This is a genomic window from Paenibacillus agaridevorans (assembly GCF_003112455.1).
In the GTDB taxonomy this organism is placed as follows: domain Bacteria; phylum Bacillota; class Bacilli; order Paenibacillales; family Paenibacillaceae; genus Pristimantibacillus; species Pristimantibacillus agaridevorans.
This window is the reverse complement of sequence record NZ_BDQX01000051.1, coordinates 32,418-76,097: the sequence shown is the minus strand read 5'-3', so window position 1 is coordinate 76,097 and position 43,680 is coordinate 32,418. Positions and strand designations below refer to the sequence as shown.

At 53.4% G+C, this 43,680-nt stretch carries 37 protein-coding genes and 1 riboswitch; of the genes, 25 read left to right on the top strand and 12 right to left on the bottom strand.

Annotated elements, in window-relative coordinates:
* Nucleotides 1-756 (top strand): S-layer homology domain-containing protein (locus PAT3040_RS05465; protein WP_108991843.1); only part of this gene is annotated, 756 nt, incomplete at its 5' end.
* Between the two features lie 628 nt (nucleotides 757-1,384).
* Here PAT3040_RS05465 and PAT3040_RS05460 read toward each other — a convergent pair.
* Nucleotides 1,385-4,114 (bottom strand): alpha-mannosidase, encoded by a 2,730-nt coding sequence (locus tag PAT3040_RS05460; protein ID WP_108991842.1) that lies wholly within the window; start codon nucleotides 4,112-4,114, stop codon nucleotides 1,385-1,387.
* A gap of 156 nt (nucleotides 4,115-4,270) precedes the next feature.
* Here PAT3040_RS05460 and PAT3040_RS05455 point away from each other — a divergent pair, with 156 nt between their 5' ends.
* Nucleotides 4,271-5,383, top strand: a complete 1,113-nt coding sequence (locus PAT3040_RS05455; protein WP_108991841.1) for a GntR family transcriptional regulator — start codon at nucleotides 4,271-4,273, stop codon at nucleotides 5,381-5,383.
* Between the two features lie 64 nt (nucleotides 5,384-5,447).
* Here the strand turns inward: PAT3040_RS05455 and hemQ are convergent, their stop codons facing one another.
* A complete protein-coding gene (hemQ, locus tag PAT3040_RS05450; RefSeq protein WP_108991840.1) occupies nucleotides 5,448-6,194 on the bottom strand; it encodes a hydrogen peroxide-dependent heme synthase in 747 nt (248 codons plus the stop codon).
* A 168-nt stretch (nucleotides 6,195-6,362) separates the two neighbouring features.
* Between hemQ and PAT3040_RS05445 the strand changes: the two genes are divergently transcribed.
* From PAT3040_RS05445 to PAT3040_RS05415, 7 genes are all read left to right on the top strand, one after another.
* Entirely contained in the window at nucleotides 6,363-6,662 is a 300-nt protein-coding gene (locus tag PAT3040_RS05445) for a YuiB family protein (protein WP_087572365.1), read from the top strand.
* A gap of 106 nt (nucleotides 6,663-6,768) precedes the next feature.
* Nucleotides 6,769-8,295 (top strand): replication initiation and membrane attachment family protein, encoded by a 1,527-nt coding sequence (locus tag PAT3040_RS05440; RefSeq protein WP_108991839.1) that lies wholly within the window; start codon nucleotides 6,769-6,771, stop codon nucleotides 8,293-8,295.
* Between the two features lie 49 nt (nucleotides 8,296-8,344).
* Nucleotides 8,345-9,301: a primosomal protein DnaI gene (dnaI, locus tag PAT3040_RS05435; protein ID WP_087572367.1), complete on the top strand. Its 957-nt coding sequence runs from the start codon at nucleotides 8,345-8,347 to the stop codon at nucleotides 9,299-9,301.
* 740 nt (nucleotides 9,302-10,041) lie between these two features.
* On the top strand, nucleotides 10,042-11,151 hold the full coding sequence (locus PAT3040_RS05430; RefSeq protein WP_108991838.1) for a sulfate ABC transporter substrate-binding protein: 1,110 nt from the start codon (nucleotides 10,042-10,044) through the stop codon (nucleotides 11,149-11,151).
* A gap of 41 nt (nucleotides 11,152-11,192) precedes the next feature.
* Entirely contained in the window at nucleotides 11,193-12,026 is an 834-nt protein-coding gene (gene cysT / locus PAT3040_RS05425; protein ID WP_087572375.1) for a sulfate ABC transporter permease subunit CysT, read from the top strand.
* A 68-nt stretch (nucleotides 12,027-12,094) separates the two neighbouring features.
* On the top strand, nucleotides 12,095-12,973 hold the full coding sequence (gene cysW, locus PAT3040_RS05420) for a sulfate ABC transporter permease subunit CysW (RefSeq protein WP_087572376.1): 879 nt from the start codon (nucleotides 12,095-12,097) through the stop codon (nucleotides 12,971-12,973).
* 55 nt (nucleotides 12,974-13,028) lie between these two features.
* Nucleotides 13,029-13,289: a YezD family protein gene (locus PAT3040_RS05415; RefSeq protein ID WP_087572377.1), complete on the top strand. Its 261-nt coding sequence runs from the start codon at nucleotides 13,029-13,031 to the stop codon at nucleotides 13,287-13,289.
* A 47-nt stretch (nucleotides 13,290-13,336) separates the two neighbouring features.
* On the opposite strand, the gene ant(6) is transcribed toward PAT3040_RS05415, so the two are convergent.
* Nucleotides 13,337-14,188, bottom strand: coding sequence for an aminoglycoside 6-adenylyltransferase (ant(6), locus tag PAT3040_RS05410; protein ID WP_108991837.1), 852 nt, complete (start codon nucleotides 14,186-14,188; stop codon nucleotides 13,337-13,339).
* 102 nt (nucleotides 14,189-14,290) lie between these two features.
* Entirely contained in the window at nucleotides 14,291-14,437 is a 147-nt protein-coding gene (locus PAT3040_RS05405; protein ID WP_087572379.1) for a YqzM family protein, read from the bottom strand.
* 193 nt (nucleotides 14,438-14,630) lie between these two features.
* Here PAT3040_RS05405 and uvrC point away from each other — a divergent pair, with 193 nt between their 5' ends.
* The gene (gene uvrC, locus PAT3040_RS05400; protein ID WP_108991836.1) at nucleotides 14,631-16,481 is read left to right on the top strand and encodes an excinuclease ABC subunit UvrC; all 1,851 of its coding nucleotides are present in this window, start codon (nucleotides 14,631-14,633) and stop codon (nucleotides 16,479-16,481) included.
* 45 nt (nucleotides 16,482-16,526) lie between these two features.
* Here uvrC and PAT3040_RS05395 read toward each other — a convergent pair whose 3' ends face one another.
* Nucleotides 16,527-18,149: a CPBP family intramembrane glutamic endopeptidase gene (locus PAT3040_RS05395; RefSeq protein WP_108991835.1), complete on the bottom strand. Its 1,623-nt coding sequence runs from the start codon at nucleotides 18,147-18,149 to the stop codon at nucleotides 16,527-16,529.
* 151 nt (nucleotides 18,150-18,300) lie between these two features.
* Nucleotides 18,301-19,203 carry a LysR family transcriptional regulator gene (locus PAT3040_RS05390; RefSeq protein WP_108991834.1) on the bottom strand — a complete coding sequence of 301 codons (903 nt, stop codon included), beginning with the start codon at nucleotides 19,201-19,203 and terminating at the stop codon, nucleotides 18,301-18,303.
* A gap of 219 nt (nucleotides 19,204-19,422) precedes the next feature.
* On the opposite strand from PAT3040_RS05390, the gene PAT3040_RS05385 reads away from it, so the two are divergent.
* The 5 genes from PAT3040_RS05385 (at nucleotide 19,423) to PAT3040_RS05365 (ending at nucleotide 25,088) form a co-directional block, all read left to right on the top strand.
* Nucleotides 19,423-20,094: a succinate dehydrogenase cytochrome b558 subunit gene (locus PAT3040_RS05385; protein ID WP_087572383.1), complete on the top strand. Its 672-nt coding sequence runs from the start codon at nucleotides 19,423-19,425 to the stop codon at nucleotides 20,092-20,094.
* A 25-nt stretch (nucleotides 20,095-20,119) separates the two neighbouring features.
* Nucleotides 20,120-21,874, top strand: coding sequence for a succinate dehydrogenase flavoprotein subunit (gene sdhA, locus PAT3040_RS05380; RefSeq protein WP_087572384.1), 1,755 nt, complete (start codon nucleotides 20,120-20,122; stop codon nucleotides 21,872-21,874).
* 21 nt (nucleotides 21,875-21,895) lie between these two features.
* Nucleotides 21,896-22,660, top strand: coding sequence for a succinate dehydrogenase iron-sulfur subunit (gene sdhB, locus PAT3040_RS05375; protein WP_087572385.1), 765 nt, complete (start codon nucleotides 21,896-21,898; stop codon nucleotides 22,658-22,660).
* Nucleotides 22,661-22,945: 285 nt separating this feature from the next.
* The gene (locus PAT3040_RS05370) at nucleotides 22,946-24,514 is read left to right on the top strand and encodes an MDR family MFS transporter (RefSeq protein ID WP_108991833.1); all 1,569 of its coding nucleotides are present in this window, start codon (nucleotides 22,946-22,948) and stop codon (nucleotides 24,512-24,514) included.
* Nucleotides 24,515-24,518: 4 nt separating this feature from the next.
* Nucleotides 24,519-25,088 carry a PadR family transcriptional regulator gene (locus tag PAT3040_RS05365; protein WP_108991832.1) on the top strand — a complete coding sequence of 190 codons (570 nt, stop codon included), beginning with the start codon at nucleotides 24,519-24,521 and terminating at the stop codon, nucleotides 25,086-25,088.
* 63 nt (nucleotides 25,089-25,151) lie between these two features.
* Here PAT3040_RS05365 and PAT3040_RS05360 read toward each other — a convergent pair whose 3' ends face one another.
* The 4 genes from PAT3040_RS05360 to corA all read right to left on the bottom strand — a co-directional run bounded on the left by PAT3040_RS05360 (nucleotide 25,152) and on the right by corA (nucleotide 28,643).
* On the bottom strand, nucleotides 25,152-25,460 hold the full coding sequence (locus PAT3040_RS05360) for a winged helix-turn-helix transcriptional regulator (protein WP_087572396.1): 309 nt from the start codon (nucleotides 25,458-25,460) through the stop codon (nucleotides 25,152-25,154).
* A gap of 332 nt (nucleotides 25,461-25,792) precedes the next feature.
* Nucleotides 25,793-26,602, bottom strand: a complete 810-nt coding sequence (locus PAT3040_RS05355) for a histidinol-phosphatase (RefSeq protein WP_108991831.1) — start codon at nucleotides 26,600-26,602, stop codon at nucleotides 25,793-25,795.
* Nucleotides 26,603-26,613: 11 nt separating this feature from the next.
* Nucleotides 26,614-27,516, bottom strand: a complete 903-nt coding sequence (locus PAT3040_RS05350) for a LysR family transcriptional regulator (protein ID WP_087572389.1) — start codon at nucleotides 27,514-27,516, stop codon at nucleotides 26,614-26,616.
* A 191-nt stretch (nucleotides 27,517-27,707) separates the two neighbouring features.
* A complete protein-coding gene (gene corA, locus PAT3040_RS05345) occupies nucleotides 27,708-28,643 on the bottom strand; it encodes a magnesium/cobalt transporter CorA (protein ID WP_108991830.1) in 936 nt (311 codons plus the stop codon).
* A 422-nt stretch (nucleotides 28,644-29,065) separates the two neighbouring features.
* Nucleotides 29,066-29,171, top strand: a riboswitch (SAM riboswitch).
* 87 nt (nucleotides 29,172-29,258) lie between these two features.
* Between corA and metA the strand changes: the two genes are divergently transcribed.
* The 5 genes from metA (at nucleotide 29,259) to mqnC (ending at nucleotide 35,425) form a co-directional block, all read left to right on the top strand.
* Nucleotides 29,259-30,176 (top strand): homoserine O-acetyltransferase MetA, encoded by a 918-nt coding sequence (gene metA, locus PAT3040_RS05340; protein WP_087572391.1) that lies wholly within the window; start codon nucleotides 29,259-29,261, stop codon nucleotides 30,174-30,176.
* Nucleotides 30,177-30,324: 148 nt separating this feature from the next.
* Nucleotides 30,325-31,485: an aminotransferase class I/II-fold pyridoxal phosphate-dependent enzyme gene (locus tag PAT3040_RS05335; protein WP_108991829.1), complete on the top strand. Its 1,161-nt coding sequence runs from the start codon at nucleotides 30,325-30,327 to the stop codon at nucleotides 31,483-31,485.
* Nucleotides 31,486-31,847: 362 nt separating this feature from the next.
* Nucleotides 31,848-32,744: an NAD(P)-dependent oxidoreductase gene (locus PAT3040_RS05330; protein ID WP_373863927.1), complete on the top strand. Its 897-nt coding sequence runs from the start codon at nucleotides 31,848-31,850 to the stop codon at nucleotides 32,742-32,744.
* A gap of 162 nt (nucleotides 32,745-32,906) precedes the next feature.
* Nucleotides 32,907-34,142, top strand: coding sequence for a glycerate kinase (locus PAT3040_RS05325; protein WP_108991827.1), 1,236 nt, complete (start codon nucleotides 32,907-32,909; stop codon nucleotides 34,140-34,142).
* Between the two features lie 146 nt (nucleotides 34,143-34,288).
* Nucleotides 34,289-35,425, top strand: a complete 1,137-nt coding sequence (mqnC, locus tag PAT3040_RS05320) for a cyclic dehypoxanthinyl futalosine synthase (protein WP_108991826.1) — start codon at nucleotides 34,289-34,291, stop codon at nucleotides 35,423-35,425.
* Between the two features lie 658 nt (nucleotides 35,426-36,083).
* Here the strand turns inward: mqnC and PAT3040_RS05315 are convergent.
* Nucleotides 36,084-36,866 carry an alpha/beta fold hydrolase gene (locus PAT3040_RS05315; protein WP_108991825.1) on the bottom strand — a complete coding sequence of 261 codons (783 nt, stop codon included), beginning with the start codon at nucleotides 36,864-36,866 and terminating at the stop codon, nucleotides 36,084-36,086.
* Entirely contained in the window at nucleotides 36,856-37,473 is a 618-nt protein-coding gene (locus tag PAT3040_RS05310) for a TetR/AcrR family transcriptional regulator (protein ID WP_108991824.1), read from the bottom strand. Before PAT3040_RS05310 ends, PAT3040_RS05315 begins: the two co-directional genes overlap by 11 nt.
* Before the next feature lie 173 nt (nucleotides 37,474-37,646).
* Here PAT3040_RS05310 and PAT3040_RS05305 point away from each other — a divergent pair, with 173 nt between their 5' ends.
* From PAT3040_RS05305 to PAT3040_RS05285, 5 genes are all read left to right on the top strand, one after another.
* Nucleotides 37,647-38,582 (top strand): putative sporulation protein YtxC, encoded by a 936-nt coding sequence (locus PAT3040_RS05305; protein WP_108991823.1) that lies wholly within the window; start codon nucleotides 37,647-37,649, stop codon nucleotides 38,580-38,582.
* 787 nt (nucleotides 38,583-39,369) lie between these two features.
* Nucleotides 39,370-41,304, top strand: a complete 1,935-nt coding sequence (thrS, locus tag PAT3040_RS05295) for a threonine--tRNA ligase (RefSeq protein ID WP_108991821.1) — start codon at nucleotides 39,370-39,372, stop codon at nucleotides 41,302-41,304.
* Nucleotides 41,305-41,370: 66 nt separating this feature from the next.
* The gene (locus PAT3040_RS05290) at nucleotides 41,371-41,892 is read left to right on the top strand and encodes a 3D domain-containing protein (protein ID WP_108991820.1); all 522 of its coding nucleotides are present in this window, start codon (nucleotides 41,371-41,373) and stop codon (nucleotides 41,890-41,892) included.
* 58 nt (nucleotides 41,893-41,950) lie between these two features.
* The gene (locus PAT3040_RS36775; RefSeq protein WP_179215971.1) at nucleotides 41,951-42,118 is read left to right on the top strand and encodes a hypothetical protein; all 168 of its coding nucleotides are present in this window, start codon (nucleotides 41,951-41,953) and stop codon (nucleotides 42,116-42,118) included.
* 168 nt (nucleotides 42,119-42,286) lie between these two features.
* The gene (locus PAT3040_RS05285; protein WP_108991819.1) at nucleotides 42,287-43,669 is read left to right on the top strand and encodes a methyl-accepting chemotaxis protein; all 1,383 of its coding nucleotides are present in this window, start codon (nucleotides 42,287-42,289) and stop codon (nucleotides 43,667-43,669) included.
* The last annotated feature ends 11 nt before the right edge of the window (nucleotides 43,670-43,680 follow it).

Genomic DNA, 43,680 nt, shown 5'->3' with positions numbered 1-43,680 from the left:
TCCCGCGGCGAGCTGCGGCTTGCCCATACCCGCGTCGGCGAGACGCCGGGCAGGAACGGAATGCTCGAGCTGGCGGTGGTAGGGTTTCAGCGTATTAGAGGCGGCGATACATTTGTGAAGCTGGAATCGGTCAGGCTCGTAGACAGCAAGCTGGAAAAGGAGGAACTGGCGCCGAATTCAAACATGATACTGAGGTCGGGCGTCGTGGCGAAACTTCCTGCCGATGTCGCCGGTCATTGGTCGGAGGAAGCGGTTCGCGAAGCGATGGAGCTTGGGTTCGTGACGGGTTTCGGTGACGGCACCTTCCGGCCCGACGAACCGGTGACAAGGCTGGAAGCTACGGTATTGCTGGGGAAGGCGCTGCTGGTATCCGAAGCGGGAGAGTCGGAGATAAGCTTCACGGATGTCGGGGTCATTCCGCTTTGGGGGTTGCCTTATGTGGGCGAGGCTGCCAGGTCGGGATGGCTGAACGGCTACGGGGACGGAACGTTCCGCGGCGGCAAGCCGATCGCAAGACAGGAATTCGCTACGATCATCGCCCGCGCGATGGATGCTTCCGCAACGGGCAATGCCGCCGTGTTGTCCGCTTTCGGGGACCGACACCTGCTGGCGCCTTGGGCCGCGGGTCCAACGGCGCTGGCGGTAGAGCGCGGCATACTGCAAGGACAGGGGGGCGGCCTCTTGAACCCGGTGGCCACGACGACTCGAGCAGAAGCGGTTACGATGATTTTGCGATTGTTGGCCTCGGGCGGCTGAGGGACCTGGATTTATGCGTATTTGGGTGCCATCAGCGTCTACTGGACTGCTGCAAACGGAAACCGCCGCCCTTTCGATTATTAACGCCTATAGTCCGCATGCCTGTTGAAGGATGAAGATCCTCTAACAGCATTCATTGCGCAGTGGATCCAAAGCGTTGCTGTATCTTGAAACTGTTCAAGGGACTGTCCCTTTACGTATGACAAGGAACTTCCCTGTTACGGACGAAAGGACCTCCATCTCCGCACTTGCGTGCAGACTGAGGTCCTTCTTGATGAAAGCCAGGTTTAGGCGGAATCGAAAGAAAGGCTAAATAATATAACAGACATGGGTGACACTATTTGCCCGTTTATTGACTGGAACAAACTTTAACGGACATGGACGACGTTATTTAGCCGTAAGCAAGCTAATCAGCATGGTGATGAGGCGAATAAGGTCGTGTGTGTCCGTTAGCTTTTAGAAACCCTATAAAATCGAAGATTAGCGTCGTTTAAGTCCGTTAGGCTGGAGGCAGCACGCCTGTCGAACTGCCGAATGTCGAGCTGCCGAATGCCGCATACCGCATACCACATACCACATACCACATACCGAATAACATTGGAGTATGTTAAATCGTACAGTGCAGTCGCTACTTCGTCGACACCTTGAAGCCCAACGTCAAAATCTCGGCGGGTTTGACAGGGACCATAATGATGCCATCCGCCGCATCGAGACCTTCCAGCCGCTCCTCCAGGACGTTGCTCCGGTACCAGTCCCCGGCATCGGCAGCCTGGATAACGAGCGTCTGCGGTTGAAGCGTCGAATTGTACCATCTGGCGATCGTATCGCCGCGCTCTTCGTTGGCTTTGAAGGCGGTCAGCACCAACTTCTCGCCCGACCAGTTCAGCCAGGAGTGCCCGGCAGGCAGTTGGCCGGTTTGCACGGCAACTTGCCGCATCGTCCACGGGGTATGGAGCGTGGCAGCTTCGATGGCGGCTACATGCCGGTTCTTGCCACCCGCATAAGGAATCAGCAGCAGCTCCGCGCTTTGTTCGCCCAGACATTGCGCGCCAGGTGTCGGGAAGACGCCCCAGTCGCCAAGCTCGCCAACCGAACGAAGCAGCGTCATGGCAATCGTGTTGCGGCCGTCCCGCAGCAGCTCGTATTCGTTTAACCCTTTGTGGGCAACCGCGAGCCCTGCCTCCGGCTCGTCGATCGCGACGAAGGCTTGGTTATGCTGGCAATTGCTCGGATTGCTCCATATCGCCGAAGGTTCGTTGTCGCGCATGGCCGTTTCGTAGATGGAATCCGCGTGATGCACCTCGGACGTCAGATCGGTCGGGAACAACATGCGCAGGCGATGGTCGCGCGCCTGGTTGTTATAGCTGACCTGGATGGACAGGCCTTTGGCGCCTTTGTCCAGCGTCAGCTTCGTTGCGATAACAAGCGGGACTGTCGCGGCAGTACGTTGCGCCTGGCGTTCCTGAATCGGAACCATCGTCGCCGTCTCGCGGGACAGCAAGTCGTCGGCGCCGGCCGGAATCGCCCAGCGATGCACGATTTCGTATACCGTACGCAAAGAAGAATGCTCCAGTCTTACGATATCCGCCCGGAGCCCTTTGGTCGTCAGAGGGATTTCGTTCTGAGGCTGCCTGAAAATATATTCGTTGCCGATATCCCCGACGTTCTCGAATATGCCCAGATCCCGGTATACTTTCCCGTTCTCTTTGTCGAGCAGCTCGAAAGTGCCGTCCTCCTGGATCATGATCTTCAAATGTTCGTTGTCCATCGTGTTCGCCGTCGGTTCGGAAGCCGCGGAGACCGTCGCATAAGCGCTAGGCTGCCGTTCCTTCTTGATCCATGCAAAGGTGCCGTAGCCAAGAGCGGGGATATCCTTTGCCACCAATGTAATGCGGAAACAACGCGCCATATAAGGCTGGCGGAAACGATTTTCCGGCAAATCGTAGCCGAATCGGACGCCAAGGTCTTCGATGCTCGCGTCCACCGCGTTGCCGCTAGCGTCTATTACGGAGCCGAGAGGGAGTCGAACGGTTTCCAGACGCTTTGCGATCTCCGCCGGCGACGGCTCGTACAGCGCCTCCCTCAGCAGCTCGAGCTCGACGCTGACAAGGCCGGATCGCTTCCAGCCGGAGGTGTTAAAGACGACGAAAGGAACGGCATCCTCTTCGTTCGCGAACGCCGATGTATCGATGGCGCCGGCGACGGCCATCGCGCTTTCTTCCGCAAGACCTTCGGACATATGACGGCTTTTGGCGAACCGGGCCATCATCTCGTCATGCACCTCGTCCACGCTGCAGCCGCAGATGCTATCATGCGGATGGTTCTGCATGAGCGTCTTCCAATTGTAGGTGAGCAAATGATGGGGGTATCGGGCGCCGACGGATTGGGCCATCACGGCTAAAGGTTCGACGGCTTTCTCCAGCAAAGCTTGGCAGTGCTGATTGGCTTGTTTGATATACACGCGGGCGGAAGCGGTATTGACCAGCGTTCCCCAGCCGTCCGTCTGCTGGCTCCGAAGCTCACCGCGTACGGTAGCCAGAGTGTCGGGGGCCGTTTCCCGGACGGATTCGATGTAATCGTTAAAATTCGAATGAATAAAGTCGTATTCTGTATTAAGATCCCTGGCTGTCCGCAGCGCAGCGGCCAAATCCATCTGAACCGGCTGATGATCGCAGCCGTTCATCAACAGCAGATGGGGCGTGGACGCATATTGCTCCACCTTCCGAATGCGGCTTTCCCAATACGGAGCCGCTTCTTCCGGTTCCACCGGAATTTCCATGCCGTTATGATACCAGTTCGCGAACAGGATGCCGAGCACCCGCGAGCCGTCCGGCGATTCCCAATACATTTCGGAGAAAGGCGACTCATAGGCGGCCTCGCCGACGGAATTGTTAAAGCCGGTCGGCTTTACCCCGCGACCGAAGACGGCGTTGTCGATGCCGGCCTGTTGCAGAAGCTGGGGAGCCTGGCCCATATTGCCGAAGGAATCCGGAAAATAGCCGATTTTGGACACGGGACCGTATGTTGCCGCATCTCTATGCCCGATCAGAAGATTCCGTACGTTCGCTTCGCTGCTCGTCAGGAACTCGTCCTGCAAAATGTACCAAGGGCCTTGAATGAGCCGGCCTTCCCGAATATAATGCTCGACCTTGTCGCGAAGCTCCGGCCTGACTTGCAAGTAATCGTCCATGATGATCGTTTGCCCGTCGAGATGGAAGCTCTTGAACTCGGGATCGCGGTCCAGAAGCTCCAGCAAGCTGTCCATCAGCCTGATAAGCTTCAAGTGATGCTTTTCGTACGACATGTACCATTCCCGGTCCCAGTGCGTATGCGAAATAATATGAATGTTCTTTTTCATGGTTTCACGCCCCTTAATATACAAGTATACAACTTAATGAATGTTGAATATATGACAACTTAAGCTTTATATTAGTTCATAAAGACATCATTGTAAATAAAAATGTTGATGCATGTTACATTCACTTGTATACTTGTAATGTAAAGGGGAGAGACCATGAGCAGAAATGGCAAAAGCATGCCGATGTATGCGCAGATTCGGGAATATCTACTGGATGGAATCGAGGGCGGGACATGGAGCGGGGAGGAGAAGCTGCCCTCCGAGAACGAGCTTGCCGAGAAATTCGGGGTCAGCCGCATCACGATCAAAAAGGCGCTTGACGGGCTTGTCGAAGAAGGCATCGTCTATCGGATTCAAGGCAAAGGCTCCTTCGTCTCCGAGAACGGCAAACCCCGGCTTTATGCATCCGATAGACTGCAGCATCGCAAATCCTTCGTTTGGCTGCTCATGCCGAGAGTAAACAACTTGTTTACGAGCAGCATTCTAAGAGGGGTCGAGCGTACCTTGGACGAAGCGGGCTGCAAGCTGATGTTCAGCAGCACGGATGATTCCCCAGAGAAAGAGAAGGAGCTGCTGGCCGAAGCCTCGGAGCTCGGCGTCAGCGGTGTCATCGTCTATCCCGCGGTGGGGGAAGCCTATAACGAGGACATCCTTCGGATGGCGTTATCCCCGTTCCCGGTCGTCATTATCGACCGTTATCTGCGCGGGGTTGAGACGAATTGCGTTTGCACGGACAACGTGCAGAGCTCCTACGAGGCTGTTAAGTATTTGCTGGAGCTAGGGCATCGGTCCATCGCTTTCGTTTCCTCTCCCGTTGAAGGCACTACCAGTCTGGAGGATCGGTTGACGGGTTACGAGAAGGCGTTGTCGGAGCATCTGATCCCCGTGGACCGGAGTCTGATCGTCGAACCCTTCGATGAGGAGAAGATGGAGCGCTTGCTGAAGGAGCAGCCCCGTATTACGGCCGTGTTCGCATGCAACAACGACATCGGACTGCGGGTCATTAAGGCTGCGGAGAGAGCGGGGAGGAACATACCAGAGCGACTTTCGGTCCTGTTCTTCGACGACTTCGAAAATTCGGAGTGGTTCCGCATCCCGCCGAGCTGCGTCGTACAGCAGCCGGAAGCCATCGGCCGGGAAGCGGCCTCCATGATGCTCCGGCTGATCGATAATCCGGGGACGCCGCGGCAGCGTGTATCCCTGCCCGCGAAGCTGGTCGTCCGGGAGTCTACCTCGGCGCCGCCCGGAACGACAAAAACGACAGTCTGACGGTAGTCGGACTGTCGCTTTTTATTGGATGAATTCGCCCCTAGAATTGAAGGGCAGGAGGAGCCTAGATCTTCAACAAATGAGCGAATTTCTCGTTATCCAGAAAGTTGCCCACGTAGAAGTCTCCGAAATCGGCGAATCGCGCGCTAACTTCGTCGAAGCGCATTTCATAGATAAGTTTCTTGAATTGCAGCGCGTCGTCCGAGAATAGCGTGACGCCCCACTCCCAGTTGTCGAAACCGACGGAGCCCGTGATGATCTGCTTTACTTTGCCCGCGTATTTGCGGCCGATCATGCCGTGGCTGCGCATCATTGTCTTGCGGTCGTCCATGCTGAGCATATACCAGTTATCATTGCCATCGCGGCGTTTGTTCATCGGATAGAAGCAGATATGTTTCCACTTTGGAAGGATCGGCTTAAGGCGAGCGACGATTTCCGGATTCTCCAGAGGATCGCTGCCCGGCTGAGCCATATAATTGCTAAGCTCCACGATGCTCACATAAGAGTGAACGGGATAGGTGAAGCTTGCGAACGTTGTTTTATTGAAAGCCGTCTCGAGCTCGTTCAACTCCTCCAGCGTCTCGCGAAGATGCATGATCATAAAGTCCGCCTTCTGGCCGACGATGGAATAAACAGCCGTGCTGCCGTTCTTCTGAGCTTCGACCTCCGCCCATTGCGCGAGGAATCCATGTAGCTCGTCCAGCGCCGTGGCTCGTTCTTGTTCCGTCGCGAGGCGCCATGCGGTCCAGTCGACGCTGCGGAAGTCATGAAGGGCGTACCAGCCCTCTAATGTTTGTGCGGCTTCGCTCATCTTGCGTATTGCTCCTCTCGGATTGCTTGTATTTGGTTGCCCCTATTGTAACGTAACCCGCGGCATGCGAGCAAATGACGGACTTGTGACATTTGGCGGGCGCCAATTGACTTCATATTTAGCATTCATTAAAATTAGATAGAATGATTGAAAGGGGTCGTAAGGGCAATGATCGAAGCCATCCAAATTATTATCGCGACGGTGCTGTTTTTCGTTATGATGTTCGGCATCGGATTTATTCTGAATATGCTTCTCAAAACGACGTGGTTTCCAATCGGACTTTTTGTCGTCGTCCTGATCGGACTTGCGATCTGGGCTCCGTGGCCGGATGCGGACAATCCGACGTTTGCAAACATCGGCACTTACACGCTTGTCTATTATATTCCAATAACGGGAGCGCTCATTGGCGCTTATGTAAGCGGCTGGGCGATTCGGGCCCTGCGCAAAGGCGGCTACAAAATGTTTTGACGACAAAATCCCTCATCCGGGGGATTTTTCTATTTTTCAAAGCCGTCCTAAGAATCGACATTTATGCTAGAATGATAGGTAGTACGCAAGGGATGGAGTCGATGCAATGCGCATCCAGAATATATTGCAATTTACGGAACATCATCGCTATTACATATTTCGCGGATTCACGCTCAGCAGCACAGATGACAAAATGTTGTCCCTCATCTATCAGCCTATGGTCGGCGCCTTCGCAATCGCCTTATATAGACAGCTGTATCACGGCGTTCCGGAGGACCGAACCGGCTACTCCCGCCTGGAGCCTCAGCGGCGGCTGTTTCTTGGGCTCGGTCTCGAGATGAACGAGCAGAGCCGCAAGTTCGTGGTCGAACAGACATCCAGGCTGGAAGCGGTCGGCTTGCTTCAGACATCCAGGCTAGGCGGCTCCGAGTTGGCGGAGGTTGTCTACGAATACGAGCTGGAGCAGCCGTTGTCGCCGATCGAATTTTTCCGCAATATGCATCTCGCGATGCTGCTAAGGGACAAAATCGGCAAATATGCCGTTATCGAGCTCAGGGAGTCGTTCGGAGCGAACGAACCCGACGAGCTGGCCGGCGCGGAGTTAACAAAGGAAAATATATCTGTGCCTTTCTATGAGCTGTTCAAGCTGAATATGCAGTCGTTCGATACGGAGCTGGAACAAGCGCTGACGGAGGTGGCGCCTACACGGCAGGCGGTTAGGTCGGACCCGACTGCCACGGCAGGCATACCTTATGGCGAGCTTATTCTCCACTTCCCCCGCTCTTCCGGCAATCGCGCTTACGTGGAGCGGCTTCGCGGAGATGCGGATGGCATGTCCCAAGTGAACTATGTTGCCTACAAGTATGCGCTGACGGTCGTAAATATATGCCGTCTGCTGGATGAATCCGGCGTTTTCGACGCCGCGGGCAAGCTGAACGTGGACGAGCTGCAGCTCAAGGCGAGCAGTATGTACCGCCAGGATCGGAAGCGCGAGGATGACCGCCAGCGCGTGCTGGCCAAGACGAAGGTGTTCGCGGAGCCCGATCAGGTAGAAGAAGAGGCGGAGGAAGTGGCGGTGGCGGAGCAGGATTATTTGCCCGTGCCGAACGCGCTTGCGGGCCGCTGCGATATTCAGCAGTACAATATGCTGATGCGCAACGAGCCGCATACCCGCTTTATCCGCCGCTTCTTCCCCGGCGCCATTCCCGGCTGGCTGGAGCAAGTGATGGAGCGAATCGATCTGAATTATCGGCTGGCGGAGCCCGTCATTAATGTCCTAATCCATTATGTTATCGGTGGAACGGACGACAGCCGGATTACGAAGGCATTTCTCGATCATGTCGCGTCCAACATGCTGATGAAGGGTGTGGATTCCTTCGAAAAGGCCGTTCAGTACGTGCGTCTGCAGGCCCAACTGGAGCAGGACAAGGAGAAACGCAAGGAAGCAAGCGTTGGTTCGGGCGGGGGTTACGGAGGCGGAAGGGCTGCCGGCAATCGCGGAGGTTCCGGAAGGCCGGGCATCTCGCGCAAGCCGTCTATTCCTATCGTGGGAGAGGCGGAGACGTCGTCCGTTTCGGCCGCGGAGCTGGAGGAGCTGCGCAAGCTGGCTCGCAAGCTGGACGGCAAGGGTTGATTGGAAGCTTGTTGTTTGTTGAACGGGAGACACGAAGGGGGAGAGGAAGATGGAATCGTTAGGCGAATTGCTGAAGTCGTGGCCGGCGGGTCAATCCTTGACGGAGCAAGCGGAGCGCAAGCTTGCGGAGCTGATGCGCGAGCCGCTCATCGGCAAGCTGCTGGACAAGTATCCCGATCTGAACGAGGATGTTCTCCGGTTGAACCTGAACCGCGTCTACCAATACGTGACGGAATACCGGAATTGCTCGAACTGCCCGGGACTCGACCAATGTCCGAACGACTACGAGGGCCATTACACGCTCCTTAGCTCGGAGACGGTGAACGGGCTTACCCAGCTTTACGACCGCAAAGTATCCTGCAAAAAATATTTGGCCCGCCAAACAGAGGATGCAATTCGCAGCCGGATTCGCAGCTTCTACGTAGATGATTCCGCGCTGCGGAGAGGCTACTCATCCGATGAAATTCTGACGACGGATCTGGAGCGCGCCAAGGCGGTCGGCCAGGTTTTGCGTTATATCGACCGGACAAAGGACAGCGGCCTGCAGGAGGAGGGGCTGTATCTCGCCGGACGGTTCGGCACCGGCAAGACTTTCCTGATGTGTTACCTGCTGCAGGAGCTGGCGAAAGCGGGGTATTCCGGCGTTATCGTCTATATGCCGGATTTCGTGGAGGACTTGAAGGCTTTAATGCATGAGCCGGGCAAGCTGAAGGAAACGGTGGAGATGATGAAGGAAACCGATCTGCTTATCTTCGACGACATTGGCGCGGAGAATTTGAATCCATGGGTGCGCGATCATGTGTTAGGCGCGATATTAAATTACCGGATGGAACGGAAGCCGACCTTCTATACGTCTAACTATGATTTGGACGCTTTGGAGCGGCATTTCAGCTTCACGAGCAAGGACGGAGACGAGCTTCACAAGGGACAGCGGCTGATGGATCGCGTTCGTCCTTATGTGGAAGTGGTCATGGTGACGGGAGAGAACAAACGCGGGCGCAAGTAGCTCGCGTTTTTTTTATTTCTGGGTGGAGCGAAAATTCAGTCGCTGTCCGCTACGGCGTGCATACGTGCGCGATTGCGACAACAGAACTTCAGAGAGTTTTATGGGTTAACAAAGTTTAAGGTCGCTCATCCCAAGTGACCATCGTAAATCGCATCGGAAAATAGAGGGAAAAAATCCCTATAATCTGGAGAAATCGGAATATCGGCTCCATTTTAGAGGAAAAACTCCCTATAATCAGGGTGGTTCGACCCGAAAACAGCGATCGGACCAGAAATAGAGGGAGGATTTCCCTCTAAAGAGCATGCAAGGGCGGGGAACGGGACAAGTAGAGGGAGTTTTTCCCCTTATTGGAGAGGAAGAACAAGCAGCGCCATTGTTTCTTTATGGCTCCAGCCCAAAAAAGAACCGCCAGGATGATCTGCCCTGACGGTTTATTTTTCCCGGTTCGTTTAATGAGGGATAATCGTCGAAAGGGACATGTTTGCACATTTTCTCATATTGGAAGAAAGTCTAAAATTGTTATGTAAGCGATTCAAATCCTTATGTATCAAGGGATTTCGGGTTTATAAGAATATCTTATGAACCTTGTTTTCTTTGCAAATAAATGGTTGACAGTGTACGGAGACGGCTGGTAATATTCTTTCATAACCAACTAAACGGGTAGGAATAATGGATAAATGACCGGACGAACCGGAGTTTACACTTCCCTACGCAAACTAAATGAATAGGGGTGTTCGTCTATGAAAAACAAATTTTCGCGCGTCAGATCTATCGTCCTTATCTTGGTCATTTCCACTTTACTTGCCGCTTGCGGCGCACAAAACAACGGTAACGGCGGAGCGAGCCCATCGCCTACGAACGCGCCTTCGGACGGTTCGGCCGCGGCACCGGAAGCAAGCAAAGAACCTCTTCCTCCGGTTAAATTATTGAACGTATCCTATGATCCGACTCGTGAATTCTATGTGGAATACAACAAAGCATTCGCGGCGCATTGGCTGGCCGAAAAAAATCAAAAGGTCGAAATCGATCAATCGCATGGCGGTTCCGGCAAACAAGCAAGAGCGGTCATCGACGGTTTGAAAGCGGACGTTGTGACGCTGGCGCTGGGCTACGACATTGATGCGATCGTAGAAGAAGGAAAATTATTGGACGAAGAATGGCAGAAGCAATTCGATCTCAACAGCTCGCCGTACACGTCGACGATCGTATTCCTCGTTCGCAAAGGCAATCCGAAAGGCATCAAAGAGTGGGGCGACCTGATTAAGGAGGGCGTCGAAGTGATTACGCCAAACCCCAAGACATCCGGCGGCGCGCGCTGGAACTACCTCGCAGCCTGGGGTTATGCACTGAAACAGAACAATAACGATGAAGCGGCAGCAAAACAATTCGTATCGGATCTGTTCAAAAACGTGCCTGTTCTGGATACCGGCGCTCGCGGTTCGACAACAACTTTCGTAGAACGCGGAATCGGCGACGTGCTGCTGGCATGGGAGAATGAAGCGTATCTGTCGATCAACGAGTTGGGGCCGGACAAATTCGACATCGTATACCCTTCGCTCAGCATTCTTGCGGAACCTCCTGTAGCGATCGTCGACAAAGTCGTAGACAACCACGGCACAAGAGAAGTGGCGGAGGCTTATCTGCAATACCTGTATTCGGATGAGGGGCAGAAGCTGGCGGGCAAAAACTACTACCGTCCGACAAATCCGGAGATTGCGAAGGAGTTTAGCGAGCAATTTCCAAGCCTTGAGCTGCTGACGATCGCCGATTTCGGAGGCTGGCAGGAAGCGCAGACGAAACACTTCTCGGACGACGGCATCTTCGACCAAATTTATACGCCAGGTTCTTAAGGCATGAACGTTCTCTCTCATAGGATCGGAGCTGATTTCTCATGAAAGGTTCCAAGGCCCGCAGGGCGCTTCCGGGGTTCGGACTGTCGCTGGGCTTCACGCTCTTCTACATTAGTCTTATCGTTCTTATCCCGCTCGCGGCGGTGTTCTTCAAGACGTTCGAGCTCTCCTGGGCCGAACTGTGGAGCACGATTACGAATCCAAGGGTTCTGGCGTCGTATCGAATCAGCTTCACGACGGCGCTGTGGGCGGGATTGATCAACGCGGTGTTCGGCCTTCTGGTCGCATGGGTGCTCGTGAGGTATCCGTTCCCGGGCAAAAGGTTCATCGACAGTCTTGTCGATATTCCTTTCGCTCTGCCGACGGCGGTAGCGGGCATCGCGCTCACAACGATTTACGCGAAAACGGGTTGGGTAGGTTCGCTCCTTGAGCCGCTGGGCATCAAAGTCGCGTACACTCAGCTAGGCATCATTATCGCGCTTGTGTTCATCGGCTTGCCGTTCGTCGTCCGGACGGTTCAGCCGGTGCTCCAGGACCTGGAGAAGGAAACGGAGGAAGCAGCGGTTATGCTTGGCGCTTATAGACGGCGCACGTTCTTCAAAGTCGTGCTGCCTGAGCTTATGCCGGCGCTCCTGACCGGATTCGCTCTCGCCTTCGCGAGGGGAATCGGCGAATACGGCTCGGTCGTCTTCATCTCCGGCAACATGCCGATGAGGACGGAGATTGCTCCGCTTCTTATCATGACCAAGCTGGAGCAATACGACTACGCGGGCGCTACCGCCATCGCGGCGGTTATGCTGACCGTATCCTTTATCCTGCTGCTTATCATCAACCTGCTTCAATGGCGGATGAGCAGACGCGCCATACCGGATTAAGCTGCATGCTTGATTGCAGTTATAGCCCGATCATCATTATGAAATAGGATGCAAAGGAGCTGATTCGGATGGCTGGCGCCATTACCGTCTATGGAAACAAAGAAACGGCCCAAAGGCCGAAACACATAACAGAACCCAAATATGTGCAGTGGATTCTGATCGCGATCGCGCTGCTATTTTTGGGACTCGTCGTCCTGCTGCCGCTCGTATCCGTCTTCGTGGAAGGTTTTAGAAAAGGCGCGGACTTGTATTTCAAAGGACTGACGGAGCCCGATACGCTTTCGGCGCTTAAGCTGACGCTTATCGTAGCCGCCATAGCGGTACCTCTGAATACGGTGTTCGGCGTTGCCGCGGCTTGGGCGATCAGCAAGTTCCAGTTCAAGGGGAAAAACTTCTTGATTACTCTGATCGATCTGCCGTTCGCGGTGTCCCCCGTTATTGCCGGCCTAATCTACGTGCTCATGTTTGGAGCGCAGGGTTATTTCGGTCCCTGGCTCGATGATCGCGGTATACAAATCGTATTCGCTGTACCGGGCATCGTGCTTGCCACCATTTTCGTGACTGTGCCTTTCGTCGCTAGAGAGCTAATACCGCTTATGCAGGCCCAAGGAGTACAGCAGGAAGAGGCGGCGGCAAGCCTGGGCGCGAAGGGAGGCTCCATCTTTTGGCGGGTGACGCTGCCGAATATCAAGTGGGGCTTGATCTACGGCATTATCCTATGTAATGCCAGGGCAATGGGAGAGTTCGGAGCCGTCTCCGTCGTATCGGGACATATCCGGGGACAGACGAACACGCTGCCGCTGCACGTGGAGATTCTGTACAACGAATATCAATTCTCCGCGTCGTTCGCGGTCGCATCGCTGCTCGTGATGCTTGCCGTGATTACGCTGATCGTGAAAGGGATTGTCGAGTGGAAGTCGGGGGCATCGCATGCCGGCAACCATTAAAGTTGAATGTTAACGCTCAAATTGTGGCAGGAAATCAATGATGGAGGGGATTGTAATGGCAAAGCCGCTTGAAGTCGATGAGGTGTGGCAAGAAAGAATCTTGGAGCAGGTGAACGGTCTCGAGTACGGTCAGGTGGTTATTACGGTCCATGACGGAAAAATCGTTCAGATCGACCGTACGGAGAGGAAAAGGTACGACGCTCCGGCATCAAGGGGAACCGCCGCGGAAGCCGGGGGCCAGGATCAGCTGGCTGCGGGAAACAGAACGCGCGGCAAATCCGGCAAGCCCGGCGAAACGTTAAGAGCCGTTCAATAACATAGCGCAAGCAAGGAAACACGCCTCCCCGGAGGCGTGTTTATTCGTTAGCGGCCTTGCAAGATTCGCTCAATATATGTACTTACGACTTCGTCGTAATTCGGGTAAGGGTAGCCGAATCGCCTGGACAGCGTCGCGGAATATGACCGGAACAGGTCGAAGCAGCTATGCAAGGAACGTCGCACGCTCTCCGCATCATCCAGCCGATAAGTCGATAACAGAATAAGCCAATGTTCGTTCGGGAGATAACGGTTGATGAACTTGTAGTTTTTCCCCACGCTGAATCCGTAACCGTGCTCCGCGCCGATTTCCCATGACATCATCCTTAGCAGGTTGGGACGTGCGACCTCGTTCAGATGGTCGATCGCGAACAGCAATTCTCCTCTTGCAAGTCCCTTCGCCACATAGGTCGATACCATCCAAAATTCATTGCAGCAGTCGTCAAACTCCCTCGCCGTCGGCTTGCGAAGCCAAAATTGCCGGTCGGTTGCAGCTAGCCCCGGCGGACTAATCCCATCCTTGTCAAGCAGGATATCCACTAACCCGTCGCTCTCCTCAAAGTAACGTTCTGCTTCGTTTACGGGTATTAGCGTCAGGTCTACTTTGTTGCCATCCTCCATCAGTACGATGTAGGAAAACCATGTGCCAAGCTCGGAGGGAAACAGCTCCATGGCTTCCGGCTTTTGCATCATGGAGCGTTTGCCGAAAGCATCCAGCCAGTCATCGCTGGATTTGTAAGCATCCATGTCCGTTACGAAATAAGAGATGTCGTAATCCTGGTAAACGTCCGGCGCGATGTTGACGTTCGTCCTGGAGCCTTCCAGGACGGCCAGCCGAATGCGGGCGTCGTTGCTGGCAAAGTCGACGAAGATCTGCATCATTTCATCTGTGGTTCTCATAGGGCAGCTTTAAGCCTCCTTAACTTCAAGTAGAAAAAGTAACAACAAGAGCCGTAGCCGCCTGATTAAGGCGGTTACGGCTCCCCATGACGTCATCCGGAATTAGGAAATGACGAATTTCACAATAACGGCAACGGCGAAAACAACGACCATGAAACCAAGCATACCGCCGAATCCAAACACTACATCCATCAAATCGTCACGCGGTTCTTCATTTACATGCTCGCGCGGATCTCTGACATTTTCCATCCGTAACGTCCCCCTTCAAAGCTGCACGTCCCACTTATCGTCGTAAGACTCCGCTTATGACTACATACTGATAATAGTATACCCAAAACTTCGAATGATTGTAAAGGACATCCGCGACAATTATAACGCAAATTTGCCCGGAAATATGCTAAAATGTGTACAGGTGTTCGGTTGGCGGGAGGAGGAAACAAGCATGGATATACCAGGAGAACAAAATTCGGTAAGGCCCGAGGCAGTATTGGAGGCCATTCGCAACAAGCTGGCGCTGCTGCCCGACAAACCCGGCTGTTACCTGATGAAGAACAGAGACGGCGTCATCATCTACGTAGGCAAGGCCAAGGTGCTTAAGAACAGGGTCCGCTCCTACTTTATCGGAAGCCATAACGGCAAGACGCAGCGGCTCGTATCCGAGATTTATGATTTCGAATTTATTATTACGGGCAGCAACATGGAGGCGCTCATTCTGGAGTGCAACCTGATCAAGCAGCATCATCCGCGTTATAACGTCCTGCTCAAGGACGACAAGACGTTTCCTTATATCAAAATTACGAACGAAGCGCACCCGAAGCTGGAAGTGACGAGGCGCATCGTTAAGGATAAAGGCAAATATTTCGGCCCATATCCCAATGCGTTCGCGGCCCAGCAGACCAAGAAGCTGCTGGATCGGCTGTATCCGCTTCGCAAATGCAAGACGCTTCCAGACAAAGTATGTCTGTACTACCATCTAGGGCAATGCATCGCCCCTTGCGAATATAAAATCGAGAAGGCGACGTACGAAACGATGATCGGCGAGATTACACGCTTTTTGGGTGGCGGGCATGATGCCGTCAAAGAAGAGCTGCAGCGCAAGATGGCGGAGGCTGCGGAGGCGCTGGAATTCGAGCGCGCCAAAGAATACCGGGATCAGCTCATCGCAATAGAAGCGGTTATGGAAAAACAGAAAATTACGATGTCCGATTCCATGGACCGCGACATCTTTGGATATGCCGTGGACAAGGGCTGGATGGCTGTTCAGATTTTGTATATGCGCAACGGCAAGCTGATCGAGCGGCATGGTACGACCTTCCCTTATTATGGGGAAGAATACGACGATTTTATGACGTTCGTTACGCAATATTACAGCGACAATCCCGCATTGCCGAAGCAAATCCTGCTGCCGCTGCCGCCTGAGACCGACAAGGAGGGAGAGGAACTGGTTATCTCCTCCCTGGGAAGCTGGCTGAAGGTGAAGGTGCTTATGCCGCAGCGGGGCAAAAAAAGCGAAGTCGTGGGCATGGCTCAGGACAACGCGCGCAATAGTCTCGACGAGAAATTCCGGCTTATTGAACGAGACGAGGAGCGAAGCGTCAAGGCGTCCCAATCGCTTGGCGGCTGGCTTGGCCTTGATGAGATTCGCCGGATCGAAGCGTTCGATAACTCCAACATTCAAGGGACGAATCCCGTCTCCGCGATGGTTGTGTTTACGGACGGCAAGCCGGACCGCAAGGAGTACCGCAAATACAAGGTAAAGACCGTCGTCGGCTCGGACGATTACGAGACGATGCGGGAGGTAATTCGCCGCAGGTACGAACGAGTGCTGAAGGAAGGATTAACGCGGCCGGATCTCATCGTAGTGGACGGAGGCAAGGGGCAGATATCGGCGGCGCTAGACGTGTTGGAAAACGAACTGGGTCTGTACATCCCCGTATGCGGTCTTGTAAAGGATGCCAAACATAAGACGGCGCAGCTGATGACTGGGGATCCCGCAGAGATTGTGCCTCTCCCCCGGGACAGCCAGGAATTTTACCTGCTGCAGCGGATTCAGGACGAGGTGCATCGATTCGCGATTACGTTCCACCGCGAGCAGCGCGCGAAGTCCATGGTCGAGTCGCGTTTGGACGCCATCCCGGGCATCGGAGAGAAACGCAGGAAGCAGCTTCTAAAGCATTTCGGTTCGCTCAAAAAAATAAAAGAGGCCTCAGTCGAAGACTTCAGGCCTCTCTCGATCGGCGACAAGCTCGCCGGCGACATTATTGCGGCTCTAAGGGACGAACCGTCGACATAATCGGCGGATTCGTCCTTTTTTTTGAATTTCTCGGAATGAAATGCGCTACTCCGCCAAAGGACGAGGTAGACTTTTCGCCTTGCGCCTATCCCAATACCGGAGCACGTAAGCGATCAATACCGGCAGCAGGGTGAAAAAGACAGCCGACGAAATATTTGCAGCTCCGCCCACCATGATGAGCGAGCTGCCGACGGCTATGCTGTTGAAGATGGCATGCGTGAACATTGCCGTAATAAAGCCGTAACGGACGAAAATAAAGCTGAACAGAAGTCCGACGACCATAAGCTCGAACAAGCGGGTCGTGGAAGGGTAGAACGGATACATGACATGCCCCAGCGACCAGAACAAAGTCGGAAGTATCGCTGCCGCGAACGTGTTTCGGAACCACTTTCGGAACAGGCCGATGCCAAAGAATCGGAACACGGCTTCTTCGGATATTGCCGCAGCCCAGGCCAGCACGGGCATAAGCCAGAGCACGCTGAAGTTGTAGGGAGACATCGTGACGTCGCTTGTGCCCCATGTCCCGATGAGAACCTCCAGCAAACGGAAAAGGAGCGGCTGTATGCCAAGCAGAATAATCGCGAACAAGTAAGACAGTCCCATGCTCTTCCATACGTAGTCGCCATAACCCGGCTGACCGAGTCGCGGCCAGAGCTGCCGTCCTTGCGCCTTCCATAGTCCGTCGCCGGCGACGATGGAGAGATAAACGGAAGCCGCCATCGGGATGGAGACGAGCACGGTAATGACCATTGTGACCAGCAGGATGCTGTCATCGAACGGCGCTTCGCCTTGTGACGCGATTAATCCGTCAATGACGCCTACATTCATAATCACGTATGCAATGGTGAAGATGACGGTTAGCACCCAGCCATATTTGAACGAGGTGAATTTGCGGTAAAGAATGGCGTATACGATTGCCAATATGCCGAGAATGACGCTCATCAGCGCGTAGCCGATCCCCGTCAGCCAGCCGGCAAGTTTATCTTGGCCGCTCACATAAGACTTATAGCTTGCCGGAACTTCGAAGGTTGGTTTATATTTCGTGATGATCGGCTCTCCGTCGACGGACTGCACCTTAAACGACACGTGTAGATCGGCTTCGCCTACGATGGAAGGATCGCCGTTCGCCGTTAAGCTCCATTCGCCTTTATTGTTTAAGGTTAAGTCGGATGGGGAGCTCCCCGGCAATGGTTTGTTTTGCAAATACTGTTGCAGCAACTCGCGTTGCTCCTGTTCGGCAACGGTATCGCCTTCCCTGAGATTAAAGTTCCAGGCGACTACACTGCCGGTATACATATTGAGATACACAAATCCGGTACCCTTACGGTCCGCGAAACGCAAGTTAACCTGGAACGTGTCGGTCGGGAAGTTGACGCCGTATTCTTTTTCGAATTTCTGAGACAGCTTTTCTTTGGACAGATAACCGCTGAACAGCTTATCGGATTGATGGACAGCCTTTTCGTCGCGCACATCATAACCGGTGGACTCTTCGGCGAACGAGACTGCCCTCTCGAGCACGATTTCCTTATCGACAACCTTGCCTCCGTAGGGATGATCCTGGACCGAGACGATCATAGGGACGATTTCCAGCAGCGTAAACAGGATTCCGCATATAATAGCGGCGATTCCGTAACGCTTCCACTCTTTGCGAGTAATCATTTCAGTCATGTTTCACCTCTGGTAGGATTATGATTCCGTTCTTTTTCTTTCATTACCATATCATATCTTTGGGTATTAGTTCCAACGACGCACCTTCTTGTCGATCTCATCATAAGATTGGCGGCAGAAGCCTTATGAACCTTCACTCATATGGAAATAACTAAATGGAAGGATGCTGGGCGTAAACGGCCGAGATTTCGTTAATGCACAGCTTGACCGACGGACTTAGTACGCCGGGATCGACATGGATGAGCGAGGTTGTCCGCTTCGCCTCCTCCAGCTCCCTGATCGGTATGACGATCAGATCGTTATCCTCCAGCAGCTGCTGCCTCATGTACGACTTCGGAAGCAGTGTAGCAGCGCGGCAAGTATGGAGGAGCCGAAGGATCGCTTCGAACGAATCGATTTCCATGCGTACATCCGGAGATATCCGGTGGGATTCGAACAGCTCATCCGTTAATATACGATACCAGGTGCCTTTCGAGAACAGAATCATGGGCAATCCGTTTAGATCATCCATGCCAAGCTCGTCTTTGTCCGTGATGACATGATTGCGGGGGAGCACGAGCAGCAGATGATCGTCGAATAGCGAGACGCAGCGAATGGATGGATCGTCGATTCGCGAGGCGACGATTCCGATATCGACCTTATGTTCGCGGACGTAGGACACAATCTCGTGAGTCTTGCCGGTAATGGCTTTAATGTCGAATTCGGGATGCGTGGATGTCAGCCGCTGGATCAGGTCCGGCAGCGTCGTCTGCAAGGTGGTCAAGCTTGCGCCGATCGTTAGCGAGGTTCGGCCCGTCGCCGTATATTCGGACACGTTGTGCAGATAAGTGCGGTGAAGCTGCTGCAGCTCCAGCGCGTATTCGTACGTCAGCTGTCCGATTCGAGTCAATTCGAGCCGCTTGCCGATGCGGCGGAACAGCTTGGCTCCGATCTCATCCTCCATCTTGGCTATCTTGCGGGAGAGCGCGGGCTGCGACAAATTGAGCTGCGCCGATGCTTTGTTCATGCTGGAATGCTCCACGATGACACGGAACACGTCTATTTCTTCGTACACGCGTAAGGCCCCCTTTGAGGAATACCTCTTATGTCGTTAGGTTATAAGAGTTTATAATAAATATGCAATTCCATTATAAGTTGAAAAGGAGTAGGATGGAAGTGTGGCAAATGTGTGTCGACTTTTGTTGACGGGGGTACGAGCGGGCGTTACAATGTAGAATGGTTTGTTTAAGTAAGAGTTCAACAACCTCTTAAAGTTTTGAAAGGAGAAGGAAACATGAAAGGAAATTCGTATTTCTCGCGCAAGCTGCACTCGCTACTCGGCATCATTCCGCTGGGCGGGTTCATTGTTGTGCACGGACTCACGAATTATCAAGCGTTCGAGCGTGGACCGGAGGGCTTTGACAAAGGCGTTACACTGATCAACAGCTTGCCTTTGCTGCCGTTGCTTGAGATATTCGTGATCTATCTTCCGTTGTTGTTCCACGGTATCTACGGTCTGTACGTAGCCTACCAGTCGAACTCCAACACGGGACGGTTCAAGTATGGCCGCAACTGGGCGTTCACGGCTCAGCGCGTAACGGGCGTGATTACGTTTGTATTCGTTTTCTGGCACGTCTATCAGACCCGCATGCAAGTGTATCTCGGCAATATCACGCACGAGGAACTTGGCTCCACCATGAATAAGATTGCAACGGATCCAACTTATTTCGTGCTGTATTTGATCGGCGTTCTTGCTGCCGTATTCCACTTCAGCAACGGCCTGTGGGCATTTCTGATCAGCTGGGGCATTACGATCGGACCGAAGGCGCAGCGCATTTCTTCCTACATTTGCATGGGCGTGTTCGTAGTCGTATCTGCCCTGTTCATTCTTTCGCTGGTAGCGTTCATGGGCGACGAGTTCAAAGAAGCTGCTAATGCGGCTCTGACATGGACGAATATCGGTTAGTATCGAAGACAAGGAGCGAAGCGTAATGGCAAAAAATAAAATCATCGTTGTCGGCGGCGGCCTGGCCGGCTTGATGGCAACGATCAAAGCAGCGGAAGCGGGCATTCACGTAGACCTGTTCTCCCTTGTGCCGGTCAAGCGTTCCCACTCCGTGTGCGCGCAAGGCGGCATTAACGGCGCCGTTAACACCAAGGGCGAAGGCGACTCTCCATGGGAGCACTTCGACGATACCGTATACGGCGGCGACTTTCTGGCGAACCAGCCTCCCGTTAAGGCGATGTGCGAGGCAGCGCCCGGCATTATCCACTTGATGGACCGGATGGGCGTTATGTTTAGCCGAACATCCGAAGGCCTTCTCGATTTCCGTCGCTTCGGCGGCACGCAATATCACCGTACGGCATTTGCCGGGGCTACAACGGGACAACAGCTGCTCTACGCGCTCGACGAGCAAGTGCGCCGCTGGGAATCCGCGGGTCTGGTCAACAAGTTCGAACACTTCGAGTTCCTCGGCGCCGTTCTTGACGACGATGGCGTATGCCGCGGCGTATCCGCTCAGGACCTCCGTTCGATGGATATTGTAACGGTACGCGCAGACGCGGTTATTCTCGCATCCGGCGGCCCGGGCATCATCTTTGGCAAGACGACGAACTCCGTTATCAACACGGGTACGGCCGCAAGTGCCGTCTATCAACAAGGTGTCAAGTATGCGAACGGCGAATTCATCCAAATTCACCCTACGGCTATTCCCGGCGACGACAAGCTTCGTCTCATGTCGGAATCCGCGCGCGGCGAAGGCGGACGGATCTGGACGTATAAAGACGGCAAACCTTGGTATTTCCTTGAAGACAAATATCCGGCTTACGGCAACCTGGTGCCGCGTGATATCGCGACTCGCGAAATTTTCTCGGTTTGCGTAGATCAGAAGCTCGGCATTAACGGCGAGAACATGGTCTATCTTGATCTGTCTCACAAGGATCCGAAGGAGCTGGACGTAAAGCTGGGCGGCATCATCGAAATTTACGAGAAGTTTATGGGCGACGACCCGCGCAAAATTCCGATGAAGATCTTCCCTGCGGTTCACTACTCCATGGGCGGCATGTGGGTCGACTACAACCAAATGACCAACATTCCCGGTCTGTTCGCAGCCGGCGAGTGCGACTATCAATACCACGGCGCGAACCGTCTCGGCGCGAACTCCTTGTTGTCCGCGATCTTTGGCGGCATGGTGGCCGGACCGAAAGCGGTGGAATACATCAAAGGCCTCAAGAAATCGGCTGAAGATATTTCCTCTTCCGTATTCGATCGCGACACGAAACTTCATGCCGACAAGTACAATCGCATTCTCGGCATGAGCGGCACGGAGAACGCATATGTCATCCACAAAGAGCTGGGCGAATGGATGACGAACAATATGACGGTTGTGCGCTTCAACGACAAGCTGGAAGCGACGATCGGCAAAATCAAGGAACTCAAGCAGCGCTACCAGAACATCAACATTAACGATACGGCGCAATGGAACAACGCAGGCGTGGCGTTTACGCGTCAGCTGTGGAATATGATCGAGCTGTCCGAAGCGATGACGCTTGGAGCGCTTATGCGGAACGAAAGCCGCGGAGCACATTACAAGCCGGACTTCCCGGAACGCGACGACGATCAGTTCATGAAGTCGACGATCGCCGACTGGACGCCGGACGGACCGAAGATCTCCTACGAGGACATTGACGTCAGCCTGATTGCACCGCGCAAACGCGACTATTCGACCGATAAGAAAAAAGACTGATAAGAAGAAAGGAGAATAACGATGGCCGAAACGACTGTAGCATCCAAAACCGTCAAGTTTATTATTTCCCGCCAGGATACGCCGGAATCCAAGCCGTACACGCAAGAGTTCGAGCTGCCCTATCGCCCGAACATGAACGTCATCAGCGGCTTGATGGAAATTCAACGTAATCCTACGACTGCGGACGGCGTCAAAACTTCGCCGGTATGCTGGGAATCCAACTGTCTGGAAGAAGTGTGCGGCGCTTGCTCCATGGTCATCAACGGCAAGCCGCGCCAAGCGTGCAGCGCCTTGATCGATCAGCTGGAACAGCCCGTTCGTCTGGAGCCTATGCGCACCTTCCCGGTTGTACGCGATCTCGTCATCAACCGTGAACGTATGTTCAACGCCTTGAAAAAGGTTAAAGCATGGATTCCGATCGACGGAACGTACGATCTGGGTCCCGGTCCGCGCATGGCGGAATCGAAGCGCCAATGGGCGTACGAGCTGTCGAAGTGCATGACTTGCGGCGTTTGCCTGGAGTCTTGCCCGAACGTCAATGATCGGAACAGCTTTATCGGTCCGGCAGCCATCTCGCAGGTTCGCCTGTTCAACGCTCACCCGACGGGCGAGATGAACAAGCACGAACGTCTGGACGCGTTGATGACGGACGGAGGCATTGAAGGCTGCGGCAACTCGCAGAACTGCGTGCGTTCCTGTCCGAAGGGCATTCCGCTGACGACTTCCATCGCGGCGATGAACAAAGACACCACCACGCATCTCTTTAAGAAATGGCTTGGCATGTAATCTAGCCTTCATACAAAAGCGGAGCTCTTAAGCACGAGCTGCCGGATCACAAGCCTCGCATGCGGATACCCGCTGCGGGGCTCTTTTGGATGGGGCGATATCTCTATTTGATATTGATAACTATTATCAATAGTTGATTTCATCATAATAAAAACCGACCCTGTTGTCAATCGGGAACCGAAGGTTTACAAACTGTTTACTCAAATTTGAGGTTGAAAATAGCTCAAATTTGAGTATAATTACGAAAGGATAATCAAGAGATAACGATGAAGGAAAGGTGAGAGGATGGACGCAAACAAAAGCAATACGAAACTGGTCGTAGCCGGCCTGATGTTAGGCCTGTTTATGGCATCGCTGGACCAGACGATCGTCTCTACCGCGATGGCGACGATTATCAAGCAGCTAGGCGGCTTTGAATATTTTATATGGGTATATTCGGCTTACATGATCGCGATGGTCGTGGCGACGCCGATCTTCGGGAAGTTATCGGATATGTACGGGCGGCGCAAGTTCTTCCTGCTTGGTTTGGGACTGTTCGTGGTAGGTTCCATTCTGTGCGGAATGGCGATGAACATGGAGCAGCTCATTATTTTCCGCGCGATTCAAGGGATTGGCGGCGGAGCCGTCATGCCGATCGTGTTTACGATTATTTTCGAGATGTTCCCCGCGGAAAAACGCGGCAAAATGATGGGATTATTCGGCGCCGTGTTTGGCATATCGAGCGTATTCGGTCCCATTATGGGCGGGGCGATAACGGATAACTTCAGCTGGCGCTGGATTTTCTACATTAACGTGCCTATCGGCCTGCTCGCGTTCGCGTTTATACTTAAGGCGTACCACGAGACCAAATCATCGAAAAAACAGCATATCGACTGGGCGGGAGCGATTCTGCTCACCATATCCATTCTGCTGCTAATGTTCGGACTGGAGCTCGGAGGGACGGAAGGCTGGGCTTGGGGTTCGCTGCAAACGATCGGGTTGTTTGCGGGCGCGGGCGTGTTGCTTGCGCTGTTCTTGTACGCGGAGACCAAGGCCAAGGATCCCATCGTCAACCTTGGCTTGTTCGGAAGGCGGGTCTTTACCAGCAGCATGATGATCAGCTTGCTTTATGGCGGTGTCATGATCGCAGGAGCGACGTATATCCCGATTTTTATTCAAGGGGTATTTAACAAATCTGCTACGGAAACAAGCACCGTTCTGATTCCGATGATGCTGGCGGTCGTATTGAGCAGCCAGATCGGCGGGCGCGTGGCTGACAAATTCAAGTTTCGCAACGTAATGGTCATCTCCGGCTTGACGCTTCTTGCAGGCACGTTGCTGCTCGGGTACGGAATGGATGCGGGGACGAGCAGAGGCGTTATCACCATGTATATGATCGTCGTAGGTCTGGGCATGGGCGTATCTTTCTCGCTGCTCAATATATCGGCGCTAAGCTCCGTGCCGCCGCAATCCAAGGGATCGGCAACCTCCCTGATTACCTTCTTCCGGACGATCGGCTCTGCTCTTGGCATCACCGTATTCGGCGTTATCCAGAAGCTGAGCTTCCAATCGGGTTTGCAAGAGGTGCCGAATATTAGCCCCGAGATCGCCGAACAGATCAAAGGCGGTCAAGCGCTGCTGGATCCTGTGGTTCAGAGCCAGATGGGGCTCAGCCAAGAGATCGTGGCCTCCTTGCTTGGCAAGCTCGCCGAATCCATCGTCCATGTGTTCCAATGGTCTGTTATTTTGCCTATCGCCGCGCTGGTATTCGCGATTTTAATGGGAAGCGCCAGGTCGCAAGCTGCGCCGTCCCCATCCACATCCGGCCAAGAGGGCGGCGGACGTCCGCCGAAACCATCGCTGCGCAGAGGGTAAGGGCATGTCGGTAAAGCTGCTCGTGCTGGGACTAATGATGGAACGGGATCGTCATCCCTACGATATTCGACAGACGATCAAAGCGCGGAATTGGCATGTCACCTTTAACGTGCGCGACGGATCGTTGTATTATGCCGTCGACCAGTTATGCCAAGAGGGCTCTATCGAAGCGGTGGAGATCGTACAAGCACCCGGCCAAAACAGACCGGACAAAACGATTTACCGGATTACCGACAAAGGCCGTGAGACTCTGGTGAAGATGCTTAACAAGCAGTTAGGGGAGACGGCCTTCCCTCAGCATCCAGTGCTCTCTGCACTGCCGTTTATACGGAACAGCGATCATACAGAAGCGCTTCGTTGCTTGGAGACGCAGCTGGAGGCGTGTAAAGAAAGAATTTCGATGATGGAGGCCGTTCAGCAGCTCAAGGCTGGGACGCTGCCGCGCGGTTCTGTCCATCTGCTTCGAGGTATTCTGAAGTTAAGTCTGGCCGAGAAGGAATGGCTGGAGGAAGTTATTGCAGAGGCCAAGAATGGCAGGCTATTCGAGCCGAAGCCTCCAAGCCCGGATTCCTGACCGGAATAAAAACGAAAAAACCGCCGGGGACATTGTCCTTGGCGGTTAAAGCGTACAAAGATTTTACATCCATTGCTCGCCCCAAGCTTGAATCGATTCGATGACGGGCTGCAGGTCGCGGCCTTTGGCCGTCAGCTCGTATTCGATCCTTACCGGCATCTCCGGGTACACATGGCGGTTTACGATGCCAAGCGTTTCCAGCTCTTTCATTCGATCGGTCAACATTTTATCGCTCATCTCGGGAATTTGCTCTTTCATGTCCTTGAATCGTTTCGGACCGCCCAGCAATACCCGTATAATTCGTCCTGTCCACTTCTTGCCTAACAAATCGGCCGCTGCTTCGTATCTTGGGCACATTGTCGAATAATCCACCGAAATCACCCCGCTTTTTGTAACTCCTATTGTATCATATATACGAACAAAAAGTAAGTGCCATCAAATTCCGCCGCCGATAGCGGTCCATAACGATGGTGGCATAATCCACGCTTCCGAAATTTGTTACACAATTGAAATCTTGCTGTGACACGCCCATTACATGCCGGGGGTATTATAGTTGCAAGACCCCCTTTTCATATATCAATTTGGACCTGCCGCTGGCGGGTCCGCTTTTTTTTGCCCATATGCGAGCCATCCCATGCTCGCGAAAAAGCCGAATGCACAAGGCAATGCCCTTGCATCCGGCTTGTTAATCGTCCATTCCTTTATTAAAGAGGAACCGCGACGGGCTTGCGTTTTCTGTAGAACTGCCACTGCTTGAAGCCGATCTCCTTCAGCCGTTTTGCCACAAGATCCCATTCGTCGCCGACCCGGCTTGGAACGTGGGCATCGGAGCCGAACGTTACGCCTACGCCGAAGTGCAGCGCACGCTCCAGGATTTCGTCGGAAGGATACCATCCGCCGACATCTTTGGTGCTTCCCGATGTATTGATCTCGATGGAAACGCCGCATTCTCCAATCGTCTTCAAGCAATCATCGATGGCATCGTGGGCGGGGATATGGGAGAAGTCGGGGTAATATCCCTTCATTGCGTCAATATGGCCCAAAATGTCGAACATGCCGCTTCGGGCGGATTGGCTGATCAGATCGTAATAGCTTGTTTTCTCCGCGACGTGCATGGACTGGCGAAGGTTGTTCCAGCGATTGCGGTTGAAGATGCTGACGCCTCCGACCTGATGTACCGAGCCGATCAAGTAGTCGAAGGGGACTCCGTCGTACGCTCTTCGATAATCATCCGCGAATTCCGGGAAGAAGTCAGATTCCATCCCGAGCAGCACTTCGATCCGTCCCTCGTATTTATGCTTGAGCCGCAGCACTTCGTCCACATAATTCGCGAAGTCGCTTCTGGCCATTGCAATGCCGGGAGACGGCTGATCTTCTTCGTGATAGAAGTAAGGAGAATGATCCGATATGCCGATTACCTGCAAGCCGGCTTCGATGCCGGCCAGAATATAGTCCTCGATATTGCCGTCTGCGTGTCCGCATCTAATATGATGGGTATGTAGATCGAATTTCACAGATATCACTCCTACTCGCTGCTGATGAATTGATGTTCCGGCATGCCTCTCAGATCACTCAGAAATTGCATCATGGCGGTATTTAAATATTTGCCCGACTTGTAGACGACGCCTACTGGATGGGTTGTCTCGAGCTCGTGAACCTTGATGAGCTTGAGCGTGCCGCGCTTCAGTTCCGATGGGATGGACAGCTTCGATACGATCGCGGCGCCGAGATCGATCTCGACCATTCGCTTGATCTCTTCGCTGCTCGACAGCTCCATGACAATATTGGGCACGATGTTGTACTTGCGGAAGATTGCATCCACAAACCGCCGTCCGAGCGTATCCGGCGCCAGCATAATCATGGGTATGTCCTTAAGCTTGTCGACCGTTGTATGAGTTAGAGTGCTCATGGGATGATCAGGCGATACGACGAGCTCGAAAGTGTCGTAATAAAGAACGGAGGAAGCAACACTTGGCGTTTTCTCCGTCAGATAAGTAATTCCTACGTCAACGGATCCGTTCTCCACGCTGGCCATGACCTGTGAGGAAGGCATTGTATGAATGGTTGTCTTGATCTGCGGATATTGGTTCTGGAAGTACGATAAGACGCGTGGCAATATTTGAATGGCGATGGATGATGTGGTGCCTAACGTAATATGGCCCTGAGGCGTCTGATTGAGATCATCGAGCTTCTGTTTAAGCTCCTCGACGATGTCCAGTATGCGCTCGGCATGCTCCAGGAATACTTGTCCGTGATCCGTAAGCGTTACGGGCTGATTACGATCGATCAAAATCGTCTTGAATTCGTCCTCCAGACTTTTGATTTGCGCTGATACTGCAGGCTGAGTCAAATTAAGCAGTTCCCCTGCCTTGCGAAAGCTCATTGTCTTGGATATGGTTAGCAAGGTTTCCAGCTGACTCATGTTCATGTCCAGTTGATTCCCCCTTTCGACATTGCCGAATGTCACTGGGCATAATTATCTATTATAACTTACAACCGCGGATTTCGGCAAAAGGGGAAATGATCCTTAAACCGAGGTGAAACGTCCGGCGCTATCCTTGGCGGTGGTTCAGTAAGTTTAATTCCGGGAGAAATAAAAAAACTCCAGCAGCAGTGCTGCTAGAGCCATTCTTTTTTGCGGAAGATGAAGTACATGCTGCATCCCAGCAGGAGCATAATGCCAAGAAGGACATAGGCGCCGTAACGATAATGGATGCCCGGTATCGCGTCGAAGTTCATCCCGTAGATGCCCGTCAGGAAAGTAAGGGGCATAAAGATGGTCGTAATCGCTGTAAACACGCGCATGATCTCGTTCGCCCTGCTGGATAGACTGGACTGATACGCCTCGCGCAAGTTGCCCATCAGGTCGCGATAGGTTTCGAACGACTCCGCGATCTTTAGCGAATTCTCGTATACGTCTCTGAAGTACTTCTGCAATTGGTCGTCGATCAGCTTCAATTCTTTTTTGTTGAGCGTAAAGATGACCTCGCGCTGAGGACCCAGCACCTTCTTTACCCAAAGGATTTCACCGCGCAGACCGATAATTTCGTTAAGATGCGACTTCTTGGTATGCATCAGAATATCTTCCTCTAACGTTTCGATCCGGTTATCGATACGGTCGCCGACAGAGAAGTAGCTGTCGACAACAAGGTCGACCAGGTAGTACAGAAACTGATCCGGGCGACAGACCTCTTGCTCCCATAAAATCGGCTTTACTGTACGGAGCTCGTTGATTTTTTGCTTCGTGACCGTAATGATATAATGTTGGCCCAGGAAGATGTTAAGAGCGCGTAGGAAAATTTCTTCATCGTCAAATCGGATGCTGTTAATAACAATAAAATAATGAGCTTCGTATATTTCGATCTTGGGACGCTGCTCCTCTTCTTGCAGGCAATCCTCGACAGCGAGGTCGTGCATGCCGAACAGGGGCTGCAGGACGGCAAGATCCTCCACATCGGCGTCGATCCAAAAAAATCCTTCCGAAGGCGCGACGAGCGTTTCTTCAATATTGTCGACGGTTGTGAACACGCCGTTTTTTACATGTCTGATTTTCATCGTCTGTTACTCCTCTCGTGTGGCAGGAGGCAGGTTGGCGCCAAAGAGAGGTCTGCGGCACTTCATTACGCCTTACATTCCGGGATATATGAGATCAAGTCGGAGCGTATGGGTAATCGAAGGGGCATTGCTTCGCTTGGGACATCCAGCCGGCTTCCTTGCTGGGGTTCGGTTCGGGCTCTGGTCTATCGCCTTCCATAATCGCCATACACTCCTTTATTTTGTCGAATACAGGTCCAATTCTTGTCTAGTATACTCCGGTGGGAAGACAACATTCAAGGATTAATAATGCCTTAACAATAGCGCCTATGCCGAGGGAAGACTTACCGAATACCAGCATATGCAAAAGAGGCTCTTGACGGGAATAACGGAATGCATTAAAGTGTAAGTTAATTAAGCAAGCAACAATTGAATAGACTACTTTCTTATCAAGAGCAGGCGGAGGGACCAGCCCGATGAAGCCCGGCAACCGGCGTAATAGCACGGTGCTAATTCTTGCGGAGACGTAATGTTTCTGAGAGATGAGAAAGGGAGACGGCTTCTTTACCGAGCAGACGACCTTTTCTCACGCAGAAGGGGTCTTTTTTGTTGCTCGCACACCAAGGAGGAATCAATATGCCGATTAAAGTGCCGGATCACTTGCCAGCAAAGGAAATACTGAACAACGAGAACATCTTCGTCATGGACGAGAGCGTGGCTTACCACCAGGATATTCGTCCACTTCGAATCGCGATATTGAACCTCATGCCGACCAAGGAAACGACAGAGACGCAGCTGCTTCGCCTAATCGGCAACACGCCGCTTCAAGTCGAGGTTGTGCTTCTCCATCCCCGTACGCATACTTCGAAGAACACGTCGGCAGAGCATCTGCAGTCGTTCTACAAAACGTTCGACGAAATTGCGCATTATTATTTCGACGGCATGATCATCACGGGCGCTCCGGTAGAGCATCTGCCGTTCGAGGAAGTGAACTACTGGGAAGAATTAAAGGAAATCATGGAGTGGACCAAAACCCATGTCACATCGACATTTCATATCTGTTGGGCCTCGCAGGCGGGCTTGTACCATCACTTCGGAGTGCCGAAGTACAATCTGGATGCCAAAATATTCGGCGTCTTCCCGCACACCGTCGAAAAACGCAACGTGTCGCTGTTGAGAGGGTTTGACGAGCTGTTCTACGTTCCGCAATCGCGCCATACGGAGGTTCGCCGCGAAGATATCGAAGCCGTCGAAAAGCTGGAGATTCTGTCGGAATCCGAAGAATCCGGCATCTATATCGTCGCCTCGCGCGACGGCCGCCAAATTTTCGTAACGGGTCACTCCGAATACGATCCGAATTCGTTGAAATTCGAATACGATCGCGACGTGGCAAAGGGCATGGACATCGAGCTGCCGCGCAATTATTTCCCGGGCGATAATCCGGACCGGGTGCCATTGTCGACATGGAGGGCTCACGCGAATCTGCTCTTCTCCAACTGGTTGAACTATTACGTATACCAGCAGACGCCTTACGAGCTGGGCGCGGGCATCTGAGATTTTAAGCGCAAAGAAGATCATTCTTTTTGGCGATAAAAACAACCTTGCTTCCGAAGCGGCTTAGCTTCAAAGCTAAGCCGCTCATTTTCGAGAGGCAGGGGTAGAGGTACCTCAATTCGATATGTAAGGGAGTTGCGACGTACAGATGAAAATCGAAAGTCAATTGGCGCAAATCGGCTCCATCAAGGAGCCTGTAACGGGAGCGGTCAGCTTTCCCGTCTATCAATCCACAGCATTTCGCCATCCGCAATTGGGGCAAAGCACGGGCTTCGACTATTCCCGCACGAAAAACCCGACGCGTTCGGTGCTGGAGGAAGCGGCAGCTCAGCTGGAATCCGGAGATGCGGCATTCGCCTGCAGCTCCGGCATGGCGGCTTTGCAGACGATCTTCGCTTACTTTAGTCAGGGCGATCATCTGATCGTATCGCTAGACCTGTATGGCGGAACGTACCGTCTGCTCGAGAGAGTTATGAAGCGATTTGGCGTCACGGCATCCTATGTCGACACGAACGATATCGACGGCATGTCTTCTCTGCTGCAAGAAAACACGAAGGCGGTCTTGATCGAGACGCCGACCAATCCGCTCATGATGATTACGGACCTAGAGCGGGTGTGCAACTGGGCGAAGTCAAAAGGACTGTTGACCATTGTGGACAATACGCTGCTAACGCCTTACTTGCAACGCCCAATCGAGCTTGGCGCGGACATTGTCGTACATAGCGCGACCAAATATCTCGGCGGACATAACGACGTTCTGGCGGGACTGATCGTGACGAAGGGCGAGGAGCTGTCGAAGGAGATGGCCATTCTTCACAACTCCATCGGAGCCGTATTGGGGCCTCAGGATTCCTGGCTGCTAATGAGAGGCATGAAGACGCTCGCTCTGCGGATGGAACGCCATCAATTCAACGCGACGAAAATTTCTGAATATCTGATGGAGCATCCGGCGATCGAGGAAGTGTATTATCCGGCGTTGAAGCATCATCCCGGACATGACGTTCAAAATCGCCAGTCCTCCGGCAACACCGGCATCTTCTCGTTCCGTCTGAAGGACGCCCGGTATGTCGAGCCGATCCTCCGCCATATCAAGCTGATCGCGTTCGCGGAGAGCCTGGGCGGCGTGGAATCGCTGATGACGTACCCGGCTATGCAGACGCATGCGGACATTCCCGAAGAAATACGCAAGGCTGTCGGCGTTGACGACAGACTCCTTCGTTTCTCCGTCGGCATCGAGCACGTCGAGGATCTCATTGCCGACCTGTCGCAGGCGCTCGACGCGGCGAAGCTGGAGATCGAGGAGCAATAGTGGGGCAATAGAGAGCCGCATTGGAGCAAGTGCAAGATATGAGCTCTCCTGGACAAGCTCTTTTATATGAACATTTAAAAAGTATATGCAGCCGCCCTTCCGGGCGGCTTTTGTTATCGTTTAAGAAATGATGCAACATTTCGAAGGTGGATAACGAACGGTGTTACACCTATAGAATATGGATCGGCCCAGAATCTAACGGACCTTGGGAAACTGGAAAAGGCGCAGGGTTGCCTTTCAAGTACGAGTACGAATATGCGGACTGGGGACCGAGATTTACGGTGAAACGACTTGACGTAAGGGAAGCGGTCAAGCTAGCCTGATAATAGACGAAAGTTAGCAATGACTTCGAGAATGATTGGATAAAGGAGAGGATAGCGATGGCGATCAGTCCTGCCGCGACCAAGGTTGGTTTTGTCGGAACGGGCGTTATGGGCAGCAGCATGGCGAAACATCTGCTGAACGGAGGTTACGAGGTTCATATTTATACGAGAACGAAGGAGAAGGCGGCAGAGCTGCTGGAACTGGGCATGGTTTGGCATGATTCGCCGGGCGAGCTGGCTTCGGTTTGCGGCGCCATTATTACGATCGTCGGTTATCCGAGCGACGTTGAGGATATTTACTTGAGCGAACGCGGCATTATCGGATCGGCCAAGCCGGGCACCTACTTGATCGATATGACGACCTCCAGCCCCGCGCTTGCCGTTCGCATTCACGAAGCTGCGGCCGCTGCAGGTCAACATTCCCTCGACGCTCCCGTTTCGGGCGGCGATATCGGAGCGCGCAACGCGGCGCTGTCGATCATGGTGGGGGGGGACGAGGCCGCCTTTACGGAGGTGCAGCCGCTTCTGTCGCTCATGGGCAAAAACATCGTGCTGCAAGGAGGCCCCGGAGCGGGCCAGCATACGAAGATGGTCAATCAGATCGCGATCGCTTCCAATATGATCGGCGTCTGCGAGGCGCTTGTATACGCCAAACACGCGGGCCTGAATTTGGAGAGCGTGCTTCGCAGCATCGAATCCGGAGCGGCGGGCAGCTGGTCGCTCTCGAATTTGGCTCCGCGCGTCATTGCCGGCAATTTCGAGCCGGGTTTCTTTGTAAAACATTTTATTAAGGATATGGGGATCGCGCTGGACGCTGCGGCGGAGATGGGCATCGAGCTTCCGGGATTGTCGCTGGCAAAGGAACTCTATGGACGTCTGGCGGATGCCGGACTTGCGGACAAGGGGACGCATGCGTTGTACCTGGCTTGGGACTGACAAACTGGGAGGAACCGGGAAGAAGCAGCTGCCGATACGCGCTTTAATCAAGCGTGGCGATGATTGATACTGGCGCGATCGAAAGCGCCAAGCGTCAAGCAAAGGTGAGCTTGTCGACGTTGCTCGTCAGGCAAGGAGCATAAGAAACGGGAGAGTGTTGAGATGAAGGTACTGCTGGCTTTTGATTCGTTCAAGGGGAGCTTAAGCTCGCTGGATGCGGGAACCATCGCGGCCGAAGCCATTCGGGAGATCAATCCCGACGCGGAATGCGACGTCATTCCACTAGCGGATGGCGGCGAAGGCACGGTTGAGGCCGTCGCGTATGCCTCAAAGGGCGAGCTCATCAATTTGCGGACATCCGGTCCGCTGAGAGAGTCCGTCAATAGTCCTGTCGCGTTGATTCCCGATAGAGACGGAGAAAGGACGGCTGTGTTGGAATCCGCTTCGATATGCGGACTTACGATGATGCCGGCAGGCAGTTTGGACCCGCTTGCGGCCACTTCGACCGGAATCGGCGAGGTTATTACGGAACTGCTGGACATGGGCATACGGCGCTTCGCGGTCGGGCTGGGCGGCAGCGCTGTCAATGATGGCGGAATGGGTATGCTTGCCGCGCTTGGCGCCGAGTTTCTCGATGCTGAGGGGAACAGATTGAACGGCTCCGGAGGCGACATGCTGAAGCTGGCGTCCATGTCGCTGGCGGGACTGGACGAACGGTTATCCGAATGCCGGATTACGATCGCAACCGACGTCGATAATCCGTTATGCGGCGAGCTTGGCGCCACGTACATATACGGCAGGCAGAAAGGCGTTACGGAAGAACTGGCGGCTCCGCTGGATCAAGCGATGTTGTTGTACGGCTCTTTGCTGGAAGAGGCGCTTGAGGAACTGCCGTCCTATCAAAGTCGGCATGTGGCAAAGATGCAGCTGCAAGCGGCTTCGCAATCGCAATCAAGCTCGCATTCGCGGACGCTCCTACGGGACAGGCCCGGCGCCGGCGCCGCCGGAGGCCTTGGCTTCGCCCTCATGGCACTCGGGGGAGAAGCGGCAAGCGGCGCGGATTGGATGATGTCCCGAGCGGGGTTCGCGGACAGGGCGAGCGGCGCCGACTGGATCGTAACTGGCGAAGGCAGGAGCGACCGGCAGACGCTGCATGGCAAGCTGCCCATGCGAGTCGCCGAAGCCGCGCGGCAGTCCGGAGCACGCTGTATTCTTATGTCGGGCAGCCTGGGGGACGGTATTACGGATCTGGCTCCGCACTTCGCGGGCTGCTTCTCCATCGTGAAGGAACCCGCAAAGCTGGAACAATGCATAGAGCAAGCCGGACCTCTGTTAAAGCTGGCAGTCGGAGAGACGTTTCGACTCATTCGCTCCGCGGAAGCAGCTAGGCAATCATAGCTGTTTTGCGGAGGGCAACTAATCCATTCTATTGATTTCTGTCTCTAATTTGTCACGATTGCCTTCGCCCAGAATGATAGCTAGCCCCGCGAATGTGTGGTAGGATTAAGTATTATGACTATCACGGATGGGGGAGATGAAGGCGAATGAGCACAATCGACCGAATATTGGATAAAGCCTTGCGCGGTGAGCGTATCGGTCAGGAGGAAGGCATGGAGCTGCTTGCCTCCGATCAGATCGAGAAGATGGGCCGCGTTGCGAACGAATTAATGTTGAGGCGCCACCCCGAGCCGATAACGACCTTCGTGGTCGGTCGGAACGTTAACTATACGAATGTATGCGATGTTTATTGCCGGTTCTGCGCGTTCTACCGCGCACCGAACTCCAAGGAAGGCTACGTGCTTGACGATGAGGTCATCCTGAGCAAAATTCAGGAGACGATCGACGTCGGCGGCACGGAAATTTTGATGCAAGGCGGCACGAATCCTAACCTGCCATTCACTTATTACACCGATCTGCTTCGCAAAATCAAGGCGAGGTTCCCCGACATTACGATGCATTCCTTTTCGCCGGCGGAGATTCAAAAGATGAAGGTGGTGTCCGAAGGGCTGTCTCTCGACGAGGTCGTTGCTCAGCTGCATGCGGCTGGACTGGACTCGCTGCCCGGAGGCGGCGCCGAAATTCTGGATGACCGTACGCGCAGAAAGATCAGTCGGATGAAGGGCTCTTGGACGGATTGGATGGACGTGATGAACTCCGCCCATCGACACGGCATGAATACAACCGCGACGATGGTGTACGGCCTTGGCGAGACGATCGAGGAACGTGCGCTTCATATGATGCGAATCCGGGACGAGCAGGATAAAGTAAAAGCGATGGGTTATCCTTCGCCGGGCTTCCTGGCTTTCATCTCCTGGCCGTTTCAGCCGGATAATACGAATCTCAAGCTCGAGAAGGCAAAGCCGGAGGAATATCTCCGTATCGTGGCGGTAAGCCGCATTATGTTGGACAACATTCCGAACTTCCAATCCTCTTGGGTCACGATGGGGCCGGAGATGGGCAAGCTGTCGTTATCTTACGGGTGCAACGACTTCGGAAGCACGATGATTGAGGAGAATGTTGTATCGGCTGCAGGCACGACACATAAGGTAAACATCGAGCTGATTCTGCAACTGATCCGCGAATCCGGCAAAATCCCGGCGCAGCGCGATACCAAATACAATATTTTGCGCATGTTCCACGAGGCCGACAAGGCCGATAAGGACTTTGTCATGCAAAACTAATATTGTGCCAAGTGAGGGGCATGAACCATGGAGTCAGTATTGTTTATTGCAGGTTGGGCCATAGTTGGCATTTGTATCGGCGGTTTAATCGTGGTTTTGAAATCTAAATTTAAGAAGTAGAGACTTAAGAAATTCAGGCGAAAGCTTAAACGGGGCTGTCCAATAAGTCTCAAAAATAAAAAGTTGGGCGGAAAAATCTTCCGTCCAACTTTTTTGTGTACCTGCTTTTTCAGGAAAGTGGCGAGTCGGATGCCTGCCACTTAACATTAAACCAAAACGGGGCGTCCGGCATTCCGATTTCATTGACTTTTTGGATAGCCATTATTCCAAGTGCCGGCCTGTTTGGTGAATTGTGTATGAATATTCATACACGTTTGTCCAGGTGCCGGCCTGTTTGGTGAATTGTGTATGCATTTTCATACACGTTTGGCCAGATGCGGCCTGTTTGGTGAATTGTGTATGCATTTTCATACACGTTTGGCCAGATGCCGGCCTGTTTGGTTGATTGTGTATGCATTTTCATACACACGTACCCCGGTGAAGCTACTTTTGTTTATTTTTGTATTCAAGCCTACTCATATATTTGAGCCATAAGGACAACGGGGCTACCTTAAAAGTTCACATCTCGGACAAGCCCTTTGTGTGCTTGGATATTTCATTAGACTTGCGTTAGCCGCATCATAAACTCTTCGATGTGACGATTGACGGCTTCGGGATTATCCCGATTCGTCAGATGGTGGGCGTTCGGAATCGAATGAAAGTTGGCCCTGCGTATGTGCTCCCGCAAATAAGGCTGCTGCCTGCCGACCATGTTGTCATGCTCTCCATGCAGAATCAATGTCAGGCAAGCTACTCGATGAAGATCGTCCCTGCTTTCCATGCGCAAATTGCCGCTCCAATGCCGCAGGAATCCATCCTTCGTCATCTTGCCGAAAGACTCAAGCACGAAGTCGCGATTGGATGGATTATGGCTAGACATGGCGCTTGCCGTCCATTTCGCCGTTTGTCCGAAGGGGAGGTAACGAAGAAAAAACTGGCTGAACGGAGCGGCATATCGTTCGAAACGGTTAAATGTATTGGTGAATGGCGTACCGATGAGAATAAGTCCCTGCACGTAATCCGGATATCGTACGGCTGTTTGCAGCGAAATATGTCCGCCCATGGATAAGCCGCACAGAACGGCGGATCGGAGCTCCAGGTGATCAAGCAGTCCCTTCAGGTCCCGGCTGAAATCCTCGGAGTCGACCTCTCCAGGCGGCAAGCCGGAGTCGCCATGGCCGCGCACATCCCAGACAATCCTCTGATAGCGGGACGATAAGGCCGCTACTTGAGGCTCCCATTGCTTGCGATACATGGAGTGCCCATGCGTGAACACGATTGGCGTCCCTGTGCCTGTCACTTCGTAATAGATATCGGTACCGTTAATGCGGCTAACGGGCATGCGGATCCTCCTTTCCGGTCGGAGCGGCAGCGGGTGTGGACTTCAGCACCACAGCGAAACATTCTTCCACCCAATTTTTAAGCGGCTGCGTATCGTCGTTAAGTCTAATCAAGAGCGAGCCCGCAATAGCCGATTGCAAAACTCTTGCCAGCGCCTCCGGATTATCCGATCGCAATTCGCCGCGATCCAACGCTTGACCGATAAAATATTGGACCGTCTCGTCGATAATCCGCAGCCTCCGCCTCGAACGGTCCAGCAGTTCGGGATCCGACACGCTTTCAATATAGACGGATGTCAAGTTAGCGAGCATGACGGGATCGTCCACTTTCATGACGGCGTCCTCGAACATCGTTCGCAGCGACTGAAGGCTGCCGTTCTGCGAATGGCGTAATTCGGCGAACTTTGCAGACATCCCTTCATTAACGGTCTCGAGATAAAACAGGATCATTGATTTCTTGGATCCGAATCGTTTGGAAAGCGCAGCTGGGGAAATCTCGATTTCCTTGGCGATATTGTCAAGCGTCAGCTTGGCGTACCCATACTTGCCTAAAGCGGAGTATATGCCTCCCAGTATTCGTTCGTCGCTGTATTCGCGCGGTCTCGCCATCGATGATTCACCTCGTTCATTAATAAGTGGTTGATCACTTACTAATCAATATAACAAAGTATGAGTCCGAATGCCAATCAAGATTTGCGAATGATCCAGGCTGCCAATCTCTTCTTTGTATATACGGACTCTCGGGACCATATACTGTAACGGAAGGAAAGGGGTGAGCGCGAATGGACTTGTTCACAGTGGCATTGCCGGCAAGTCTGCATAATTCCGCCGAGCGGTTGCTGGACTTGATGACGGAGCATACGAACGATGAATTACATAATTACACGGAAGCAGATCCTGCGTCGGGAGGAATTGCCCGATATGAGCTGGATGACGGCATTATTACCTGCCGGGCTGTGCTGCCTGCGTTTCAATTAAAGCTGCACGGACAATTCGTCTACAGATCCGCCTCTCGGGCCATTGCGGATTACATTATCGAGCAGTTGGAGCCTGCTATGCTCTCGGACATTATAGGACACAAGCATCGCAACAATCCAGCCATGGACACGGCCATCATCGAACGGTATTGCCATGAGCTCCTGCAAGGGAAAGATTGGGACGGGCTCGGCGGAAAGTTTCACGAAGCCGACAGACTGCGCCGGAGAGGCAAAATCGCGGAGGAACTGGAGCTTTATTTGCAGGATCAGACGTTGCTTCAACTGCAGGGCTTCACGACGTTCCGATTGCATGCCTATCGTACGGAGCTGGCCGAGATCGCGGAATACGCTCTGGACGAATATGTGCTCGACAAGCAATATCAGGAGTTTATCTCGCTTCTGAAGTATTTTGTCCAGATGCAGGACTCCAAAGTGCCGCTTGTTCATCTGCTGCATAAGGGCGGTCACGATTTCTCGATGTACGACGAAAGCTTTCGGACGCTGGAACATAAGCCGCCGGCCGACCGCATCGTCGCTGAGATGCTGGAGACGGAGATGAACATCGAGGACATGGTGATCAGCTCGCTTATCTCCGTGTCTCCCAAAAAGATTACGGTCCACACGAGGCATCCGGAGCTGCAGGTCATCCGCACGATCGAGACGATCTTCGACGGCAAGGTCAACGTATGCGTGCAATGTTCTTCCTGCGCCAGCACCCTCGACGAATGGATCCAGCCTTAAAAGGATGTTTAAAAAGTCCGCTTTGCATTACGAAGCATCTCGAGAAGCGTATTCGACGTCGAATATTGAACTCAGCCGAACCTTCCGGTGCTCACGTAGCGCTGCTACGCTCCGCTCCTCAGGTTCTAGCTTCGTCCAATCTTCTCGGTCCTGAAAACCGGACTTTTTAAACTTTAATTTGAATTGTCCGCTTTCCATTACGAAGTATCTCGAGAAGCGTATTCGACGTCGAATATTGAACTCAGCCGAAACTAAGCATATGCTTACGAAGTATGTTTCCTCCGGAAACATTGCAGGTGCTCACATAGCGCTGCTATGCTCCGCTCCTCAGTTTCTAGCTTCGTCCAATCTTCTCGGTCCTGAAAACCAGACTTTTTAAACTTCGATTTGAATTGTCCGCTTGACCGGGACCGACTGCACGTTCTATAATGACGACATATAGTTACGTCTAACAGCGACGACAGATGACAAGTATCCGTCATGGCGCCTGTGCAGAGAGAGAAGCCCTGGGCTGCAAGCTTCTTCCTGACGCGGTCGGATATACCCCATCTATAGCTGTACGGTTGAACCGCCCTTGTGGCCAGTAAGCCGTACCGGACATCTCCGTTACCAGATCATACGAGGACTGTCCGTCCGCCTGCACCTTGCAGCGTGGAGCCGAATGGTCGAAGTAGGGTGGAACCACGAGCACAAGCACTCGTCCCTTATGCGGGATGCGGTGCTTTTTTTGTGCGCGTCGGCGTACTGCCATGCTTGATACCTATCAGAACCCGGAAGGAAGTTGAACATGAGCATTAAAGTAACGTTACCGGACGGGGCCGTGCGCGAATACGAAGCAGGCTCCTCCATCGAAGAAATCGCGGGCTCCATCAGCCCTGGACTGAAGAAAAACGCCGTAGCGGGCAAGCTCGACGGCAAAGTCGTCGACATCTATACGAAGCTGGAGCAGGATGCTGCGATTGAGATCGTGACGCTTGACGGCGCGGACGGCCTTGAAGTGTACCGTCACAGCACGGCGCATCTCCTGGCGCAAGCGTTAAAGCGCATCTACGGCGAGAAAGCCGTGAAGCTTGGCATCGGACCGGTGATCGAGGACGGCTTCTACTACGATATCGACATGGAGCAGACTCTGTCGTCGGAGGATCTGGCTGGTATCGAGAAGGAAATGAACAAAATCGCAAACGAAAACCTGGATATCCGCCGCCGTGTCGTCAGCCGCGAGGAAGCGCTGGCGATCTTTACAAAACTGGAAGATAATCTGAAGCTGGAACTGATCCGCGACTTGCCGGAGGAGGCCGAGATTACGCTGTATGATCAGGGCGAATTTTTCGACTTGTGCCGTGGTCCGCACCTACCGTCTACAGGACGCATCAAGGCGTTCAAGCTGCAGAGTATCGCAGGCGCTTACTGGCGCGGCGACTCCAAGAACAAGATGCTGCAGCGTATCTACGGAACGGCGTTCCCTAAGAAAGCTCAGCTTGACGAGCATCTCCATTTCCTGGAGGAAGCGAAAAAACGCGATCACCGCAAGCTGGGTCGCGAGTTGAAGATGTTCACGTTTTCTCGCGAAGTAGGTCAAGGCTTTCCGCTGTGGCTACCTAATGGCGCCAAGGTACGCAGAACGATGGAGCGGTATATCGTCGATCTCGAGGAAAGCTTGGGCTACCAGCACGTGTACACGCCTGTCCTTGCCAACGTGGAATTGTACAAGATCTCCGGTCACTGGGAGCACTACAGCGAGGACATGTTCCCGCTGATGGCGCTGGACAACGAGGAACTGGTCCTTCGCCCTATGAACTGTCCGCATCATATGATGGTCTTTAAAAGCGACATGCGCAGCTACCGCGATCTGCCGATCCGGATCGCCGAGATGGGCACGATGCATCGCTACGAGATGTCGGGCGCTTTGACTGGCCTGCACCGCGTTCGCGCGATGACGCTTAACGACGCCCACATCTTCTGCCGACCCGATCAGATCAAGGAAGAATTCGCGCGCGTTGTCGGTTTGATCCGCAAGGTGTACGAGGACTTCGGCATCAAAGAATACCGCTTCCGTCTCTCTTACCGCGATCCCCAAGATACCGAGAAGTACTTCCAGAACGACGAAATGTGGGAGATGTCTCAGCGTATGCTGCGCGAGGTAGTAGAAGAGCTCGAGCTTCCGTTCTTTGAGGCGGAAGGCGAAGCGGCGTTTTATGGTCCGAAGCTTGACGTTCAGATCAAGACGGCGCTGGGCAAGGAAGAGACGCTGTCCACGGCGCAGCTGGACTTCCTGCTGCCTGAGCGGTTCGAGCTGGAATACGTCGGCGATGACGGCAAGAAACACCGTCCGGTCGTTATTCACCGGGGCATTATCAGTACGATGGAGCGTATGACAGCGTTCCTGCTCGAGAACTTCGCTGGCGCGCTGCCGCTTTGGCTGTCGCCTGTTCAAGCGAAGGTGATCCCGGTATCGCAGGCTTACGAGGCGTATGCGCGCAAGGTGGAAGAACAGCTTCAACTTGGCGGCATTCGCGTCGAAAGCGATCTGCGCAACGAGAAGCTGGGCTACAAAATTCGGGAAGCGCAGCTGGAGAAAATTCCTTATATGCTCGTTGTCGGCGATAACGAAATGCAAGCCGAAGCCGTATCGGTGCGGAAACGAGGAGAAGGCGATATCGGGTCGATGCCGACATCCGAGCTCGTCGCATTGCTAAAAGGTCAAATTTCGTCCAAGGAATAACCAAACATAAGCGAATAAAGCTTGTGCCATTGGGGCAATCTTACCTCTGAGGAGGAAAGTATCCCGATGGCTACAAGCTTTTTGTTATGGTTAAGATGGGCTAACAGGAACGTTCTCGTATGGCTCGCCGTCGTTGTCGTCTGGACCTCGACCATTGCTGCTCTACCGGCAAGCGCGGCGCCGGCCGAGATCGAAGTGGTTGCGACAGGCTACACGGCAGGCGTGGAATCGACGGGCAAACGTCCGGGCCACCCCGGCTATGGCATCACATATTCAGGCGTGAAGGTGCGAAGGGACCAGGTATCTACCATCGCGGCGGATCCCAAACTGTTCCCGATTGGCACGCTGCTTTATATTCCGGGCTACGGCTACGGCGTCGTGGCGGATACGGGCTCGGCAATCAAGGGCAAGCGTATCGATCTGTATTTCGAGACCATCAAGGAAGTATACGAACAGTGGGGGAAGCGGAGTGTCAGCGTACAGGTGCTGAGACGGGGCAATGGCAAGTTGACGGAGTCCTGGCTGCACAGCATCAACCAAGCCGTTCAAGTCGGCAAGCCGATTCCGCAAGCGTATTTGGAGTCTTAACGACTGCATAGTTTGCGGTGGCGAAGCCATACTAAACTTGGACGGGGAGGTGAATACAATGGCTAAAAACAAAAACAATAATGCCGCTCAAGGTCAAGGTCAAGTTCAAAACAATCAGTTCGATGCTGAATTCGCTGAAGAGTTAAATCAGGCTAAAGCTGCCAACAGCAAAGCAGCAAACCAAAAAGTAAATCAACAAAATCAGCAAAATCAACAAAACCAATAACATGCGATTGGCCGTTACCGGCCGCGCACATGATGAAAGAAACGAAAGAGGAGCCCCTGCGGCGCCTCTTTTTTCTTTTCAATTGTCGAAAACAGGGATATAATGTAGGGAAACCTTACATCGGTTAATTCTCTATCCAATAATTCGACGAAAGCGCGGTGAAGAAGGATGCGAACGGCAAGCTGGTTCACCAAGGGTTCAACCGTTAACTCCCAAGACGCCAAGCAGGACCAAATGAATATATTGCTCCATGAATCGGTAGTCATATCCGATCAACTGACGGCAGCGGTTGACGAGGTAGACGGCGCAATCGATCAACTAACGTCTATTGCCGACGCTTCGCAATCGCAGGAGCAAAAGCTCAGATTATCCAGTTCCGTCGCGATGAGCAGGATTGAGGAGGCGTTCTCCTCCTTGCAGGAGGTCGCTTCCGCAGCAGGGCAGATCAGCGGCGCTTCCTTGCATCTAAACGAAAAGAGCAAGGAGACGAAGGAAGTTGTGCTGGATGTTTGCCGCTCGCTGCTTGACACCGATGAAGCCATGAATGAACTTAAGCGACAAAATGCAACGATGGGGCAACATATCCTGGAGCTTATTCAGCATACGTCACAGATTAACGAGATCAATGCCCTCATACACGAGATCGTGTCCCAGACCTCCCTGCTAGCCCTTAACGCCTCCATCGAAGCCGCGCATGCCGGGGAGTACGGCAGAGGTTTCTCGGTTGTTGCCTCACAGATCAAGAAGCTGGCCGAACAAAGCGCGGATGCTGTCAAACGGTCCACCGGCATGGTGGAGCAGATCGAAGGCGGGGTCAAGCAGGTCGTCGAAGCCGTCGACCGCGAGAAGCAGTCCGTGGAGCGCAGCGTCTCGGAGATGGCTGTCAACAAGCAGCGGATGGACGCCATCTTTATGAAGATTACGGAAGTGGACGAGCTGGTTAGCCGAACAGCCACCGCCAGCAGCGAGCAGACCATACATATGAACGGCTCTACCGCAATGCTTAAGGACGTTGTGAACTCCGTCAATGAAACGATTAACAGCGTCGACGAGACGCTGGCGCTTGCGAACAAACAGCGAGAGCAGGTGCGCAAGCTCGATCGGGTGAGGGTAAATCTCGGCCGCTCTTCCGCCGCCCTGTCGACAGCCGTGGAAAGGATCGGTATCAAGCGCTCCGGGAGCACGGAAGCTGTTAATATATCGGGCGTACAGCAATGGCTAAGCGGTGCGGCGGCGGATCCGGAGCTCGCCGCGCTGGTCGAAGCCGCGCATGAACGCAAGCTGACCGCGATGCTGGCTTCGCGAACAGAAGTCGAGGCCATCTGGTCCAACCGCGGGGACGGCTCCTTTATTTTCTCGCTTCCTGAGGCTGGACTGCTTAACGCGAAAAACAGAGAATGGTGGAGGCGGGCGATAGCCGGTCAGCCGTTCCATTCCGAAGTTTATGTCTCCGCTATATCCAAGCAGTTGTGCGTGACGGTAGCCGTTCCGATCCGCGATGGCGGCGGACAAGTTATCGGCGTGATCGGAGCGGATATGTCGGTCCGGTAACGATAACTCAT

Coding starts and splice junctions, on each gene's coding strand:
- PAT3040_RS05460 (WP_108991842.1), bottom strand. CDS start 4,114: ATGAAAAAGAACATTCATATTATTTCGCATACGCACTGGGACCGGGAA.
- PAT3040_RS05455 (WP_108991841.1), top strand. CDS start 4,271: ATGAGCAGAAATGGCAAAAGCATGCCGATGTATGCGCAGATTCGGGAA.
- hemQ (WP_108991840.1), bottom strand. CDS start 6,194: ATGAGCGAAGCCGCACAAACATTAGAGGGCTGGTACGCCCTTCATGAC.
- PAT3040_RS05445 (WP_087572365.1), top strand. CDS start 6,363: ATGATCGAAGCCATCCAAATTATTATCGCGACGGTGCTGTTTTTCGTT.
- PAT3040_RS05440 (WP_108991839.1), top strand. CDS start 6,769: ATGCGCATCCAGAATATATTGCAATTTACGGAACATCATCGCTATTAC.
- dnaI (WP_087572367.1), top strand. CDS start 8,345: ATGGAATCGTTAGGCGAATTGCTGAAGTCGTGGCCGGCGGGTCAATCC.
- PAT3040_RS05430 (WP_108991838.1), top strand. CDS start 10,042: ATGAAAAACAAATTTTCGCGCGTCAGATCTATCGTCCTTATCTTGGTC.
- cysT (WP_087572375.1), top strand. CDS start 11,193: ATGAAAGGTTCCAAGGCCCGCAGGGCGCTTCCGGGGTTCGGACTGTCG.
- cysW (WP_087572376.1), top strand. CDS start 12,095: ATGGCTGGCGCCATTACCGTCTATGGAAACAAAGAAACGGCCCAAAGG.
- PAT3040_RS05415 (WP_087572377.1), top strand. CDS start 13,029: ATGGCAAAGCCGCTTGAAGTCGATGAGGTGTGGCAAGAAAGAATCTTG.
- PAT3040_RS05405 (WP_087572379.1), bottom strand. CDS start 14,437: ATGGAAAATGTCAGAGATCCGCGCGAGCATGTAAATGAAGAACCGCGT.
- uvrC (WP_108991836.1), top strand. CDS start 14,631: ATGGATATACCAGGAGAACAAAATTCGGTAAGGCCCGAGGCAGTATTG.
- PAT3040_RS05395 (WP_108991835.1), bottom strand. CDS start 18,149: ATGACTGAAATGATTACTCGCAAAGAGTGGAAGCGTTACGGAATCGCC.
- PAT3040_RS05385 (WP_087572383.1), top strand. CDS start 19,423: ATGAAAGGAAATTCGTATTTCTCGCGCAAGCTGCACTCGCTACTCGGC.
- sdhA (WP_087572384.1), top strand. CDS start 20,120: ATGGCAAAAAATAAAATCATCGTTGTCGGCGGCGGCCTGGCCGGCTTG.
- sdhB (WP_087572385.1), top strand. CDS start 21,896: ATGGCCGAAACGACTGTAGCATCCAAAACCGTCAAGTTTATTATTTCC.
- PAT3040_RS05370 (WP_108991833.1), top strand. CDS start 22,946: ATGGACGCAAACAAAAGCAATACGAAACTGGTCGTAGCCGGCCTGATG.
- PAT3040_RS05365 (WP_108991832.1), top strand. CDS start 24,519: ATGTCGGTAAAGCTGCTCGTGCTGGGACTAATGATGGAACGGGATCGT.
- PAT3040_RS05350 (WP_087572389.1), bottom strand. CDS start 27,516: ATGAACATGAGTCAGCTGGAAACCTTGCTAACCATATCCAAGACAATG.
- corA (WP_108991830.1), bottom strand. CDS start 28,643: ATGAAAATCAGACATGTAAAAAACGGCGTGTTCACAACCGTCGACAAT.
- metA (WP_087572391.1), top strand. CDS start 29,259: ATGCCGATTAAAGTGCCGGATCACTTGCCAGCAAAGGAAATACTGAAC.
- PAT3040_RS05335 (WP_108991829.1), top strand. CDS start 30,325: ATGAAAATCGAAAGTCAATTGGCGCAAATCGGCTCCATCAAGGAGCCT.
- PAT3040_RS05325 (WP_108991827.1), top strand. CDS start 32,907: ATGAAGGTACTGCTGGCTTTTGATTCGTTCAAGGGGAGCTTAAGCTCG.
- mqnC (WP_108991826.1), top strand. CDS start 34,289: ATGAGCACAATCGACCGAATATTGGATAAAGCCTTGCGCGGTGAGCGT.
- PAT3040_RS05315 (WP_108991825.1), bottom strand. CDS start 36,866: ATGCCCGTTAGCCGCATTAACGGTACCGATATCTATTACGAAGTGACA.
- PAT3040_RS05310 (WP_108991824.1), bottom strand. CDS start 37,473: ATGGCGAGACCGCGCGAATACAGCGACGAACGAATACTGGGAGGCATA.
- PAT3040_RS05305 (WP_108991823.1), top strand. CDS start 37,647: ATGGACTTGTTCACAGTGGCATTGCCGGCAAGTCTGCATAATTCCGCC.
- thrS (WP_108991821.1), top strand. CDS start 39,370: ATGAGCATTAAAGTAACGTTACCGGACGGGGCCGTGCGCGAATACGAA.
- PAT3040_RS05290 (WP_108991820.1), top strand. CDS start 41,371: ATGGCTACAAGCTTTTTGTTATGGTTAAGATGGGCTAACAGGAACGTT.
- PAT3040_RS36775 (WP_179215971.1), top strand. CDS start 41,951: ATGGCTAAAAACAAAAACAATAATGCCGCTCAAGGTCAAGGTCAAGTT.
- PAT3040_RS05285 (WP_108991819.1), top strand. CDS start 42,287: ATGCGAACGGCAAGCTGGTTCACCAAGGGTTCAACCGTTAACTCCCAA.